The sequence below is a fragment of the Streptomyces antnestii genome (assembly GCF_004005495.1).
GTDB lineage: Bacteria > Actinomycetota > Actinomycetes > Streptomycetales > Streptomycetaceae > Streptomyces > Streptomyces antnestii.
Map to the genome: position 1 here is coordinate 223222 of NZ_RZYA01000011.1, position 45330 is coordinate 268551.

The 45330-nt window shown below is 71.8% G+C and carries 42 protein-coding genes and 2 pseudogenes (1 of these 44 only partly in view); 18 read left to right on the forward strand and 26 right to left on the reverse strand.

Features of this window, described 5'->3' with window-relative positions:
- Together EOT10_RS23475 and EOT10_RS23480 are read right to left on the reverse strand one after the other, a co-directional pair.
- Nucleotides 1-765: the 5' portion of an acetamidase/formamidase family protein gene (locus tag EOT10_RS23475; RefSeq protein ID WP_223281158.1), read on the reverse strand. Its footprint begins 300 nt before the window's first position; only the first 765 of its 1065 coding nucleotides appear in the window; its start codon is at nt 763-765; the stop codon falls past the left edge of the window.
- Nucleotides 762-1817 (reverse strand): carbamate kinase, encoded by a 1056-nt coding sequence (locus tag EOT10_RS23480; protein WP_127830263.1) that lies wholly within the window; start codon nt 1815-1817, stop codon nt 762-764. The genes EOT10_RS23475 and EOT10_RS23480 overlap by 4 nt, the downstream gene beginning before the upstream one ends.
- A 171-nt stretch (nt 1818-1988) precedes the next feature.
- Here EOT10_RS23480 and EOT10_RS23485 point away from each other — a divergent pair, with 171 nt between their 5' ends.
- From EOT10_RS23485 to EOT10_RS23500, 4 genes are all read left to right on the forward strand, one after another.
- Nucleotides 1989-3614 (forward strand): PucR family transcriptional regulator, encoded by a 1626-nt coding sequence (locus tag EOT10_RS23485; protein ID WP_127830264.1) that lies wholly within the window; start codon nt 1989-1991, stop codon nt 3612-3614.
- Nucleotides 3615-3726: 112 nt separating this feature from the next.
- Nucleotides 3727-5277 carry an acyl-CoA synthetase FdrA gene (gene fdrA / locus EOT10_RS23490; RefSeq protein ID WP_127830265.1) on the forward strand — a complete coding sequence of 517 codons (1551 nt, stop codon included), beginning with the start codon at nt 3727-3729 and terminating at the stop codon, nt 5275-5277.
- A complete protein-coding gene (locus EOT10_RS23495; RefSeq protein ID WP_127830266.1) occupies nt 5274-6722 on the forward strand; it encodes a YlbE family protein in 1449 nt (482 codons plus the stop codon). The genes fdrA and EOT10_RS23495 overlap by 4 nt, the downstream gene beginning before the upstream one ends.
- A complete protein-coding gene (locus tag EOT10_RS23500; protein ID WP_189491974.1) occupies nt 6719-7555 on the forward strand; it encodes an oxamate carbamoyltransferase subunit AllH family protein in 837 nt (278 codons plus the stop codon). The genes EOT10_RS23495 and EOT10_RS23500 overlap by 4 nt, the downstream gene beginning before the upstream one ends.
- On the opposite strand, the gene EOT10_RS23505 is transcribed toward EOT10_RS23500, so the two are convergent.
- The 5 genes from EOT10_RS23505 to EOT10_RS23525 all read right to left on the reverse strand — a co-directional run bounded on the left by EOT10_RS23505 (nt 7521) and on the right by EOT10_RS23525 (nt 11980).
- Nucleotides 7521-8015: a levansucrase gene (locus tag EOT10_RS23505; RefSeq protein WP_127830267.1), complete on the reverse strand. Its 495-nt coding sequence runs from the start codon at nt 8013-8015 to the stop codon at nt 7521-7523. The two genes, EOT10_RS23500 and EOT10_RS23505, sit on opposite strands and share 35 nt — an antisense overlap.
- A gap of 74 nt (nt 8016-8089) precedes the next feature.
- Nucleotides 8090-9352, reverse strand: a complete 1263-nt coding sequence (locus EOT10_RS23510) for an ROK family protein (RefSeq protein ID WP_127830268.1) — start codon at nt 9350-9352, stop codon at nt 8090-8092.
- A 69-nt stretch (nt 9353-9421) separates the two neighbouring features.
- On the reverse strand, nt 9422-10129 hold the full coding sequence (locus EOT10_RS23515; RefSeq protein WP_127830269.1) for an alpha-ketoglutarate-dependent dioxygenase AlkB family protein: 708 nt from the start codon (nt 10127-10129) through the stop codon (nt 9422-9424).
- A 57-nt stretch (nt 10130-10186) separates the two neighbouring features.
- Nucleotides 10187-11038 (reverse strand): class II fructose-bisphosphate aldolase, encoded by an 852-nt coding sequence (locus EOT10_RS23520; RefSeq protein ID WP_127830270.1) that lies wholly within the window; start codon nt 11036-11038, stop codon nt 10187-10189.
- 57 nt (nt 11039-11095) lie between these two features.
- On the reverse strand, nt 11096-11980 hold the full coding sequence (locus EOT10_RS23525; RefSeq protein WP_127830271.1) for an SIS domain-containing protein: 885 nt from the start codon (nt 11978-11980) through the stop codon (nt 11096-11098).
- Between the two features lie 228 nt (nt 11981-12208).
- On the opposite strand from EOT10_RS23525, the gene EOT10_RS23530 reads away from it, so the two are divergent.
- The 5 genes from EOT10_RS23530 to EOT10_RS23550 all read left to right on the forward strand — a co-directional run bounded on the left by EOT10_RS23530 (nt 12209) and on the right by EOT10_RS23550 (nt 16555).
- Nucleotides 12209-12988, forward strand: a complete 780-nt coding sequence (locus EOT10_RS23530; RefSeq protein WP_127830272.1) for a DeoR/GlpR family DNA-binding transcription regulator — start codon at nt 12209-12211, stop codon at nt 12986-12988.
- Nucleotides 12989-13137: 149 nt separating this feature from the next.
- Nucleotides 13138-13845 carry a DUF6232 family protein gene (locus EOT10_RS23535; RefSeq protein ID WP_223281159.1) on the forward strand — a complete coding sequence of 236 codons (708 nt, stop codon included), beginning with the start codon at nt 13138-13140 and terminating at the stop codon, nt 13843-13845.
- Nucleotides 13842-14192 (forward strand): hypothetical protein, encoded by a 351-nt coding sequence (locus EOT10_RS23540; RefSeq protein ID WP_127830273.1) that lies wholly within the window; start codon nt 13842-13844, stop codon nt 14190-14192. The genes EOT10_RS23535 and EOT10_RS23540 overlap by 4 nt, the downstream gene beginning before the upstream one ends.
- 273 nt (nt 14193-14465) lie before the next feature.
- A complete protein-coding gene (locus EOT10_RS23545; RefSeq protein WP_127830274.1) occupies nt 14466-15752 on the forward strand; it encodes an MFS transporter in 1287 nt (428 codons plus the stop codon).
- A 65-nt stretch (nt 15753-15817) separates the two neighbouring features.
- Nucleotides 15818-16555 carry a maleylpyruvate isomerase family mycothiol-dependent enzyme gene (locus EOT10_RS23550; protein WP_127830275.1) on the forward strand — a complete coding sequence of 246 codons (738 nt, stop codon included), beginning with the start codon at nt 15818-15820 and terminating at the stop codon, nt 16553-16555.
- Between the two features lie 22 nt (nt 16556-16577).
- On the opposite strand, the gene EOT10_RS23555 is transcribed toward EOT10_RS23550, so the two are convergent.
- Nucleotides 16578-16982: a MarR family winged helix-turn-helix transcriptional regulator gene (locus EOT10_RS23555; RefSeq protein ID WP_127830276.1), complete on the reverse strand. Its 405-nt coding sequence runs from the start codon at nt 16980-16982 to the stop codon at nt 16578-16580.
- An 87-nt stretch (nt 16983-17069) separates the two neighbouring features.
- On the opposite strand from EOT10_RS23555, the gene EOT10_RS23560 reads away from it, so the two are divergent.
- A complete protein-coding gene (locus tag EOT10_RS23560; protein WP_127830277.1) occupies nt 17070-18578 on the forward strand; it encodes an MFS transporter in 1509 nt (502 codons plus the stop codon).
- 104 nt (nt 18579-18682) lie between these two features.
- Here EOT10_RS23560 and EOT10_RS23565 read toward each other — a convergent pair whose 3' ends face one another.
- From EOT10_RS23565 to EOT10_RS23575, 3 genes are all read right to left on the reverse strand, one after another.
- Nucleotides 18683-19348, reverse strand: coding sequence for a response regulator (locus EOT10_RS23565; protein WP_127830278.1), 666 nt, complete (start codon nt 19346-19348; stop codon nt 18683-18685).
- On the reverse strand, nt 19345-20592 hold the full coding sequence (locus tag EOT10_RS23570) for a sensor histidine kinase (protein WP_127830279.1): 1248 nt from the start codon (nt 20590-20592) through the stop codon (nt 19345-19347). The genes EOT10_RS23565 and EOT10_RS23570 overlap by 4 nt, the downstream gene beginning before the upstream one ends.
- 146 nt (nt 20593-20738) lie before the next feature.
- Nucleotides 20739-21449: a TetR/AcrR family transcriptional regulator gene (locus tag EOT10_RS23575; protein ID WP_127830280.1), complete on the reverse strand. Its 711-nt coding sequence runs from the start codon at nt 21447-21449 to the stop codon at nt 20739-20741.
- Nucleotides 21450-21692: 243 nt separating this feature from the next.
- Here EOT10_RS23575 and EOT10_RS23580 point away from each other — a divergent pair, with 243 nt between their 5' ends.
- Entirely contained in the window at nt 21693-22175 is a 483-nt protein-coding gene (locus EOT10_RS23580; RefSeq protein ID WP_127830281.1) for a nitroreductase family deazaflavin-dependent oxidoreductase, read from the forward strand.
- On the opposite strand, the gene EOT10_RS23585 is transcribed toward EOT10_RS23580, so the two are convergent.
- Entirely contained in the window at nt 22159-23478 is a 1320-nt protein-coding gene (locus EOT10_RS23585; RefSeq protein ID WP_127830282.1) for a geranylgeranyl reductase family protein, read from the reverse strand. The genes EOT10_RS23580 and EOT10_RS23585 overlap by 17 nt on opposite strands.
- A gap of 159 nt (nt 23479-23637) precedes the next feature.
- On the opposite strand from EOT10_RS23585, the gene EOT10_RS23590 reads away from it, so the two are divergent.
- On the forward strand, nt 23638-24996 hold the full coding sequence (locus tag EOT10_RS23590) for a dipeptidase (protein ID WP_127830283.1): 1359 nt from the start codon (nt 23638-23640) through the stop codon (nt 24994-24996).
- Between the two features lie 97 nt (nt 24997-25093).
- Nucleotides 25094-25831, forward strand: coding sequence for an MBL fold metallo-hydrolase (locus EOT10_RS23595; protein ID WP_127830284.1), 738 nt, complete (start codon nt 25094-25096; stop codon nt 25829-25831).
- Between the two features lie 17 nt (nt 25832-25848).
- Here EOT10_RS23595 and EOT10_RS23600 read toward each other — a convergent pair whose 3' ends face one another.
- The 5 genes from EOT10_RS23600 to EOT10_RS23620 all read right to left on the reverse strand — a co-directional run bounded on the left by EOT10_RS23600 (nt 25849) and on the right by EOT10_RS23620 (nt 30779).
- Nucleotides 25849-26466, reverse strand: a complete 618-nt coding sequence (locus tag EOT10_RS23600) for an acyltransferase (RefSeq protein ID WP_127830285.1) — start codon at nt 26464-26466, stop codon at nt 25849-25851.
- A gap of 13 nt (nt 26467-26479) precedes the next feature.
- Nucleotides 26480-27631: a DegT/DnrJ/EryC1/StrS family aminotransferase gene (locus EOT10_RS23605; protein WP_127830286.1), complete on the reverse strand. Its 1152-nt coding sequence runs from the start codon at nt 27629-27631 to the stop codon at nt 26480-26482.
- Nucleotides 27628-28614 carry a Gfo/Idh/MocA family protein gene (locus EOT10_RS23610; protein WP_189491978.1) on the reverse strand — a complete coding sequence of 329 codons (987 nt, stop codon included), beginning with the start codon at nt 28612-28614 and terminating at the stop codon, nt 27628-27630. The genes EOT10_RS23605 and EOT10_RS23610 overlap by 4 nt, the downstream gene beginning before the upstream one ends.
- Nucleotides 28611-29591: a UDP-glucuronic acid decarboxylase family protein gene (locus EOT10_RS23615; RefSeq protein ID WP_127830287.1), complete on the reverse strand. Its 981-nt coding sequence runs from the start codon at nt 29589-29591 to the stop codon at nt 28611-28613. Before EOT10_RS23615 ends, EOT10_RS23610 begins: the two co-directional genes overlap by 4 nt.
- Nucleotides 29592-29720: 129 nt before the next feature.
- The gene (locus tag EOT10_RS23620; protein WP_127830288.1) at nt 29721-30779 is read right to left on the reverse strand and encodes an NUDIX hydrolase; all 1059 of its coding nucleotides are present in this window, start codon (nt 30777-30779) and stop codon (nt 29721-29723) included.
- A 149-nt stretch (nt 30780-30928) separates the two neighbouring features.
- Between EOT10_RS23620 and EOT10_RS23625 the strand changes: the two genes are divergently transcribed.
- The gene (locus tag EOT10_RS23625; protein ID WP_127830289.1) at nt 30929-31159 is read left to right on the forward strand and encodes a hypothetical protein; all 231 of its coding nucleotides are present in this window, start codon (nt 30929-30931) and stop codon (nt 31157-31159) included.
- Between the two features lie 37 nt (nt 31160-31196).
- On the opposite strand, the pseudogene EOT10_RS23630 reads toward EOT10_RS23625, so the two are convergent.
- Both EOT10_RS23630 and EOT10_RS23635 read right to left on the reverse strand, forming a co-directional pair.
- Nucleotides 31197-31334, reverse strand: a pseudogene (locus EOT10_RS23630) (carbohydrate ABC transporter permease); the annotation flags it as partial.
- Between the two features lie 363 nt (nt 31335-31697).
- Nucleotides 31698-32870: an epoxide hydrolase family protein gene (locus EOT10_RS23635; protein ID WP_127830290.1), complete on the reverse strand. Its 1173-nt coding sequence runs from the start codon at nt 32868-32870 to the stop codon at nt 31698-31700.
- A 102-nt stretch (nt 32871-32972) separates the two neighbouring features.
- Between EOT10_RS23635 and EOT10_RS23640 the strand changes: the two genes are divergently transcribed.
- Nucleotides 32973-33539, forward strand: a complete 567-nt coding sequence (locus EOT10_RS23640; protein ID WP_127830291.1) for a CGNR zinc finger domain-containing protein — start codon at nt 32973-32975, stop codon at nt 33537-33539.
- Between the two features lie 306 nt (nt 33540-33845).
- Nucleotides 33846-34073, forward strand: a complete 228-nt coding sequence (locus EOT10_RS43175; protein WP_431313317.1) for an MBL fold metallo-hydrolase — start codon at nt 33846-33848, stop codon at nt 34071-34073.
- A 164-nt stretch (nt 34074-34237) separates the two neighbouring features.
- Here EOT10_RS43175 and EOT10_RS23650 read toward each other — a convergent pair whose 3' ends face one another.
- From EOT10_RS23650 to EOT10_RS23660, 3 genes are read right to left on the reverse strand one after another with little or no spacing between them, the layout of a single operon-like run.
- Complete coding sequence (locus EOT10_RS23650; protein ID WP_127830292.1) at nt 34238-35170, reverse strand: carbohydrate ABC transporter permease; 933 nt, start codon at nt 35168-35170, stop codon at nt 34238-34240.
- On the reverse strand, nt 35167-36081 hold the full coding sequence (locus EOT10_RS23655) for a carbohydrate ABC transporter permease (RefSeq protein WP_127830293.1): 915 nt from the start codon (nt 36079-36081) through the stop codon (nt 35167-35169). Before EOT10_RS23655 ends, EOT10_RS23650 begins: the two co-directional genes overlap by 4 nt.
- Nucleotides 36082-36101: 20 nt before the next feature.
- Nucleotides 36102-37370, reverse strand: a complete 1269-nt coding sequence (locus EOT10_RS23660) for an ABC transporter substrate-binding protein (protein WP_127830327.1) — start codon at nt 37368-37370, stop codon at nt 36102-36104.
- Between the two features lie 267 nt (nt 37371-37637).
- On the opposite strand from EOT10_RS23660, the gene EOT10_RS23665 reads away from it, so the two are divergent.
- On the forward strand, nt 37638-39704 hold the full coding sequence (locus EOT10_RS23665; protein WP_127830294.1) for an NPCBM/NEW2 domain-containing protein: 2067 nt from the start codon (nt 37638-37640) through the stop codon (nt 39702-39704).
- A 67-nt stretch (nt 39705-39771) separates the two neighbouring features.
- On the opposite strand, the gene EOT10_RS23670 is transcribed toward EOT10_RS23665, so the two are convergent.
- A complete protein-coding gene (locus tag EOT10_RS23670; RefSeq protein WP_127830295.1) occupies nt 39772-40719 on the reverse strand; it encodes an ROK family protein in 948 nt (315 codons plus the stop codon).
- A gap of 161 nt (nt 40720-40880) precedes the next feature.
- Between EOT10_RS23670 and EOT10_RS23675 the strand changes: the two genes are divergently transcribed.
- Complete coding sequence (locus EOT10_RS23675) at nt 40881-41918, forward strand: LacI family DNA-binding transcriptional regulator (protein ID WP_127830296.1); 1038 nt, start codon at nt 40881-40883, stop codon at nt 41916-41918.
- A gap of 22 nt (nt 41919-41940) precedes the next feature.
- Here EOT10_RS23675 and EOT10_RS23680 read toward each other — a convergent pair whose 3' ends face one another.
- The 3 genes and pseudogenes from EOT10_RS23680 to EOT10_RS23690 form a co-directional block, all read right to left on the reverse strand.
- A complete protein-coding gene (locus tag EOT10_RS23680; protein WP_127830297.1) occupies nt 41941-43614 on the reverse strand; it encodes a serine/threonine-protein kinase in 1674 nt (557 codons plus the stop codon).
- A 91-nt stretch (nt 43615-43705) separates the two neighbouring features.
- Complete coding sequence (locus tag EOT10_RS23685; RefSeq protein ID WP_127830298.1) at nt 43706-44998, reverse strand: DUF6986 family protein; 1293 nt, start codon at nt 44996-44998, stop codon at nt 43706-43708.
- Nucleotides 44999-45169: 171 nt separating this feature from the next.
- Nucleotides 45170-45330 (reverse strand): annotated as a pseudogene (locus EOT10_RS23690) (electron transfer flavoprotein subunit alpha/FixB family protein); the annotation flags it as partial.

Below are 45330 nucleotides of genomic sequence, written 5' to 3' on the forward strand. Positions count from 1 at the left end.
GCGCAGCGGCGCCTCCAGGGCTGTGAGGGCGACTTCGCCGTTGCCCTGCGCGTAGTGCGGATCGCCGGTGTAGAAGCCCGCCCCCTCCGTCTGCACGGGCAGGTACAGCGTGGAGCCCGTCGCGAGTTCCTTGATGTCGAGGTTGCCGCCGTGCCGGCCCGGCGGGACGGTGTGCTGCGGGTGGTCCGTGTCGGTGGCCACGCCCATGATCCCCATGAAGGGCCGCAGCGGGAACCGGACCGCCCGGCCCTCGCCGTACCGGATCACTCCGACGTCCCGGCCGCCCTCCCGCTCGACCTCGCAGAACGTGAACTCCGGTCCTGTGCGGGCGAACTGGTCGGGGAGCGCGCCGCGCCCGTGCCGGCTGGAGATGACGCCGTAGTCGGCGCGCAGGTGCAGGGACAGCACGTCGACCTTGAGGAGGTCGCCGGGTTCCGCGCCCCTGATGTGGACGGGGGCGGTGATGACGTGCGGGCCGTCCGCGTCCGGGTCGCGCGGCGGCGGGGACTTCGCGAGGAGGCGGGCGTCGGTGAGGACGTCGGTCGCGGCGATGCCGTACCCACCGAAGAAGGCCGCCGGGTCGCGGCCCTGGTCCTCCAGGATGCCCTCGTGCGAGACGGTGTCGAAGGTGACGGTGTCACCGGAGTCGATCGTGAGCGCCGGCGTGGTGCTGCGGCAGGGCAGCCGCCCCCAGCCGACGGATTCCGGAGTGGCCCGCACATAGTGCGTGCCGTCGATCGGTCCCTGTCCCGCTTCGAGTATCACTGCGGCCTCCCTGCCGTGACGGTGCCGTTGAGGGGTTCTGCGGTGGGTTCCGCGGTGGGTCGTACAGGCGTCGGGGCCGGGGCGTGCCCGAGCCAGGTGCCGCCCTGTCCGTCGAGGGCGGCGCCCAGTGCCTGTGGTGAGGTGATCAGCACCTGGCGGTCCGGGCCGCCGGCCAGGAAGTCCAGGGCGGCCCGGATCTTGGGGCCCATGCTGCCCGCCGGGAACTGGCCCTCCGCCAGCAGCCGTTCGGCCTCGGCGGGGTCGAGCCGGTCCAGGAAGCGCTGGGTGGGGCGGCCGTAGTCGACGGCGACGCGCTCCACACCGGTGGTGATGACCAGGAGATCCGCGTCGAGTTCCGCGGCGAGCAGAGCCGAGGTCAGGTCCTTGTCGACGACGGCCTCGACGCCCCGGCGGCCGTCGGGCCCGTCCGCCACCACCGGGATGCCGCCGCCACCGGCCGCGATCACGACGAGTCCGGCCGCGGACAGCGCCCGTACGGCCGCCGTCTCGAGGACCCGCAGCGGCCGGGGCGACGGGACCACGCGCCGCCAGCCCCGTCCGGAGTCCTCCGCCACCGTCCAGCCTTGCGTGCCGGCCAACTCCCGTGCCCTGGCCTCGGGGTAGAAGGCGCCGATGGGTTTCGTGGGGTGGGCGAACGCGGCGTCGTCCGCGTCGACCACGGTGTGGGTGATGAGGGCGGCGACCCGTTCCGGGTCCCGGCCGAGCGAGTGGAGCCGCCCGGCGATCGCGGTGGCCAGGATGTGTCCGAGGCCGCCCTGCGAGTCGGCGACGCACATGTCCAGGTCCAGGGCGGGCAGTTCGGGGTCCAGCTCCGCCGCGAGGTCCGCGCGGCGCTTGATGAAGCCGACCTGCGGGCCGTTGCCGTGCGTGACCACGACCCGCCACCCCGCGTCGGCGAGCGCCACGACGGGGGTGGCGAGACGCCGCGCGGCCTCGACCTGTTCGGAGACGGTGGCGGGACCGCCACCGCTCAGCAGCGCGTTGCCGCCGATGGCGACCACGGCTGTCCCGCACACGGTTCGGGGAGTCATGCCGGTCACCGTAGGCGTGGCCGGCCGAGGCGGTCATGGGCACCGGACGCCAGGATGAGCGGCCCGCCGTTGACACCCACTGACAAGTGACGCCCCCGACGACCTCAGGAAACATGGAAGTTACGCGCGGGGTATTACGGGTCACCCTCGGTTGTCGCATAGTGGCTGCGCATGACAGGTATCGGTATCGGTTCCGCCCCGACCGTCCCCTTCGACCTCTCTCCCGGCCTGACGGTGAGTGAGGCGCTGGCCCTGCCCTGCCTCAGCGGCGCGCGTCTCGTCGCCGGGGCGAGCGGCCGCGGCCGCCGTATCCGCGTCGTCAACATCATGGAAGTCCCCGACATCGTGCGCTGGATGCGCGGTGGCGAGCTGCTGCTGACCACCGCCTACGCCGTGCGCGACGACGCGGAGGCGCTGAGCGCCCTGATTCCCGTACTCGCCGAGCGTGGGCTCGCGGCCCTGGCCGTCAAAGTGGGGCCCTATCTGCCGGCGCTGCCGCCGGTGATGCTGGCCGTCGCCGACGAACTCGGCTTCCCGATCGTCGAGTTGCCGGGTGCCGTCATGTTCAACGACATCCTGTCCGAGGTCCTCGGCACCGTCCTGAACCGGCAGGCCCTGGAGCTGGAGCGCTCCCGGGCCATCCACGAACGGCTGACCGCGGTGGCCCTCGACGGGGGCTCCTACCAGGAACTGATGAACGTCCTCCTCGAACTGTCCGGCTGCGCGGCTGCCGTGCGCGACGAACACGGCTGGATCCTCGCCTCCGCGGGCTCCCCGCCCTCCGACCAACCACCCGCCGCCGAGCGCGCCATCGAGACGGGCACCGGCGCGAGCGGCTCCGTGGCGCTGTGGCGCGACGAGCGGGACCCCGCCCCGCCGGCTCCCGGTCCCGGCACCTCGGTGCCGGTGTCCGTTCCCGAGCTGGAGAACCACCAGCGGATGGCGCTCGAACACGCCACGACCGTCGCGGCCACCATCGCCGCCCAGGAGCGCGCCCTGGCCAGCCGTCAGCAGCGCTACCGCACCCTGCTCCTGATGGAGCTGGTGTCACGCCCGCCGCGCGACCGCGCCGAGACGGCACGCCGGGCCGCCGCCATGGGCTGGAACCTGCGGCTGCCCCGCGCGGTCGTGCTGGTCGAGGTCGCGTCCACCGGCGTCGGCGGCCCCGCCGACACCGAACTCGCCCTGGAGGAGCGGCTGCTGCCCCTCGTGCGGGCGGCCGCGGGGCCCGACGCGATCATCTGGGGGAGCCAGAGCGGACTCGTCCTCCTGATGGAGCCGGGGACGTCGCTGACAGGCCGATGTCAGACCCTCCACGCGGCGGTCACCGCCGCCCATCCCGACTGGGACGTGGCCGTCGCCGCCGGGACCGTGCGGGCGGACTTCACCGACTACCACCACAGTTACGAGGAGGCGTCGCAGACCCTGACCCTCGGCCGCGAACTGCACGGCCCCGACTTCGTGCGCGGGTACGCGGACCTGGGTGTGTACCGGCTCCTGGGGCAGCTGCCGGCGACCGAGCTCCAGACCCTGGTCGACGACGCCCTGGGTCCCCTGCTCGCGCACGACGCCGAGCACGAGGGCCACCTCGTCGAGACGCTCGGCGTCTACCTCCTGGAGGACCGCAACGGCGTGACGACCGCCTCCCGGCTGCACGTGCACTACAACACCCTGCGCTACCGGCTGCGGCAGATCGAGCGCCTCACCGGAGGCCTGGAGCGCCGGCCGAGCGCCCGCCTCCAGACCGAACTGGCCGTCCACGCCCACCGGCTGCTGTCCGCCCGCGACCGCCGCTGAGCCCGCGGGCGGCGGCATTGCGTCATTGTCACCCGTTGCCGGTAAATGCCCCGCGGGTTCTGGCACTTCGAGCCATGCCCAGCAGGGCGCACCGCTGCCTAGAGTCGTGACCATGGTGCTGCGAAACGCCGTGCACAAGGACCTGTACGCCGACTCCGTCGCCCTCATGAGGGTCGCCGCCCGCCTGGCCGAGCCGCCGGGCGTCGAAACGGTGAGCCTCGTCATGGGCACCCCAGCCAACCAGGACGTCCTCGCGCGCTCGGGGCTGCTGACCGACCCGGGCCGGACGGCCGGCCCCAACGACCTGCTCGTCGCCGTACGCGGCGCCCCCGACGCGGTGGACGCCGCGCTCGCCCAGGTGGTCGAGGCGCTGACCGCTACGGACGAGGGACCGGACGCCGGCGCGGCCGCCGGAGCGACGGCCGGGCCCGCGGTGCGCTCGCTCGTGGGCGCACCGGCCGACGCGAGTCTCGCGCTGATCTCCACCCCGGGCCCGTACGCGGCCGCCGAGGCTCTCAAGGCGCTGCGCCTCGGCATGCACGCGTTCGTCTTCAGCGACCATGTGCCGGTCGAGGACGAGGTGTCCCTGAAACGGGAGGCCGCACGGCGCGGGCTCCTCGTCATGGGGCCCGACTGCGGTACCGCCGTCATCAGCGGCATCCCCCTCGGCTTCGCCAACGAGGTGCGGGCCGGCTCCGTCGGCCTGGTCGGCGCCTCCGGTACGGGACTTCAGCAGGTGTCGAGCCTGCTGCACGCGAGGGGCGCGGGCGTCAGCCATCTGATCGGTACGGGCAGCCGTGACGTGAGCGCGGACGTGGGCGGGATGACCATGCGGGCGGGGCTCGACGCCCTGGCCGCGGACCCCGCCACGGAGGTGATCGTCCTGGTGTCCAAGCCGCCCGCCCCGCAGGTGGCCGAGCGGCTGCTGCGGCACGCCGGGACGCTGTCCAAGCCCGTCGTGGCCTGCTTCCTCGGCACGGAGGAATCCGCCGCCGCCCCGGCCGGCATCACGCTCGCGCCCACCCTGTCCGAGGCGGCACGGTGCGCCGCGTCCCTCGCCGTCGGCGGCCCCGTCCCCGACGAGGAGCTGCCCGAGGTCCCCACGCCGGCCGCACCGCGCCGACTGCTGAGGGCCCTGTACGCGGGCGGCACCTTCGCCCACGAGGCGGCCTTCCTGCTTGGCCCCGTACTCGGCGACATCGCGCGCACCGCTCCCCCGCCCATTCCGGGCGCCGTCCCGTCGCTGCCGGACGGTCATCTCGTACTCGATCTCGGCGACGACGAGTTCACCGCGGGGCGGCCGCACCCGATGATCGATCCCACAGTGCGCACCGCGTATCTGCGGGCCGCGCTCGCCGATCCGTCGTGCGCGGCGGTCGTCCTCGACGTGGTCATCGGACACGGCGCCGCGCGGGACCCGGCGGGGGCGCTCGCCCGCGCGCTGGCCGAGGCGCCCGCCGACGCGCCGCCCGTGATCGCGTTCGTCGTGGGCACCGACGCCGACCCACAGGGTCTCACCGCGCAACAGCGGATTCTGCGCGACGCGGGCGCGTACGTCGTCGACAGCAGCACGACCGCCGCGCGGGTGTGCGCCGGGCTGCTCGCCGGGGGCGACGAGCTGGTGCTCACCCCTGCCGCCTCCCGGATCGGAGACACCGCATGACCGCACAGGCCGTCCCCGTACAGGCCGTTCCGGCGCAGGGCCTGCTGACCTCCGTGCCGCACGTCGTGAACGTCGGTGTCGAGGGGTTCGCCGGGCCGCCGCGGGCCGCCGGCGCGACCGTGACCGCCGTCGACTGGCGGCCGCCCGCGGCCGGCGATCCGGAACTCGGCGCGCGGCTCGCCCGCCTTGTGGCGCACCCGGCCGTCGAGGCCGCCAACGCCACGGCCCTGAGCCGGATCCTCGGCGTCGTGCCGATGTGGACGGACGTCCGCCCCGCCGGCGAACTCGTCCCCGAACTCGCCGAGCAGAAGCTCCTGTTGCACGCCGGACCGCCGATCGCCTGGGAGCACATGTGCGGTCCGATGCGGGCCGCCGTCGTCGGCGCCGCCCTGCTTGAGGGCTGGGCGGCGACGCCGCCGGAAGCGGAAGCGCTCGCCGACAGCGGCGCGATCCGCTTCGCCCCGTGCCATCACCACGACGCGGTCGGCCCGATGGCGGGCATCGTCTCGGCGTCCATGCCCCTGCTCGTCGTGGAGGACGAGGCCACGGGCCTGCGGGCCTACTCCAACCTCAACGAGGGGCAGGGCCGCTGTCTGCGCTACGGCGCGCTCGGCGACGACGTCATGGAGCGGCTGCGCTGGATGGGTGAGCGTCTCGGTCCGGCCCTGCGGGCGGCGCTCGGCTCGCTCGCCGAGCCCGTCAACCTGCGGTCGGTCACCGCGCAGGCCCTGCAGATGGGCGACGAGTGCCACAGCCGCAACACCGCGGCGAGCGCCCTGCTGACCCGCGAACTGTCGGCGGCACTCGCCCGGCACGCGGACCTCGGCGGGATCGAGGCGCTCGACTTCCTGCGCGACAACAACTACTGGTTCCTCAACTTCTCCATGGCGGCGAGCAAGTTGGCGCTGATGGCCGGCCACGGCGTGCCGCACTCGACGGTCGTCACGACGTTCGCCCGCAACGGTGTCGAGGTCGGCATCCGCGTCAGCGGCCTCGGCGACGCCTGGTTCACGGCGCCCGCCGCCCCCGTGGACGGCCTCTACTTCGCCGGTTACGGGCCTGCCGACGCCAATCCCGACATCGGGGACAGCGCGATCACGGAGATGCACGGCCTGGGCGGTTTCGCGCTGGCCGCCGCCCCCGCGATCGTCGGTTTCGTGGGCGGCACACCCGAAGGAGCCCGCCGCGTCAGCCAGGACATGGCGACGCTCACCGTCGGCAGGCACCGCGACTACCGCCTCCCCGGCCTCGACTTCGTCGGGAGTCCCGTCGGCCTGGACATCCGCAAGGTCGTCGACACGGGCCTCGAACCGGTCGTCACCACGGGCATCGCCCACCGCGAGCCGGGCATCGGACAGATCGGCGCGGGCCTCACCCACGCGCCGATGCGCTGCTTCACGGACGCGCTGCGCGCCTTCGAGGAGCCTCCGGAGACGGCGGTGTGACGTGCTACGCCGGAGTGGTCAGCGCGGCGGTCGCCCCGCTCCTGCACGGCCCGCACCGGTCGGCCCGCGTCGTCGCCGTCACCCGTTACGCGGTCCATCTCGCCACCGGGGAACGGGAGTTGCCCGCGCTCGCCGTGGTGACCCGGGACGCGATCCGGCTGCCGAACGCGTTCGTCCTGCCCTTCTCCTCGGTGGAGCGGCCGCTGGACACGCTCCGGGGGCAGCCGGCCGGTCTCGGGGCGGGCGGGATCGCCATCGGCGCCGTGCGCTTCGAGCCGGGGGCGTCCTGGACACCGCCCCGTGTCCAGGACGTCCCCTCCCGGCCCGACCCCGCGCGCGTCCGGCAGGCGGCGGCGTTGCTCGACATACGGGCTCACCCCCTGCCGCCGCCGCTGGTGGCCCGCCTCGCCGGCCTGCGCCACGCCCTGCACACCGATGACGCGAGCGAAGTCCGGCGGGCCGCCCGCGCGCTCGTCGGCCTCGGCCCCGGGCTCACGCCGTCCGGTGACGACATCCTGTGCGGCGCGCTGCTGGCGAGCCGGGCCTGGGGTGGCCCCCTCGGCGCGCTCTCGGACGCCGTGGCGGATGCCGCCCGGCGCACCCCGCTGCTCTCGGCGGCGCTGCTGCGGCACGCGGTGCGGGGCGAATGCGTGGCGCAGGCGCGGGAGTTCCTGCGCGCGCTCGGCGGGGACGGTCCGCTGGATGCCGCGTTGGACGACCTGCTGGCGGTGGGGCACCACTCGGGGGGCGACCTGGCGCGTGGGGTGCTCGCGGTGGGCCAGGACAGGGCGCCCGGGACTACCCGTGGAAGTAGCGGTCGCCCTTGTCGATGAGGTGGTTGGCGTAGACCCGGCCGATGGCCGGCTTGCCGCGGTAGAGGCCTACGTAGCGCTGGGCGCTGTCCACGACGACGGGGCGGGCGAAGCAGGCGAAGCGGTTGCGCTGCTGCTGCTCGGCCCAGGCCACGGCGGCCGGGTCGACGCGCTCGCTGACCAGGACGGGGAAGGCCGCGACGCCGGTCTGGGCTCCGACCGGGAGGCCGCCCTTGTTGTTCTTCGCGTAGGTGAGGACCTGCGAGGTGAACGTGTCGACGCTCTGCACGGTGGTCTCAGGGACGGCGGCGGCGACGGTGAACAGGTGCAGGTTGGTGGCCATCCAGCGCATCCGGAAGTCGGCCCGCCGCCCGACGAGCACGGGCACGCCGAACCAGTCGTCCCAGCGCGTCGCGCAGCCGTCCGCAACGAGGCGGCTCTCGAGGGAGGTCAGATAGGCGCGGGCCGATTCACCGGTCATGGCGGTGATGGTGCACGGTCGGCCCGCCCGGCGGACCAGGGGGTGTCCCTGTCCGTGGCGGTCCGCGTGCGTCCTCAGGCCGGAGCCAGGCCCGAGAGCGGGTCGTCGAGGACCGGCTGCCACGCCAACTCGGCCGCGCCGACGAGGCTGTTGTGGTCGAGCGTGCACGCCAGGATGGGGACACCGCCGCTGCGGCCCCACAGGCTCCGGTCCGCGACGACGGCCCGCAGCCGGTTCGGATCGGCGTCGAGGAGCGCCCGGTGCAGGCCGCCGAGGATGATGCGGTCGGGGTTCAGGATGTTCACCAGGCCCGCGAGGCCGAGGCCGAGGCGGTCGATCAAAGCCTCGGTGGCCATCCGCACCTTCGGGTCGTCGAGGCTGCCGGCGATCAGCTCCCGGGCCTGATGGAGCAGGGAGCCGTCGGGTCCCGGTTCGCGGCCGGCCGCGTCGAGCAGCGCCAGCGGGTCGGTCTCCACGTCGAGGCAGCCGCGGCTGCCGCAGTAGCAGGGCCGGCCCTCGGGGTTCACGGTGAGGTGCCCGACCTCCAGGGCGAGGCCCGAACTGCCCGTGTGCAGACGGCCGTCGAGGACGAGGGCGCCGCCGACGCCGCGGTGGCCGGTGGCGACGCACAGCAGGTCGCGCGCGCCGCGCCCCGCGCCGTGCCGGTGCTCGGCGAGGGCGGCGAGGTTGACGTCGTTCGCGGCGAACGCGGGCCGGTCGATGCCCGCTTCGCGGACGCGCTCGGCGAAGATCTCGCGGACGGGGGCGCCCGCGGGCCAGGCGAGGTGCAGGGGGTTGAGGGCCGTGCCCTCGGGTTCGGCCACCGCGGACGGCACGGCGAGGCCTGCGCCGACGCAGTGGCGCCCGGTCTCGCGCAGCAGCCGGGCACCGGCGTCCACGACGGATCCGAGGACGCGCGCCGGGTCCGGGTCGATGATCTCGCAGCCGGGCGTGGTCGCGACGATCCGGCCGCCGAGGCCGACGAGGGCCGCGCGGTAGCCGTCCGAGTGGACCTGGGCGGCGAGGGCGACGGGCCCGTCCTCGGCCAGGGAGAGCCGGTGCGAGGGCCGCCCTTGCGAGCCGGCGGCGGCGCTGGGCTTGGCGTCGATCCTGATGAGGCCGAGTGCTTCGAGCTCGGCGGCGACGGCGCCCGCCGTGGCGCGGGTCACGCCCAGTTCGGCGGTGAGGACGGCGCGGGTCGGCGCGCGGCCGGTGTGCACGAGTTCGAGGGCGGGGCCGAGCGCGCCACGTCCCCGTTCGAGACGGGGTGAACGCGCGGAACCCTCCGCCTCGCCCGCCGTCTGTCCCCCGGCCCCGGAGGCCGCCTTGCCACGCATCAGCAACTCCTCGCCCTGATCACCGTGTCGCATCGTATCCGGTGAACGGTGTGGTCCCGGCGGGTGAACTCACCTCCCGGGTGACGCAGGCCCGGTGAGCCCGGTGACGCGCATCGTGAGGTTGAGGCGGCCCGTGGCGAGCCCGGTAGCGGGGTCGCCGGTGCCGGGATACACCTTCGGCACGCCGTGGAAGGCGAGCCGTGACGGCCCTCCGAACACGAGCAGGTCCCCGGAGACCAGCTCCACGTCCTCGTAGGGTCTGCCGCGGTTCTCCGTGTTCCCGAGCCGGAAGACGCAGGTGTCGCCGACGCTGAGGGAGACGACGGGGGCGCGGGACCGCTCGTCCTTGTCCTGGTGCAGGCCCATGGTGGCGGCGCCGTCGTAGAAGTTGACGAGGGCGGTGTCGGGGTCGTAGCCGTCGCCGGCCGCCTCGTCCTCGTACGCGTCGGTGAGTGCGCGCCTGCCCAACTCCCGCAGCCAGTCGGGGAAGGGGGCCACCCGGGCGCCGTTCACGTCGGTCGCCGTGCGGGTGTAGCGGTAGGGCTGCCAGTGCCATCCGACGCACACGGTCTGTACGGACATGACACCGCCGCCCGGCAGTCGCGTGTGGCGCATGGGCACCGGCCCCGCGGCCCAGCCGCGGCAGGCGTCGACGAGGGCGCGCTGAGCGGCGGCGTCGAGCCAGCCGGGCACGTGCACCGCGCCAGGGGTGATCTCCCTGCGCTCCCGGGTCAGCGGGAAGAGCGGGGGCGCGTGCGGTTCGGGCCGGCTTGCCATGACGCCATTGTCCCCGGTACGAGGGGTCCTCGTACCGGGGCCGGGTGGTCGCGGGGGTCAGCGGCGCATCACCTGGACCAGTTCCGTCACGGTGCGGACCATCGCCTCGCGGCCCACGCTCAGGTACTTGCGGGAGTCGACGGCGTCGGGGTGTGCGGCGAGGAACTCCCGGATGGCTCCCGTCATCGCTATGTTCAGGGCCGTGCCGACGTTCACCTTGGCGATGCCGCCGCGGACGGCCGCCGTCAGTTCGTCGTCCGAGACCCCGGAGGAGCCGTGCAGGACCAGCGGGACGCCGAGGCCCTCGGAAAGCCGCTTGAGGAGGTCGTGGTCGAGCGCCGCGGTGCGGGTGGTCATGGCGTGCGAGGAGCCGATCGCGACGGCCAGGGCGTCGACGCCCGAGTCCGTCACATAGGCCATGGCCTCGCCGGGGTCGGTGCGGGCGCCCGGCGCATGGGCGTCGAGCGGGGCGGCGCCGTCCTTGCCGCCGACCTCGCCGAGCTCCGCCTCGACCCAGAGCCCGTTGGCGTGGCCCCACTCGGCGGCGGCGCGGGTGGCCGCGAGGTTCTCGTCGTACGGCAGCCGGGCGGCGTCGTACATCACCGAGCTGAACCCGGCGTCGGCGGCCTGGCGGAGCAGTTCGTCGCTCTGGACGTGGTCGAGGTGGAGCGCCACGGGCACGCGGGACGCCTCGGCGGTGGCGGCCGCGGCCCGGGCGAGGGGCAGCAGCCGCCCGTAGCGGTAGCGCACCGCGTTCTCGCTGATCTGGAGGATCACCGGCGCGTCCGCGGCCTCGGCGCCCGCGACGACGGCCTCGATGTGCTCCAGGGTGATCACGTTGAACGCGGCGACCGCGGTGTGCGCCGCGGTGGCCTCGGCGACGAGCGCGCCGGTTGCTGCGAGGGGCACAGCCCCTCCTTTCGGAAGGCTCTACAGGTTCGGAAGGCTCTACAGGTCGGGCGGCGGTCAGCTCGCGGTGAGGATCACCGAGCGGGTGAGGTGGCGGGGCTGGTCGGGGTCGAGTCCGCGGGCGGCGGCGACGGCGACGGCGAGGCGCTGGGCGCGGACGAGTTCGGCGAGCGGGTCGAGGCCGCCCTCGATCCACAGCGCGCCGGTGCCGCCCACCTGCTCGGCGAGCCCGTCGGGGGCCTCGCCGATCATCCAGGTGGCGGTGCCCGAGGTGGTGACGCTGATGGGGCCGTGGCGGTACTCCATCGCGGGGTACGCCTCGGTCCAGGACAGGGACGCCTCGCGCATCTTCAGGGCGGCCTCGTTCGCCAGGCCGACGGTCCAGCCGCGTCCCAGGAACGTGAACTGGCCGCATTCCACGAGGCCTTCGGGCAGCGGCGTCTCGAGCGCGGTGCGCGCGTCGGCGACCGCCTGCTCGGTGTGCAGGCCGAGGTGGGCGCGCAGGAGGGTGAGCGCCGTCGTCGCGAAGCGGGTCTGGACGACGGACTTCTCATCGGCGAAGTCCAGGACGATCACGTCGTCGGCGGCCTCGACGATCGGCGTGTTCGGGTCGCCGATGATGGCGGTCGTACGGACGCTGCCCTTGACCGCGGCCAGGAGCTCGACGACCTCGGTCGTCGTGCCGGACCGGGAGAGCGCGATCAGCCGGTCGTACGGGCGCCCGGCCGGGAACTCCGAGGCGGCGAACGCGTCGGTCTCGCCCTGTCCGGACTGCTCGCGCAGCGCGGCGAAGGCCTGCGCCATGAACCACGAGGTGCCGCAGCCCACGATCGCGACGCGCTCCCCCGGCGCGGGCAGCTTGGCGGCCTCGCCCGCGGCCAGACCCGCCGCGCGCGTCCAGCACTCCGGCTGGCTGTTCAGCTCGTTCTCGACATGGCTCATGCCGTGCCCACTCCCTGATGTGTCGTGTCCGTCGACCGGTCCCATACGCCGAACCAGTCGAATCAGTCGAATACGTCGAAACGCACGGCGCAATACGCCGCAATACGGCGCGTTCGAACCGCCTCCCGAGCTTATGCTCGTTCCTGCAAGATATAGATATGTTTCGAGCATAACCAAGCATCTGGTAGTGCGCTAGGGTCACCGGAGATCGACGATTGGAGGCCGCGGATGTCCCGCGACGCCCGCTGGAAGTCCCTGCTGGAGCTGCTCGTCGAGCGGGGGCGCCTGGATGTCGAGGAGGCGGCGACCGACCTCGGCGTGTCGGCGGCCACGATCCGACGCGACTTCGACCAGCTCGCCGAGCAGCAGATGCTCGTACGCACCCGCGGCGGCGCCGTCGTCCACGGCGTCTCGTACGAGCTGCCCCTGCGCTACAAGACCGCGCGCAACGCCTCCGAGAAGGAGCGGATCGCCAAGGCCGTCGCCGAACTGATCACGCCGGGCGAGGCGGTCGGACTGACCGGCGGCACGACGACGACCGAGGTGGCGCGCGCGCTCGCGGTCCGCCCGGACCTCGCCTCCGGCTCCCCCGCACTCACGATCGTCACGAACGCGCTGAACATCGCCAACGAGCTGGCGGTGCGGCCCCAGTTCAAGATCGTGGTCACGGGCGGTGTCGCCCGGCCTCAGTCGTACGAGCTCATCGGGCCGCTGGCGGACGGCGTACTGAGTCAGATCACCATCGACACGGCCGTGCTCGGTGTCGTCGGTTTCGACGTCGCGCACGGCGCCGCCGCCCACGACGAGGCGGAGGCGGCCATCAACCGGCTGCTGTGCGAGCGCGCCGAGCGGGTCATCGTCGCGGCGGACTCCAGCAAGCTGGGCCAGCGCGCGTTCGCCCGGATCTGCGCGACGGAACGCATCGGCACGCTGGTCACCGACAGCGCTGTGGATCCCGGGACGGTGGAGCGTTTCGAGGAGGCGGGGGTCAAGGTCCTCGCGGTGTGACACCCGCGAGTGTGCGCGGCTGTGGCCCTGCCCGTCCGGGCGGGGCCACAGCCATTCCCCTGAGTTGTCTCCCCTGAGTTGTCTCATGTGTGTCTGAATATCGAGCAGCGCTCTCGGCCTGTGGCTCGCTAGTGTTCACGGTCCAGCTGATGGACGTCACGCACGTCGGGGGGCATCGACAGGGCATGGAGACACCCGAGAAACCCGAGGTGGCGCCGCAGCCTCCGCCGACGTCGAAATCTCAGGCGTCCCCCAGCGACAGGCCCTGGCACAACCGAGTCGCTCCTCCGCCCCTGCCGCCACTGCCCCCGCATCTCGGGGGCAGCGTCAACCTGAAGGTCGGTAAACGGCTGTTGTGGGTCGGCGGTGCCGCCTACCCGCTCAGGAACATCACGCGGGTGTACACGTTCCTGCTCACCCCGCGGCGCGGTGAGGCGACCATGCTCTTCCTCAAGCGCGTCGGCATCGTCCTGTCGGTGGCCTTCGCCCTGGGGATCGTCAACGGGCTTACCCGCTTCGGCTCCGAGGACACCTCGAACACGATCTCCCGGCTCATCTGGTTCGGCGCCGTCACGGCGCTGATCTTCTGCGCCGTGGAGTTGGGGGTGGTCCTGACCGCCCCCACCCACTGGGTGCTGGCCATCGAGACATCCGGCGCCTCGACAGCCCTGGTGACCAGCAAGAACACGCAGCATCTCCATGAGCTGGTCGGTTACGTCGTGAACGCGATCGAGAACCCCGAGGTCGAGTTCCAGGTGAAGGTCGAGACACTCATGATCAACCCCAGGAACTACCACTTCGGGGACAACGTCAACATGTACGGCGGATCCGGCAACGTGGGGATGGCGAAGTCATGAGCGGCGACAACTACCACGTCGGTGACAAAGTCATCATGAACGGCGGCACGAACAACAAGGGAATCGTGAAGAACGCGGCGCCGACCGCCGCCATGGGTCCTGAACTGGCCTCCGCCATCGCCGCGTTGACGGAGGAGCTGCGGCTCCTGCGCGCGCAGGTGTCACCTCTGGGCGCGCAGACGATCGACGAGTCCCTGCCGGTCCTCGCCCCTGACGCCGTGGTCCAGCCGCAGGCCCGCACGCGCGCCCTGATGGCTGTCGCCGGCGTGGCCGCGACCGCCGGCGCGCTGGGCGTACCGATCGTCGAAGCGGTGAACCGGATCCTCCAGCTCCTGGGCGCGCAGTAGCGGACGCGGCTCCCGGCGAGGACGCCCCCCCCCCGGCTTCGTCGTGCGCGTCGAAGCTGACTCTCGGCGGTAGCGCCGCCGGTGCCCGCTGCCACGGCGACGGCCACCGCCACGGTGCGGGCAGTCCGCCGCGGGCCGACCAGGTGGAGTGCCCCTGGGGCGTGTCCTGCGGATCAGCGTCGCGACCCCGGCCATGATCCGCCGGACACGCCCTAGCTGTCGCCCCGGCCGAGGCCGTTCCCCTACACCCGGGCTGCCCTCTATCCTGACTTTGTGCCGACACTAAACAAACTAGGGACCGTCAAGGACGACGGCCCGCGGACCTCGCCCCTCACCCGCCTCCGTATCGCCCTCACCGTCTTCTTCGCGCTCGACGGCTTCATCTTCGCGGGATGGGTCGTGCGCATCCCCGCCGTGAAGGAACAGACCGGCGCCTCCGCGAGCACGCTCGGCCTCGCGCTCCTCGGCGTCTCGGCGGGCGCCGTGATCACGATGATGCTCACGGGGCGCCTGTGCCGCCGCTTCGGCAGTCATCCGGTGACCGTGGCGGGCGGTGTGCTCATGGCCCTGAGCGTCGCGCTGCCCCCGCTGACCCACTCGGCGCTCACCCTCGGCCTCGTCCTGCTCGTGTTCGGCGCCGCGTACGGCGGGATCAATGTGGCGATGAACAGCGCCGCCGTCGACCTGGTCGCCGCCCTGCGCCGCCCCGTCATGCCGAGTTTCCATGCCGCGTTCAGCCTCGGCGGCATGCTGGGCGCCGGTCTCGGTGGCCTGGTCGCGGGCCACCTCTCCCCCACCCGGCACCTGCTCGCTCTCACCCTCGTCGGCCTGCTCGTCACGGCCGCCGCGGGCCCCGCACTCCTGCGCCACGAGGCCCCGACGGCCGACGCGGAACGCGGTCGCCCCACGGCCGACGCGGACCACGGACGCCCCACGGCCGGCGCGGACCACGGTCCCGCGCGGGGCGGGCCGGAGACGGCGACCGAGGCGCCGGCCGGACCCGGGCGCGTACGCGGGCTCCGCCGGCTCGTCTTCGTGTTCGGGCTCATCGCCCTGTGCACCGCCTACGGCGAGGGCGCCCTCGCCGACTGGGGCGCGCTGCACCTGAAGGAGGACCTGCACGCGCGTCCGGGCCTGGCCGCCGCCGGCTACTCGTGCTTCGCCCTGGCCATGACCATCGGCCGGATCAGCGGGACGACGCTGCTCGAACGCCTGGGCCGTACCCGTACGTTGGTGTTCGGCGGGGCCACCGGAGCGGCCGGCATGCTGCTCGGCTCACTGGCCCCCACCGCGTGGGCGGCGCTCCTCGGCTTCGCCGTGACAGGGCTCGGCCTCGCCAACATCTTCCCGGTGGCGGTCGAACGGGCCGGGGCACTGGCAGGACCCACCGGGGTCGCCGCCGTTTCCACGCTCGGTTACGGCGGCATGCTGCTCGGACCGCCGATGATCGGCTTCATGGCGGACTGGTTCTCGCTTCCGGTCGCGCTGACCAGCGTGGCCGTACTGGCGGGCGTCGCGGCGCTGATCGGGTTCGCCACCCGGCGCTCGGCCGTCACCTGACCGCGCGCTCCACGACCATCCGCAAGACCGGGTCACAGGCGGGCCGCGTCGGGCAGACTCCCGCCATGGAGACCGCGGAACACATCAAGACGATCGCCGAGGAGGGCCGCCTCCTCGCCCGCGCCGCCGAGGCGGCCGGGACCGACGCCAAGGTGCCGACCTGCCCGGGCTGGCACGTACGCGACCTGCTGCGGCACGTGACCATGGTGCATCGCTGGGCGACCGCCTTCGTCGCCGAGGGGCGCACGTCGTACCACCCCGCCGAGGAGCCGACGGAACTGGACGGCGCGGAGCTGGTCACCTGGTTCCGCGAGGGCCACGAACGGCTCGTCGAGACGCTGGCCGGCGCCCGGCCCGACATGGAGTGCTGGACGTTCCTGCCCGCGCCGTCGCCGCTGGCGTTCTGGGCGCGGCGGCAGGCGCACGAGACGACGATCCACCGGGTGGACGCCGAGTCCGCGCTGCCCGCGACGCCCGGCGTGATCCCCACGGAACTCGCGGTCGACGGGATCGAGGAACTGCTGCTCGGCTTCCACGCGCGCGGCAGGAGCAAGGTCCGCTCGGACGTTCCGCGGCTCCTGCGCGTACGGGCCACCGACGCCGGCCGGACGTGGACCGTACGGATCTCGCAGGAACCGACGGTCACGGAGCGGGAGGGCGCAGGTGAGGCCGACTGTGAGCTGTCGGGGCCCGCGGCGCGGCTCTATCTGTCGCTGTGGAACCGGCTGCCGTTCCCGAGCCTGACGGGGGACGCGTCGCTGGCCGCGCTGTGGCGGGATCGGTCGGGGATCACCTGGAGCTGAGGCCCGCGGAGCCGCGAACGCGTCAGCCTTCGGCGCCGCCCGCGAGCATCCGGCCGAGGATCGCGCGCTGCAGCGGACGGACCTCCGCGTGCAGTTCGCGACCCTTCTGCGTGAGCGAGACCCGTACGCCGCGACGGTCCTCGGCGCACATCCCGCGCTCCAGGAGGCCGTCCTTCTCCAGGCGGCCGATCAGGCGCGACAGAGCGCTCTGGCTGAGATGGACCTGCGAGGCGATCTCCTGCACGCGGTACGAGCAGCTGCCGTCCTCCGCCGAGCCCTCGGCCAGGACGTCGAGCACCTCGAAGTCGCTGGCGCCCAGGCCGTGCTGGTGCAGCTCACGGTCGAGCTCGCACATCGTGCGCGCGTGCACCGCGAGGATGTCCCGCCACTGATCCACGAGGCCGGGACCAGCCTTTTTCGCCGTCATAACCGCACCGTAGCAGAAAAGACAGACTTTGTTGCATCGGAATTAAATGCACTTGCAGTCAATGCATATGCATGTAGCGTGCTCCGCATGACCTCTCCGCTCGCCACCACTCCTGCGTCCCAGGAGCGTTGGTCCCCCCGTCTGTGGGGCACCCTGCTCGTGCTCTGCGCCGCGATGTTCCTCGACGCGCTCGACGTGTCGATGGTCGGCGTCGCCCTGCCGTCCATCGGTTCGGAACTCCACCTGACGACCTCGACGCTGCAATGGATCGTCAGCGGCTACATCCTCGGCTACGGCGGCCTGCTGCTGCTCGGCGGACGCGCGGCCGACCTGCTCGGCCGGCGCCGGGTGTTCCTGATCGCCCTCGGCGTCTTCGCTCTCGCGTCCCTGCTCGGCGGACTCGTCGACTCCGGGCCGCTGCTCATCGCGAGCCGCTTCATCAAGGGCCTCAGCGCCGCGTTCACCGCACCCGCCGGCCTGTCCATCATCACCACGACCTTCGCCGAGGGCCCGGTCCGCAACCGCGCGCTCTCCATCTACACGACCTGCGCCGCCACCGGCTTCTCCATGGGCCTCGTCCTGTCGGGCCTCCTCACCGAGGCCAGCTGGCGCCTGACCATGCTGCTGCCCGCGCCCATCGCCGTACTCGCGCTGCTCGTCGGCATCAAGCTCATCCCGCACAGCGAACGCGAGAAGAACCACCGCGGCTACGACATCCCCGGCGCCATCACCGGCACCGCGTCGATGCTGCTCCTCGTGTTCACCGTCGTCCAGGCCGCGGAGGCGGGCTGGGCCTCGGCCCGCACGCTGCTCTCCTTCGCGGCCGTCGCCGTCCTGCTCGCGGTCTTCGTCACCATCGAACGCCGCTCGGCGGGCCCGCTGATCCGGCTCGGCGTCCTGCGCTCCGGCTCACAGATCAGGGCACAGCTCGGCGCGATGGCGTTCTTCGGCTCGTACGTGGGCTTCCAGTTCCTGGTCACCCTCTACATGCAGTCCCTGCTCGGCTGGTCCGCGCTGCACACCGCCCTCGCGTTCCTGCCGGCCGGCGCCCTCGTGGCGCTCAGCTCCACCAAGGTCGGCAACATCGTGGACCGGTTCGGCACGCCGCGCGTCATCGCGGTGGGCTTCACCTTCATGGTGATCGGCTACGCGCTGTTCCTGCGCATCAACCTCGCCCCGGTCTACGCGTCCGTCATCCTGCCGACGATGCTCCTGATCGGCGCCGCCTGCGCCCTGGTGTTCCCCTCGCTCAACATCCAGGCCACGAACGGCGTCCACGACGACGAGCAGGGCATGGTCTCGGGCCTGCTCAACACGTCCGTGCAGGTCGGCGGCGCGCTCTTCCTCGCCGTCGTGACGGCCGTGGTCACCGCGAACGCCGGCGAGGGCTCGTCCCCGCAGGCCGTCCTCGACAGCTTCCGGCCCGGTCTCGTCGTCGTCACCGCGATCGCCCTGGTGGGCCTGCTGATCACCCTCACCGGGCTGCGGACGCGGCGCCCACAGACCAGCGTCCTGATCGCGAAATCGGTCCAGGAGGAGTCGGTACGGGAGGAGGCCGATCCCGTACTCGCAGAACGCGTCGCCGTCCGCGACTGACCCACAGGTCCTGAAAACGATCCACACGGTGCGATCCACACGGGTGCGCCCGGCCGGCAGTCCCCTGCCCGCCGGGCCACCCGTGTCCCGTGTCCCGCGTCCGCTCAGCCGAGCCAGCCCGGCCGCACCAGGCCCGACTCATAGGCGAGCACGACCAGTTGGGCCCGGTCGCGCGCACCCAGCTTCACCATCGTGCGGCTCACATGTGTCTTCGCGGTGAGCGGGCTGACGACGAGGCGGCGCGCGATCTCCTCGTTCGAGAGGCCGATGCCGACCAGCGCCATCACCTCACGTTCCCGCTCGGTGAGCCGCGCGAGGGACGCGGCTGCCGCGGGCTCCTTGGATCGGGCCGCGAACTCGGAGATCAGCCGGCGCGTCACCCCCGGCGAGAGCAGCGCGTCGCCGTGCACCACCGCCCGTACGGCGCGCAGCAGTTCCTCGGGCTCGGTGTCCTTGACGAGGAACCCGGAGGCTCCGGAGCGGATCGCCTCGAAGACGTACTCGTCCAGCTCGAAGGTGGTCAGCATGACGACCTTCACCGTCTCGAGGGCGGTGTCCTCGCTGATGCTCCGGGTCGCGGCGAGGCCGTCGAGGACCGGCATGCGGATGTCCATCAGGACGACGTCGGGCCGCAGTTCGCGGACGAGCCGCACCGCCTCGCCGCCGTCGGACGCCTCCCCCGCGACCTCGATGTCGCTCTGTGCGTCGAGCAGCGCCCGGAATCCGGCGCGGACGAGCGACTGGTCGTCGGCGAGCAGTACGCGGATCAACGGTTCTCCTCCGTCGGCGTCAGCGGGAGTTCGGCGAGCACCCGGAAGCCGCCGTCCGGGCGCGGGCCCGCCTCGATCGTGCCACCCAGGGCCGCGGCCCGCTCCCGCATTCCCGCAAGCCCGTTCCCACTGCCGCCGGCTGCCTCGTGAGTCGCCGGCCCGTCGTCGTCGATGCGCAGCGACAGCACGGCCGGGCTGTACCGCACCTCCACGCGCGCGTGACGCGACTCCGAATGCCGTACGACGTTGGTGAGCGCCTCCTGCACGATGCGGAACGCGGCGAGGTCGGCGCCGGGCGGCAGCGCGACCCGGCCGCCCTCCGTGGTGACGTCGACGGTCAGGCCCGCGCTCGCGGCCTGCTCGACCAGTTCCGGGAGCCGGTCGAGGCCGGGGGCCGGGGCGCGCGGGGCGTCGCCCGGCGTCCGGAGGGTGTCGAGGACCTGGCGGACCTCCCCGAGTGCCTCCTTGCTCGCGGCCTTGATGGTGGTGAGGGCGGTACGGGCCTGCTCGGGGTCGGAGTCGAGCAGGGCGAGGCCCACGCCCGCCTGGACGTTGATGACCGAGATGGAGTGCGCGAGGACGTCGTGCAGTTCCCGCGCGATCCGCAGGCGCTCCTCGTCGGCCCGCCGCTCCGCGGCCTTCTCGCGCTCCGCATGCTCCTTCGCCCACTGCTCACGGCGCACCTTGACCAGCTCGGCGAACGCCACGATCGCCACGACCCACGCGGCGATGACACCCTCCTGCCCCCAGGATGCGGCGTGGTCCCCCGACGGCGGCAGATACGCGTACAGCCAGTGCGACACGAGGACATGGCCCACCCAGAACATGCCGACCGCCGCCCACGCGGCCCTCCGGTGTCCGGCCACGACCGCGGAGTAGCAGCCCACGGCCACGGTGAGGAAGACCGGCCCGTACGGGTATCCCGCGCCGAGATAGACCGTCGCGCACGCCGCCGTGCCGAAGGCGACGAGGACCGGATACCGCTGACGCCACAGCAGCAGGACGCCGCCCGCGAGCAGCAGCACCCGCGCGAACACGTCGAGCTGCGCGCGCCCGGTCTGGGCGTGCGCCGCGAACGTCGACCCGGCGAGGACGAACGCGGTGATCAGGACCGTGGACCGCCAGGGCCACCGCGGCCGGCGTCCCGGGCCGCCCCACCAGGGCGGGCCCTGACGCCTGAGGTACGGCGGGCCACCCCAGGTCCGGGGCGGTCCGCCGCGACCGCGTACGCGCTGCTCGTCCATGACGGCAACGCTAGACGCCGGACGCGGCTCCGGGCGTCAGCCGGGCGTGGTGATGACGCGTACTCCCCGCGGAGTACGCGTGACGGTGCGAGTGCGGCGGCGTCGTGTGGGGGCTCGCCCGTCACGCCCGGGAGCTCGCCAACCCGTCACGCGCGGGGCAGTACCAGGCCCACGCCGTGCGCGAGCTGCGTCGCGGCGTGCGAGAAGAACGCGGCGCGATCCTCCACGACCCGGTTGAACTGGCCGAACAGCTCGAACCCGATCAGGCCGAACAGCTGCGCCCAGGCGGCGACGAGCGCGGCCACGACCGCCGGCGGCAGATCGGGCGCCAGTTCGGCGGCGAGCCGCTCGGCCTCGGGACGCAGCTCGACGGACAGCGGCGGCTCCGCCACACCCCGACCCTGGTGCGCGTCACGGACGATGCCGATGAACAGCAGCCCGACGCGCGACGCGGCCGGGACGGTCGTCATCGGCGCGGTGTACCCGGGCACGGGCGATCCGTAGATGAGCGCGTACTCGTGCGGGTGGGCGAGGGCCCAGGCCCGCACGGCCTCGCCGACGGCGACCCAGCGGCGCACGGGCGCGACGCCGTCGCCCTTCTTGAGGAGGGCCGCGTCGGCCCGCTCGGCGGCCTCGCCGATGGAGTCGTACGCGTCGATGATCAGCGCGGTGAGCAGGTCGTCGCGGCTGGGGAAGTAGCGGTAGAGCGCCGAGGAGACCATGCCCAGCTCGCGGGCGACGGCGCGCAGGGACAGCTTCGCGGCACCCTCGGCCGCGAGCTGTCTGCGGGCTTCGTCCTTGATGGCGGCGGTGACTTCTTCCCTCGCCCTGGCCCTGGCTCCTCGTGTGGTGCTCATACGGGCAGTGTCCCACGCTTCGGGAGCAGTGCACACGTTCCGGAGCGGCGCACGCGTTCTAGATCGCTGCGCATGTTTCGGATCGGTGCGCGCGCTCCAGATCGGTGCACAAATTAGAGAGCACTGCTCTTGCCTTGGATCACCGATCCCGTGCACACTGATCTCAAGCGAGAGCACTGCTCTCGAAAACGCTCCGGCGGCCGGCCCACCCCGCCGCCGCCCGCACACACTCGGGAGAACGCCATGACCGCGAACACCTCGCCCGCATCGTCCGGCTCCCCCACCCCCTACTACCTCAAGGCCAGCCCTCTCGGGGTGCGGCTCAACGGCGTGATCGGCTGGCTCGCGCGGCACGGCCTCAGCCTGGCGGGGTCCGCCGAGCTCTCCGTACGCGGTCGCAAGAGCGGCCAGCTGCAGCGCATCCCGGTCAACCCGCACACGCACGGGAACGCGCAGTACATCGTCTCGGCGCGCGGGCACTCCCAGTGGGTGCTCAACATGCGGGTCGCGCAGGGCGGAGAGCTGCGGGTCGGGCGCAAGGTGCGTACGTTCACCGCGACGGAGGTGCCCGACAGCGAGAAGCCGGCGATCCTGCGCAGCTACCTGGAGAAGTGGGGCTGGCAGGTCAACGGGTACTTCAAGGGCGTGACCGCCGCGTCGACCGAGGCCGAGCTCACCGCGGCCGCGCCGGACCACCCGGTCTTCCGGATCACGGTCGAGAAGTAGCGTCCGCGGCGTCGTCGTCCGACGGCACGGCCGGGGACGCCGCCTCGGACGCGGCCTCGGTCGCCGGCCCGTCCAGGCGGCTCAGGACGCGGCCCGCGACCGGATGCGTCCTGACGATCTCCGCCAGGGACGTCGACCCGCGCGTGATGCGGGCGAACGCCTTCCACGCCGGCCGGAACCCGGTGATCGCCGCGTGCATCATGCCGGGCCTGCGCTCGAAGACCGTCAGCATCCGCCGGCCGACGCTCATCTCGACCCCGAGCCCCGCCTTGACGGCGAACGCGTAGTTCAGCGCCTGCCGGCGCGCGTCCACCGCGTCGTGCGCCTCGGAGACGCGCACCGCCCACTCCCCCGCGAGCCGGCCGGACCGCAGCGCGAACGAGATGCCCTCGCGGGTCCACGGTTCGAGCAGGCCCGCCGCGTCACCGCAGACCAGGACGCGGCCGCGCGACAGCGGCGAGTCGGCGGCGCGGCAGCGCGTCAGATGGCCGGAGGAGATGGACGGTTCGAAGCCGGCGAGGCCGAGCCGGCCGATGAAGTCCTCCAAGTACCGCTTGGTGGCGGCTCCCTCGCCCCGCGCGGAGATCACGCCGACGGTCAGGGTGTCCCCCTTGGGGAAGACCCAGCCGTAACTCCCCGGCATCGGGCCCCAGTCGATGAGGACGCGGCCCTTCCAGTCCTCGGCGACGGTCTCGGGCACGGGGATCTCCGCCTCCAGGCCGAGGTCGACCTGGTCGAGCTTCACCCCGACATGGGCCCCTATGCGGCTGGCGCTGCCGTCCGCGCCGACGACGGCGCGCGCGAGGATCGTCTCGCCGTCCTGGAGGATCACGGCGACGGTGCGCCGGTCGGGCACGGCCGAGCCGTGCTGCTCCACACGCGAGACCGACGTCCCGGTGCGCAGTTCGGCGCCGGCCTTCTGGGCGTGCTCGACGAGCCGCTGGTCGAACTCGGCGCGGTTCACCAGGCCGAAGAGGGTGCGGCGGGAGCGCCGGGTGCGGGTGAACTTCCCGTCGAGGGAGAACGTCACCGCGTCGATGCGGTCGCGCAACGGCAGTTCGAAGCCCGGGGGCAGCGAGTCGCGCGACGGTCCGATGATGCCGCCGCCGCACGTCTTGTACCGGGGCAGTTCGGCCTTCTCCACGAGGAGGACGCTGCGTCCCGCGACCGCCGCCGCGTAGGCGGCCGAGGCGCCCGCGGGGCCGGCGCCCACCACGACGACGTCCCACACCCGCCCGCCGTCGCCGGCGTCCGCCGTGTGCTCGCCCGTACCCTTGCCGCCCGCCGAGTTGTCGCTGCTCACGATGGTCTACTGCTCCCGATCCAGCCGCCTGCCGCACCTTTCCCAGGCATCCTACGGCGGTGCCTCCCCGGACCCCTGTGGCAGGATCGGCAGCCGCGTACGTACACACCACGTACACACACGTATCAGCACCACGTCGCACCTACGAGGAGCGTGCCCATGTCGCCGAATCCGATCGCCGAGACCGTCGCCTCACTCATGCCCGGGGCCCGGACCGAGCTCGCCGAACTGGTGGCGTTCAAATCGGTGGCGGACTTCGACCAGTTCCCGAAGAGCGAGAGCGAGGGCGCCGCGAACTGGGTGGCCGACGCGCTGCGCGCCGAGGGCTTCCAGGACGTCGCGCTGCTCGACACCCCGGACGGGACGCAGTCGGTGTACGGGTTCCTGCCCGGCCCCGAGGGCGCCCCGACCGTCCTGCTCTACGCGCACTACGACGTGCAGCCGCCGCTCGACGAGTCGGCCTGGGTCACGCCGCCGTTCGAGCTGACGGAGCGCGAGGACGGCCGCTGGTACGGGCGCGGCGCCGCCGACTGCAAGGGCGGCGTCCTGATGCACCTGCTCGCGGTGCGGGCGCTGAAGGCCGACGGCGGTGTCCCGGTGAGCGTCAAGGTGATCGCCGAGGGTTCCGAGGAGCAGGGCACGGGCGGTCTGGAGCGGTACGCCGAGCAGCACCCGGAGCTCCTGAAGGCCGACACGATCGTCATCGGTGACGCGGGCAACTTCCGGGTCGGCCTGCCGACCGCGACCTCGACGCTGCGCGGCATGACGCTCGTCCGCGTCCAGGTCGACACGCTCGGGGGCAATCTGCACTCGGGCCAGTTCGGCGGCGCGGCCCCGGACGCGCTCGCGGCGCTCGTGCGGGTCCTCGACTCGCTGCGCGCGGAGGACGGCTCGACGACGGTCGACGGGCTCGCGGGCGACGCGGTGTGGGACGGTCTCCAGTACGACGAGGGCCAGTTCCGCGAGGACGCCAAGGTCATCGACGGTGTCGAGCTGATCGGTTCGGGCACGGTCGCCGACCGCATCTGGGCACGGCCCGCCGTCACCGTCCTCGGCATCGACTGCCCGCCGGTCGTCGGCGCGACGCCGTCCGTGCAGGCCGGGGCACGCGCCCTGATCAGCCTGCGCGTGCCGCCGGGCACGGACGCCGTGGAGGCCACCAAGCTCCTCGTCGCGCACATCGAGTCGCACACCCCGTGGGGCGCCCGCGTCCAGGTCGAGCAGATCGGCCAGGGCCAGGCGTTCCGCGCGAACACGGAGAGCCCGGCGTACGCGGCGATGACCGAGGCGATGAGCCTCGCGTACGACGGCCAAGAGATGCAGTACGCGGGCCAGGGCGGCTCGATCCCGCTGTGCAACACGCTCGCGTCCCTGTACCCGGAGGCGGAGATCCTGCTGATCGGCCTGAGCGAGCCCGAGGCGCAGATCCACGCGGTGAACGAGAGCGTGTCGCCCGAGGAGCTGGAGCGCCTCTCGGTCGCCGAGGCGCTGTTCCTGCAGAAGTACGCCGCGATCTGAGACGCGTAGCGAGCGTCGCCCACGCCCCGGGCAGAACCCTTCTGCCCGGGGCGTAGGCGTCTCGCCCCGGCCCGCCGCCCGTCCTTATGGTCGAGCCATGAGTGTCTACGGCATCACCGAGGTGATCAAGGTCGTCCCGCGTCTGCACCTGTTCCGCTTTCCGGTGGGTCAGGCCTGTCTCTGGGACGACGGGGACGAGTTGACCCTGGTGGACGCGGGTGCCGCGGGCGCCGGGCAGGCACTCGCCGACGCCGTGCGCGGGCTCGGCCGCGATCCGCGCGAGGTGCGCCGGGTCGTCCTGACGCACTTCCATGAGGATCACGCGGGCGGAGCGGGCGAGTTCGCGGCGCTGAGCGGGGCGGCGGTGTACGCGCACGGGCTCGACGCGCCGTTCGTGCGCGGTGAACGGCCGGGACCCGGCCCGGTGTACGAGGACTGGGAGCGGCCGCTGCACGCGCAGGCCCTGAAGCTGCTGCCACCCCAGCCGGCGCATCCCGTACTGCCGGAAGAAGTAAGGGAGTTGACGGACGATGACGTGCTCGACTTCGGCGGCGGCGCCCGCGTCGTGGCGGCTCCCGGGCACACGGACGGCAGTGTCGCGTTCCATCTTCCGTGCCACGGCGTCCTGTTCACGGGTGACGCGGTCGCCGCGTCCCCGGTGGACGGCCAGGTCATGCTGGGCGTCCTCAACCTCGACCGCGCCCGGGCACTCGACTCCTTCCGCACCCTGGCCGCGCTCGAATCCGAGGTGGCCTGCTTCGGCCACGGCGCCCCCGTGACCGGCGGGTCGGCGGCGGTCCTGCGCGCGGCGGTCGCCGGCTACGACGGAGAGTAGGCGGCGGCGCCGAGGCGTCAGGCCGCCCCCTCACTCATGCTCAGCGTCCCGTCCCGCTCTGTGTAGTGTTCGCCCGTCTGTGGGCACACGAACCGGTACTCGCCTGCCGGTTCCAGCGGGACACCGGCCCGGCCCACCCACTTCAGCCGGCGCGCCGGGGCCCCGGCCACCAGGGCGAAGTCCGGGACGTCCCGCGTGACCACGGAGCCGGCCGCGACGAGCGCCCACCGCCCGATGGTCACCGGGGCCACGCATACCGAACGGGCGCCGATGGAGGCGCCGCGGCGGACGGTGACCCCGACCGGTGTCCAGTCCCCCGCCCGTTTGGGCACCCCTTCCGGGCTGACCGCGCGAGGGTAGAAGTCGTTGGTGAAGATGACGGCGGGGCCGACGAAGGCCCCCTCCTCCAGCCGGGCGGGCTCGTAGATCGCCGCGTAGTTCTGCACTTTGCAACCGTCCGCGACGGACGCGCCCGGACCGATGTAGACGCCCCGGCCGATGGTGCAGTCGCGGCCGACCGTGGCGCCCTCCCGGATGTGGGCCATGCCCCATACCGACGTGCCGTCGCCCACTGATGCCCGTGCGTCCACTTCCGCGCCGGGATGGATGCGTGGCCGGGACCGTGTACGGGCCATGAGGAACCCTCCTTCACTGCGTCGCCGCCAGCGCCGTGGCGAGCGTGTCGGCGACGCGCTCCTGCTGCGCGGCGGTGATGTGAGGGAAGAGGGGAAGGCTGAGGAGTTCCTCGGCGGCGCGTTCGGCCACCGGAAAGTCTCCGCGGGCGTACCCGAAGGGGCGGAAGGCGGGCTGGAGATGGACGGGCACGGGGTAGTGCACCCCGGCTCCGATGCCGTGTCCCTGCAGATGGGCCAGCACGGCGTCCCGGTGGGGCACCCGCACCGCGTACACGTGCCAGATGTGCTGGTTGCCCGGCAGGACGGCCGGGAGCAGCACACCGTCCATGGCCCCCAGCAGGGCGGCGTACCGCTCGGCCGCCGCATGCCGTCGGGCGTTCCAGTCGGCGAGGCGGGTGAGCTTGGCCCTCAACACCACCGCCTGGAGGGTGTCCAGGCGGGAGTTGAAGCCGTGGCGCTCGTGGACGTACTTGTGGCGACTGCCGTGATCGCCGAGGAGGCGGACGGTGTCCGCCAGTTCGGCGTCGTCGGTCAGGACCGCGCCGCCGTCCCCGTAGGCGCCGAGGTTCTTGCCCGGGTAGAAGCTCGTGGCGGCCAGCCGTCCCCAGGCGCCGGCCGGCCGGCCGTACCGCTTAGCTCCGTGGGCCTGGGCGGCGTCTTCGACGACGGTCAGGCCGTGCCGGCGGGCCAGTGCCAACAGGTCCTCCATGGGGGCGAGTTGCCCGTGCAGGTGGACGGGCACCAGAACCTTGACGCCGCGGCCGCCGCCGTCGGCGTCGAGTGCGTCGGGGACACGCGCCGGGTCCATCAGAAGGCCCTCGGGGTCGACGTCCACGAGCAGCGGCCGGGCTCCGGCCCGCAGCACGGCCTCGGCGGTGGCGATGAAGGTGTTGGCGGGCAGCAGAACACTGTCGCCGGGGCCCGCTCCGGCTGCGCGCAGGGCCAGCTCGACGGCGTCGGTTCCGCTGGCCGTGCCTACGCAGTGGCGCACCCCGCAGAACGCGGCGAACTCCTCCTCGAAGGCGGCGACATCGGGCCCCTTGATGAACTGGGTGGTGGCGAGCACCCGCGCGAAGCCTGCCTGGACCTCCTGGGCCACCTCGGCATGGGCTGCTGCCAGGTCGACCAGCGGCACCGGGGCGAGGCGTGGTGGGGAGAGCGTCATGACAGGGCACCTGCCGGGGTCGTCGCGAGGACGGGCGCCCCGCTCTGTTCGAGGCTGCGGTCGACGGCGTGCAACAGGTCGAGGACCCGCACGCCGGACATGCCGTCGGTGAGGGGCTCCCGCCCTTCCGTGATGGCGCCGGCGAACTCGGCCAGCAGCGCCTGCAGCGGCTCCTGGCCGGGCAGCGCCGGCGAGTCGGCGTTTCCGAAGCGGTCGTGCAGGGTCAGCCGGTGGTGGGCGGCGAGGTCGTCCCACAGCAGTGTGGCGCGGGTTCCGCCGATCGAGGTGGTGCGGACCTTGACCGGTGCGAGCCAGCTCAGCCGGATGTGTGCGAGCGCGCCGTTGGACAACCAGATGGCCAGGTAGGCGATGTGGGCGCGTCCGGTGCCGAGCGGGTCGGATGCGCAGGCGCTCACGTGGGTGGGACGGATTCCGGGTGGCAGGACGAAGTCCAGGATCGACAGGTCGTGCGGGGCGAGATCCCACACCGCGTCCACGTCCGTGCGGATGGGACCGTGGTTGAGGCGGGCCGAGTCGAAGGAACAGAGGTCGCCGAGCTGTCCTGTCGCGGCCAACTCGCGGATCTTCCGGACAGGAGGGCTGTAGCAGTAGGTGTGGTCGCACATCAGCACGAGCCCTTGGGTCTCGGCGAGCCGGACCAGGGCGAGCGCGTCGTCCCGGCGGGTGCACAGCGGTTTCTCCATGAGCAGGTGTCTGCCGGACTCCAGGACGGCCCGCCCCAGCGCCGCATGGGTGGCCGCCGGGGTCGCCACCACGACCGCCTGGACCTGCCGGTCGTCGAGCACCTGGGCGAGGGAGTCGGTGACCCGGACGATGGAGTACCGTCCCAGCTGTCCGGCCGCCCGCTCCCGGTCCAGATCGCACACCCATCGAAGCCGCAGCTGCGGCGCCGAGTGGGCGGCCCGGATCAGCTGGGTGCCCCAGTATCCCGCGCCGATCACGGACGTCCCTATCCCGTTCACTCGGCTTCCTCGTTCGCGACGAGCTCCGTGACTCTGGGCTCCAGCACCGTCGAGAACCAATGGATGGTCCGTCGCAGCCCTTCGTCCAGCAGGGTCGTCGGGCGCCAGCCGAGCTGGGCGCGGGCCAGGGTGATGTCCGGGCAGCGCCGCTCCGGGTCGTCCTGCGGCCGGGGCACGAGAAGGATCTCCGCGGGGGAACCGGTGAGGTTCCGGATCCGGTGCGCCAGGTCGAGCACGGTCCGCTCCTCCGGGTTGCCCAGGTTCACCGGGCCCGCGAGGGAGCACCGGGCCATGCGCACGATCCCTTCCACCAAGTCGTCGACGTAGCACAGGGACCGGGTCTGTTTCCCGTCACCGGTGACGGTCATCGGCACGCGGCCCAGGGCCTGCCGGATCAGCGTGGGCACCACCCTGCCGTCCCGGACACGCATCCGGGGGCCGAAGGTGTTGAAGATGCGGACGATGCCCGAGTTGACCTTGCCGGTGCGGCGGTAGGCGGCGGTCAGTGCCTCGCTGAACCGTTTGGCTTCGTCGTAGCAGCTGCGTGGCCCGACGGGATTGACGTGCCCCCAGTACGTTTCGGGCTGCGGGTGCACCTGCGGATCGCCGTACGACTCCGATGTCGAGGCCAGCACGAACCGCGCGCTCTTCCGCCGTGCCAGCTCCAGGGCGTTCCAGGTGCCGAGCGAGCCCGCCCTGAGGGTCTCCAACGGGTGGCGCAGATAGTCGACGGGCGAGGCCGGGCTGGCCAGATGCAGGACCACGTCGACGGGGCCGGGTACGTGGAGGGGTTCGGCGATGTCGTAGCGGGCGAGCCGGAAGCCGTCCCGGGCGGTGAGCGAGTCGAGGTTGCGAGCCGTGCCGGTCAGGAAGTTGTCCACGCACAGGACGTGGTCGAATCCGGAACCGAGGAGCCGCTCACACAGGTGCGAACCCAGGAACCCGGCGCCCCCGGTGACAACAGCGCGTATCGGCATATGCATTCCCTTCGGGTTCTCTCCATCAGGCCCGACATGCCGAGGTCACCGCGACAGCGCTTGACCTGTTCGGGTGATTCGATGGGAGTGGTTCGAAGGGCTGATCCGGGACAGGTCCTCGCCACCGCGTCAGCCGACCGGTACCCCTGCCTCCAGGTAGAGCGCGGCGCCGCGCTCGCGGGCCCGGAGCGCCCAGCGCAGACGCTCGTACCGCACGGGTGGCAGGAGTCCGGCGGCCTCCTGCTCGGTGACGAACCGCCAGCCCCGCAGCTCCGGACCCGGCAGCAGCACGCGGCCGGCCTCGGCGCTGTCGAGGCGCCCGCCGTCGAAGAGCAGCCGCAGACCGCCGTACGCGGGTGGTGCGGGCGCCTCCCAGTCGACGACGAGCAGGCCGGGCACCTCGGCGAGCCGGATCCCGGTCTCCTCGGCGACCTCCCGCACCCCGGCCCTGGCGGGGGCCTCGCCGGGTTCCACCACACCGCCGGGGAACTCCCAGCCGGCCTTGTAGGTGGGGTCGACGAGCAGCACACGGTCCTGCTCGTCGAAGAGGAGCACGCCCGCGGCGACGGTCTCGCCGGTGGGCTCGGGCGTCTGCACGATCTCGCAGACCCCGGCGGCGCCGGTCCGCACGGCGTCGGCGATGCGGACGGCCGCGCCGTACGGGCTGAGCGCGCTGGTGTCGACCGGGTGGGCGTCGGCGGTGAGCCAGGTGGCGAGCGCCGTGCGGTAGGCCTCGATGTGGTCGTAGGCCCACTGGCGGTCGGGTATCGCGCCGCCGGGTAGCGCGCCTTCCCGTATCCCGCCGTCGGGCGGCTCGCGCCGTGCGATCCGCTCGCGCAGGATCGTTTCGGCCGGGGTGAGGAGCACATGGAGCACGGGGATCCTGCGGGCGGCGAGCCCGCCGAAGATCTCGTCCCGGTACTCCTGCCTGAGCAGAGTCGCGGGGACGACGAGGACGCCGCCCACCTCGGCGAGCAGGGCGGCGGCCGTGTCGACGACGAGCCGCCGCCAGATCCGCAGGTCCTGGATGTCGGCCACCTCGGCGAGATGCTTCGCGGGCAGCAGCCGCGCCACTTCCCCGCCGACCACCTCGGGGTCGAAGAGCGTGCTGTTCGGGATCAGCTCGATCAGTTCCCGTGCTGTGGTGGACTTCCCCGCACCGAAAGCACCGTTGATCCAGACGATCACGGTTCCCCCTCCTCCGTCGGCCCCCTGAGGCTTGCCCGCAACAGCGTGCGGTGGAAACCAGGGCCTGATGGGGGGCGCGCCCGCGTACGCCCCGCGCCACCACCGCGAGATCCGTCGACCAGCCGCGGGGGCCGCTTAGGATCCGCTCCGTGGACCTCCCCGAAGAGTTGATTCGCATGCAGCACGACGCCGATGACAAGGGCCGCACCCTGGAGCACCTCGACGACGCGGAGCGTCAGGCGCAACGGGAGGCCTGGTTCGAGGCGGCGGCCAAGGTCGAGGCCGCGGTCACGGCGTACGCGCACGAGCAGGGCCTGAACCGGCACGACGTGGAGAAGGCCCTGCGCCAGGCCGCCCGCCGGCCCCACACCCGGAACTGATCCCGGCGGCCACCCTGCCCTCCCCTGCTATCCCTTACTACCCCTTGCTCGACCCCAGCGTGAGTCCCGCGATGAAGTGCCTCTGCAGGAGCAGGAACACCAGGATCGTGGGGAGCGCCACGAGGACCGAACCGGCGGCCGACAGGTTGTAGTCGGTGAAGAACTGGCCAACCAAGTCGGCCCGCCTGGGGCGATGGGGGAGAGTCGCCCGCGGCAATGTTCTGACCAGGCGTTAAGAGGTGGGATTGCTTGCCATTGAGTTCTATTGGTTGGCAACAGGTGAGACTCCTCCCACTCCCCAGTCCCTCCCCAGCCCATCAATTCTCCCCAGCTGCTCCCCAGAATCCCCCGAGGAAGGGCCCCACAGAGGGTCCTCGAACTGCGCAAAGAGCCGCTACAGGCTGCCGTCAGCGCGGCCTGGAACGTAAGGAATGCCGGCGCCCTCGGCTGCCGCACGGCGGGAGCTCGGGCTGAAAATCCTCGGCGGCGCCTTGAGGCTGATGCGGCGGTGATTGAATGGTGGGTTACTGAGCCGGGTTCACCGATTGGCGCTGAGTACTGCTGCGAGGCCTTCTTGCAGGTCCTTCACGAAGTACTCGGGAACCTCCAGCGACGGAAAGTGTCCCCCGCTGTCGGGCAAGCCCCACCTGACGATCTGTCGGTAGCGCTCCTGCGCCCAGGGGCGCGGGCACTTCTCGACGTCGCGAGGGTACGCAGTGATGGCTGACGGGACGTCGACCCTCAGTTCAGGGTCCAGCGAGTTGTGGCTCTCGTAGTAGATGCGGGCGGCTGACGCGCCGGTTCGCGTCAGCCAATACAGGGTGACGTTGTCGAGAATGCGGTCTCTCGAAATGGTCTCGAACGGGCTGTCCTCGGTATCCGACCACTCGGCGAACTTGTCGAGGATCCAAGCGAGAAGTCCGACCGGTGAGTCGACGAGCGAGTAGCCGATGGTCTGCGGTCGGGTCGCCTGCTGCTTCGCGTAAGCCGCGTGGTGGCGCCAGAAGTCGCGGGTTTCCTCGACCCATTGACGCTCGATCGCCGTCAGCCCGTCCGTCGTCAGTCCGGGCGGGCCCTCCGCGAAGGTGGTGTGGATGCCGAGGACATGCGCCGGGAACCTGCCGGCGAGGACCGTGGTGATATTGCCTCCCCAGTCGCCGCCGTGGGCCGCGAACCTGCGGTAGCCGAGCCTGCCCATCAGTTCCACCCAGGTAGCCGCGATCTTTTCGGTTCCCCAGCCGACGGTGGCCGGCTTGTCGCTGTAGCCGAAGCCCGGCAGCGACGGGACCACGACGTGGAACGCCGGCACGTCCCCATTCTTCGGATCCGCCAACTCGTCGACGACGTGGCTGAACCGGGCAATGCTGTCCGGCCAGCCATGCGTGAGAAGCAGAGGAGTAGCGTCCGCCCGCGCTGATCGGCGATGCAGAAAGTGGATACCCAGGCCGTCAATGGTCGTGCGGAACTGGCCGATCTGGTTGAGGCGCTCCTCGAACGCCCGCCAGTTGTACCCGGTGCGCCAGTAGTCCACGACGTCGACGAGGTCGGCGAGCGGAACGCCTTGTTCCCACCGTCGGGGGCCGGGTGGGGCGCGATGAACGGTCTCGGCCTCCGGTAGCCGCGCCGCGGCCAGTCGCGCGCGCAGATCGTCGAGGTCGGCGTCAGTTGCGTGAGCTTCAAATGCCTGCACATTGCTGATGGGACGGGGCATGAGACCTCCTGGCCGTCGCAAGCCGGCCGCGACCCATCGTGAACCGGCTACGACGGTTCTACTATGCCTTCACATAGGCGCGCAACCAGCTATGGTGGTTCCATGCGTTCGGGATTCCCTGACTTCCGCCTCGGCACCGTGCTGGCGACCAGCTTCACGGGGACCCTGTCTGAGCGTCATGGCGATGCCGTGGAGCGCATTCCCACACCGCGGCGACTCGTCGACTGGCTGGCGGTGTACGGCCTGGCCGTGGACTCCTGCACCACCACCCAGCTCGAACTGGCCCGGGAACTGAGGGAGTCGATCCACGCCGCCGCGACAGCGGCCGCTGCCCAGGAGCCTCTCCCTGCGGCCGCCGTCCAGGTCATCAATGACTGCAGCACCCAGGGGCGGGCAGCGGCCACCCTGACGCCAGAGGGCAAGCGGCAATGGCAGCTCGGCTCAGCTTCCCGCGTGGAAGATGCCCTCAGCGTGATCGCCGCCGACGCGATCAGCATCATCGCCGGCGAACGAGACGGAAAACTGGCCTTGTGCGCATCACCGACATGCCAAGCCGCCTTCTTCGACACCAGCCGAAGCCGCACCCGTAGATGGTGCGACATGAACACATGCGGAAATCGCCAGAAGAAGGCGCGCTTCAATGCCAATCGGAGCAAGGACCTCGCGTAGGGCAGATGCTGACGGGAGAGTAGTAGGCCCGCATCAGGACGGCGATCAGCTCCCGCAGCAAGGACGGCAGGCCAGAAAAAGCGGGCGGTGAGCCTTTTCGCATCCCGCCAAAGGCGGTGACAGGCCCGTGTTCGCCCACGCCGACTGTCTGGTCGCAGAGCCCCTCGCATCGCCCGTCCGAACGGTGGCCGACGGACAGGAGATCTTCCCCGGCGTGCAGGTCCGGATCACCGCCGGCCGCACCGCAGGGCACGCGGAGTTCACCATCACAGGAGGCGGGACCCGTCTGATTGCCTTCGTGACTCCATGCATTCACCGATCCAGGTGGACCACCCTGAATGGTCTTGCGTCTACGACCATGACCCTGCCCGTTCCGCCTACCACCGCCGCAGTCTCATCGCCGAGCTGGAAGAGCCCGACACGATCGGCTTCGGCATCCACTTCGCCGACGTCGTGTTCGGGCAGGTCAGACGGGACGGCCACGGCCCCGCCCGGCGCCCGCTGGACGTACAAGACGCTGGGGACAACAGGTGACAACGGCCATCGCCTGCGCCCGACCCGCCACGTCGCCCACCAAATACTGGCTAGACATCATCGCAGTCGCGCGGACCGCGACGGTCCAGGCCGCCAGACCATCGACGTCGTCTGGCGGTTCTAGCCCATTCTGGGGTGGCGGATGGAAGGCCCAGGTCAGATGGCTACCCCTTGCTCGACCCCAGCGTGAGTCCCGCGATGAAGTGCCTCTGCAGGAGCAGGAACACCAGGATCGTGGGGAGCGCCACGAGGACCGAACCGGCGGCCAGCAGGTTGTAGTCCGTGAAGAACTGGCCCCGGAGGTTGTTGAGGGATGACGTGATGGGGAGTTTGTTCGGGTTGGAGATGAAGATCAGGGCCCAGAGGAAGTCGTTGTAGACCCAGGTGAATTCGAGCGTGCCGAGCGCCGCGAGGGCGGGTCGGCACAGCGGCAGCGTGATGCGCCAGAACTGCGTCCACAGGCCCGCTCCGTCGACGATCGCCGCCTCCAGGATCTCCTGGGGAAGCGTCCGCATGAAATTCGCCAGGACGAAGACGCAGAATCCCAGCTGGAATCCGATGTTGACGACGATCACGGCCCAGTAGGAGTCGTACATCGTCAGTGAGTCCGACATCCACCACGGCAGCGGGATCTTCAGGAAGAGCACGTAGAGCGGTGTGACGATGACCTGGGGTGGCAGCAGGTTTCCCGCGGTGAAGAACATCAGGAGGACCATTCCGCCGCGCACCTTGAGGCGGGACACGGCGAACGCCACGAACGACGCCAGGAAAAGGGTGATCAGAACGGCCGGGACCGCGATGATCAGGGTGTTCTTGAAGTACTGGCCCATTCCCGAGTCGCTGAAGGCCTGGCGGTAGTAGTCGAAGGACAGGTGCTCGGGCAGCGAGAAATAGCCGTGCTGCGCCGTTTCCTCGTAGGGCCGCAGCGAGGCGTAGACCGCGAGGAGGAGCGGTGCCAGGAACGCGAGGGAGACGGCCGTCAGGAAGAGGTGCACGCCGAAGCGGCCGCGCCGGCGCGGGCGTTCGCGGTGCCGGTCGTCGCCGGCCCTCGCGCGTCCGGGGGTGGCGGCAGGTGTCGTACGGATGTCGGCGGTCATCGGTCGCGCGCACCTCGCAGCTCTTGGACCAGGAACGTCACGATGAATCCCAGGGAGACCGTGAGCAGGACGACCGCGATGGCGGAGCCGAACCCGATGCGGCTGGCCTCGCCGATGACGTTGTCCGTGATGAGGACGGACAGCAGTTCCAGGCCGTTGCGGCCCTTGTTCACGGCGTAGACGATGTCGAAGGCGCGCAGTGACTCGATGACGGTGATGACGGCGACGATGACGTTGACCGGGCGGAGGGTCGGGAAGACGACGCGCAGAAAGGTCTGCCGGGCGTTCGCCCCGTCGATCGCGGCGGCTTCCTTCAGCGTCGGGTCGACGGATTTGAGGCCGGCGAGATAGAGGATCATCACGTATCCGGTGTGCCGCCAGCTCGCGGCGAGCATCATCATCCAGATGTTGATGCGGGAGTCGCCGAGCCAGTCGACCGGGTTCTCGTGGTTGTCGAGAACGGTGTTGATGACGCCCTGATCGGTACCGAGGACGAGCTGCGCCATGAATCCGACGACGGCCAGCGAGAGCACCACCGGCATATAGAGCGTCGACTGGTAGAAGCGGCTGAAACGGACTCCCCGGTCGATGAGGACCGCGAGGAGGAGACCGAAAGGCGTGGCCACCAGGCCGAGAAAGGCGAGCCACAGGAGATTGTGGCGCACGGCCGGCCAGAACGGCGGATAGTTGTCGACGAGGTTCTTGTAGTTCTCGCCGCCGATCCAGTGGATGTCGCCTATGCCGTCCCAGGAAGTGAAGGACAGGCCGACGGAGGCGAGCGTGGGGCCCCAGATGATGACGATGTCGAGAGCGACGGGAATTCCCAGGAGCACGACGAGGACGGCGAGGTCACGGCGGGTGAACCGCCGCCGCCCTCGCCGTCCCGCGCGCCGCGCGGTGTCGGTCGCCACGGAACGCATTCCCCCACTGCTCAGCTGACGGCGGACGAGAAGATTTCCTTCTTCTGCCGCTCGATCCGGTTGACGAGACCGTCGACGTCCTTCGGGTCGGCGATGAAGTCCTGAAGCGCCTTGATCATCACGGTCTGCGCGAAGTCGGGCCGGGTGTCGCGGTCCATGAACTGCGATATCTGCTTGGCCCCGGAGACGAGTTCGGCCGACTTCTTCTGCAGCGGGCTGTACTTGGAGGTGTCGGCGCCGTCGTTCACGGCGACGTTGTTGGGGTCACCCGCCAGATAGACGTCCTCGGCTGCGGGCGTGCCGAGGTATCCGAGCAGGGCCTTCGCCGCGTCGGGATTCCTGGACTTTTTGGCGACCAGGAATCCGTCGATGGGCGCCTCGACCGCGTCCTGCCCGTACTGCGGGTCGATCTCGGGGAACGCGAAGAAGTCGATGTCGCCGCGCTCGTTCGCCGGGAACTGCTGGCCCGGATGCGGCATGCCGAAGACGGCCATTGCCGTCTGGCGCTTCTGCAGGCCCTGCGCGGCCTCCTCCCAGGTCCGGCCGAGCGCGCCCTTCTGGTAGTACGGCATGAGTTCGCGCCACAGGTCGAAGACCTTCTTGACCCTGGTGTCGGTCCAGGACTCGGTGCCCGCCATCAGGCCCTTGTGGAAGTCGTAGCCGTTGAGGCGCATGTCGATGTAGTCGAAGGTGCCCATCGCGGGCCAGCCGTCCTTGTCGCAGAACGCGACCGGGGTGCCGTCCTTGTGCATCGTCTTCGCGAGCGCGATGAAGTCGTCCCAGTTCTTCGGCTGCGCGTAGCCGCGCTTCTCGAAGAGGCTCTTACGGTGGAAAACGGCCCACGGATAGTAGTAGTACGGCACGAAGTACTGCTTGCCGCCGTGCGTCGACTGGTCCTTGAGCGCCTGGGAGAAACCCTTGAAGCCCTTCCAGACGTCGTCCACGTCCCGCAGCAGGCCCTTCTCGGCGAAATACTGCATGCGGTAGCCGGCGAACCACATGAAGACGTCGTCCGGGGTGCCCTGGAGATAGCGCGTGATGTTCGTCTGGAACTCGTTGTGCTCCGTGGTGTTGACGTCGACTTTCTTCCCGGACTTCTTCTCGTACGCCGCGAAGGCCGCCGCGAACGCCTTCTTGGGCACCTCGTCCGAGGCGTTGGACCCCACGGTGACCGTCTTCTTGTCGCCTCCCGGGCCGCTCCCGCACGCGGTGAGCAGCGCAGGAAGCGTGAGCGCCCCGGCGCCGAAGGCCGCACCGCGCAGAACACCTCGACGGGACATCCGATGTCCCGTCGCGCTCCGGGGCGCGCCGGAACCGTAGAACGATGACTGTGCCATGTCCCCCTCCTCGGGGTGCAACCCAACACAACCGAACGCGAGGGTTGGATCCCACTCCCAACTCCCGTGAGGGTCAAGGGTTCTGACAGGACATCGGCCAACCGTTACCGCATCTCTTCCAACAGAGTCCAACACGCCCTACCGTAAATCCGCACCATTGACGCGAACACGCCGTCACCCCACCTTTCGCGAGTACGGAGGAACGTCACGATGCGTCACCTTCCCACCCGCACCTCACGCACCACCCGCCGAAGAGTCGTCGGAGCGTTGGCCACCGGGCTGCTGTGCGCGGCCGGGGTCACGGCTCCCGCCGCCGTCGCCGCGCCACCGGCCCCCGAACCGGCCACGTCCCCCGCCGCGACCGCCCAGGAGGCGTCACCCACCCTCGCCGACGGCCTCGCCGCGACCCCTCCGATGGGCTTCAACAACTGGAACTCCACGCACTGCCGCGCCGAGTTCAACGAGTCGATGGTCAAGGGCATCGCCGACCTCTTCGTCGACAAGGGCCTCAAGGCCGCGGGCTACCAGTACGTCAACCTCGACGACTGCTGGGCCCTGCCGCAGCGCGACGCGAACGGCAAGCTCGTACCGGACCCCGTCCGCTTCCCCCACGGGATCAAGGCCGTCGCCGACTACGTCCACTCCAAGGGCCTCAAGCTCGGCATCTACACGAGCGCGGGGACGAAGACATGCAGTTCCATCGGGTTCCCCGGCGGCCTCGGCCACGAGTACAGCGACGCCCAGCAGTTCGCCGACTGGGGCGTCGACTACCTCAAGTACGACAACTGCAACAACCAGGGCGTCGACGCCAAGCAGCGCTACCGCACGATGCGCGACGCCCTCAAGGCCACCGGGCGGCCCATCGTCTACAGCATCTGCGAGTGGGGCTCCAACAAGCCCTGGGAGTGGGCCGCCGACGTCGGCCATCTGTGGCGCACCACCGGTGACATCAGCGACAGCTGGGGCTCGATGCTGTCCCTGATGAAGCAGAACCTGCCGCTCGCCCCGTACGCGGGACCGGGCCACTGGAACGACCCCGACATGCTGGAGGTCGGCAACGGCGGGATGACCGCGACCGAGTACCGCACGCACTTCTCGATGTGGTCGGTCATGGCCTCGCCCCTCCTCATCGGCACCGACCTGCGCAAGGCATCCGCCGAGACCCTCGACATCCTCAGCAACCGCGAGGTCATCGCCGTCGACCAGGACCCCCTGGGCAAGCAGGGCACCGTGCTCTCCTCCGAGGGCGGGCGCTGGGTCGTCGACAAGGAGATGCAGGACGGCAGCCGCGTCGTCGCGCTCTTCAACGAGTCGGGCAGCCCCCAGCGGATCGCCACGTCGGCCCACGCGGTCGGACTGCCGGACGCCGACGCCTACACGGTGCGCGACCTGTGGCAGCACCAGAGCTACAACACGGCCGGGACGGTCTCGGCGACCGTGCCCGCGCACGGGACCGTACTCGTACGGGTCTCCGCCGACGAGAAGTGGGCCGCGAACCCGCCCGCCGTCGAACTCGGCCTGGGCGGAACGCCGTTCGTCGAAGCCGGCAAGCCCGCCGCACTCACGACGTCCGTCACCGATCTGGGCCGCACGCCCGCGCGCCGGGTCTCCGTCGCGCTGAGCGGGCCCGCCGGATGGAGCGTCGAGCCGTCCTCGCCGACGGACACCGATGCCGTACCGACCGGCAAGGCCCTCACCACGTCCTGGACCGTGACCGCTCCGGCCGGGACCGCGACCGGCGCGTACGACCTGTCGCTCAGGGCCACGTACCGCTCCCCCACCGGGACGCGCGCCGCGAGCGTGCTGCCGCTGACCGCGCACGTCGTGGTCGCGCCACCGGCCGGCGCGTCGTCCCTCGGTGATCTGCCCTGGCTGTCCACGACGAACGGATGGGGGCCCGTCGAGCGCAACACCAGCAACGGGGAGAGCGCCGCGGGTGACGGCCACCCGATCAGCATCGGTGGGGTGGTCTACGCGAAGGGGCTCGGCGTACACGCGGACAGTGCCGTCGAGTACTACACGGGCGGCTCGTGCGCACGCGTCACCGCGCACGTGGGCGTCGACGACGAGACGGGCGCGAGGGGCACCGTCGCGTTCGAGATCTGGGCCGACGGCAAGAAGGTGACGTCGACCGGCGTCCTCACGAACACGGACGCCGCCCAGGCGCTCTCGGCCGACGTGAGCGGCGCGCAGGTGGTGCGGCTCGTGGTGACCGACGGCGGCGACGGGGTGGACTACGACCACGCGGACTGGGGGGACGCGGTGCTGACCTGTTAGCGGCTCGGGGGCCGGTGTGCCGGAACCGGCCCCCTTTTCCGTACAGCCTCGGAGCGGGGGCACCACCTCACAGCGGTGACACGTCCCGGTCCCGCGTGAGCGCCGCCGCCGCCGCTCCGACCAGGCCCGCGTCCGTGCCCGTCCGCGCCGGGGCCACCGTGAGCCGCCGCACGAACGACAGCGTCGCGTAGTCGCGCAGCGAACGGCGCAGCGGGGCGAAGAGGATCTCTCCGGCCTTCGCGACCCCGCCGCCGACCACCGCGATGTCGATCTCCACGAGCGTGGCCGTCGCGGCGATGCCCGCGGCCAGCGCCTGCGCGGCGCGTTCGAACGAGGCGACGGCCACCGTGTCGCCGGCCCGGGCGGCAGCGGCCACCGCAGCCGCCGACAGGTCACCGTCGGGGCCGGGTCGCCAGCCGTCCTCCAGGGCGCGCCGCGCGATGTTCGGCCCGCTCGCGATCCGCTCGACGCAGCCGCGCGCGCCGCAGGGGCACGGGTCGCCGTCCAGGTCCACGCTGATGTGTCCGATGTGGCCCGCGTTGCCCGTGGGGCCCGGGTGCAGCTTGCCGCCGAGGACGAGGCCGCCCCCGACGCCGGTGGAGACGACCAGGCACAGCGCGTTGTCGTGACCCCGTGCCGCTCCCTGCCAGTGCTCGGCGGCCGTCATCGCGACGCCGTCGCCGACCAGTTCGACCGGCAGGCCGCCGGTGACGGCGCGGACGCGCTCGACGAGCGGGAAGTCGCGCCAGCCCGGCACGTTGACCGGGCTCACCGTGCCCGTGGAGGCGTCCACCGGGCCCGCGCTCCCGATGCCCACGGCCCGTGCCCGATCCCACAGCGGGGCAGCCGTCAGCTCGCCGAGCACGGCCTCGACGGCCCGCATCACCGTGTTCCCGTCCTCCCTGGCCGGAGTCGGCCGCTGGGCGCGCAGCAGGATGCGGCCGTGGTCGTCCACCAGGGCCCCGGCGATCTTGGTGCCGCCGATGTCGAGCGCGGCGACGAGGTCGGTCTGCATCAGTGTGAGATCTCCTGGTGAAAAGGCAGGTCGGAGAATGGCGAGGGATAGTCTCTCCCGCATCTGACAACGTTGTCCAGGGCCTATGCTCGACGCCACATCCCCATACAGCATCATGAACCCCCTGGAACCGCAGCGACGACAGGACAGGACTTCCCACCGTGGACCGCACCGCCCGCCGCCCCGACAGCCGTTACGGCAACCGCCCGACCATGAAGGACGTCGCGGCGCGCGCCGGGGTGGGCCTCAAAACGGTGTCCCGCGTCGTGAACGGCGAACCGGGGGTCACCCCCGACACCGAGCGCCGCGTCCAGGAGGCCATCGAGGCCCTGGGCTTCCGCCGCAACGACAGCGCCCGGGTCCTCAGGAAGGGCAGGACCGCGAGCATCGGTCTCGTGCTCGAAGATCTGGCCGACCCGTTCTACGGGCCGCTGAGCCGGGCCGTCGAAGAGGTCGCGCGCGCTCATGGCGCCCTGCTCATCAACGGGTCGAGCGCCGAGGACCCGGAGCGTGAGCAGGAGCTCGTCCTCGCGCTCTGCGCGCGCCGCGTGGACGGGCTCGTGGTGATCCCGGCCGGTGACGACCACCGCTACCTGGAGCCCGAGATCGCCGCGGGCGTCGCGACCGTGTTCGTCGACCGTCCCGCCGGGAAGATCGACGCGGACGTGGTCCTCTCCGACAGCTTCGGGGGCGCGCGGGACGGCGTCGCGCACCTGATCGCGCACGGCCACCGCCGGATCGGCTTCATCGGCGACCAGCCGCGCATCCACACCGCCGCCGAGCGCCTGCGCGGCTACCGGGCCGCGATGGAGGACGCCGGGACAGCCATCGAGGACGCCTGGATGTCGCTCGGCGTCACGGATCCGGTGCGGGTGCGCAAGGCCGCGGAGGACATGCTCGCGGGCCCCGACCCGGTCACCGCGATCTTCGCGGGCAACAACCGTGTGACGGTGACCGTCGTACGCGTCCTGTCCGAGGTCGACCGCCCCGTGGCGCTCGTCGGCTTCGACGACATCGAACTCGGCGATCTGCTGCGCCCCGGGGTGACCGTCGTGGCGCAGGACGCCGCGCAGCTCGGCCGCACGGCCGCCGAGCGCCTGTTCCGTCAGCTCGACGGTGTCTCGGTGGTGCCGGAGCGCATCGAACTGCCGACCCGGCTGATCACTCGCGGCTCGGGCGAACTGCCCCCGGCCGACTGACGGTTGACCCTTCGGCGAGCGGTCAGCAGACGGGGAGTCCGGGGAGCGGCGCGTCGTTGTCGCCGCCCTTGAGGTAGACGTCACTGACGAAGACGTTCGTATTGCCGCTGTCGTCGTCCGTCTTCGCCCACCACACGTTCGTCCACTGCCCGTACGTCTCGCGGCGGCCCAGGTTCTGCTGACAGTAAAAGTAGTTGGTGCCGGCGTTCAGCACGCCCGCCCGGGTGCCGGAGGCGGTGTACGAGTCGGACGTGCGCCACACCGTGCAGTCGTACTTGCCGCCGCCGGCGGGGTGGCAGGCCGGCGCGGCCGGTGACGGGCCCGGCCCCTCCGCGGCACCGCCGCTCTTCGTGGGCCGGGGCGCCGCCGGGGCGGAGGCGGAGGGCGCGGGCCGGGTGGCGGACGGCTTCGGGTCGGGCTTGTGGGACGTCTTGCTGTCGCCCGGCGCCCGTGACTTCTGGTGGCCCTGGCCCGACGGATCGCCCGTGCCGCCCGCCCCGCCCAGGTCGGCCCGGCTGCGGTCGGGCTCCGGCGCGCCCGTCGTGGCGCCGGCCGAGGCGGCGGCACCGGTCCGCTGGCCGTCCGGCCCGTTGTCGATCGCGGCCACGGTCGCACCGGCCGCCCCGAGTACGGCGATCACGGCCGCCACGGCGAGCAGCACACGCCCACGACGGGGCCCCCGCGGCTCGGCCGGCACGTCGGAGGCGGCCGGTGGCGGGGGCCCGAAGCCGGGCGGCGGCGCACTCGGCACGCTGCGCACCGTCGTCTCGCGAGGACGCACCGTCGTCTCGCGGGGGCGTGGCGCGGGCTGCCGGAGCGCGGCGGTCGCAGTGTCGCCCGGCATCGCGGCGACCGCCTCCAGAAGCTGCCGCGCCCGCTCCGCGTCGGGCCGCGCCTGCGGATCCTTGTGCATCAACTCCCGGAGCACGGGGGCGAGGGGGCCCGCACGGTGCGGTTCCGGCAGCGGGTCGACGACGATCGCGGTGAGCGTCGACCACGTGGACGTACGGCGGAAGGGGGAGGCTCCTTCGACGGCCGCGTACAGCGTGGCGCCGAGGGCCCATACGTCGGATGCGGGTCCGGGGTCCTGGCCCTGGGCGCGCTCGGGGGCCAAGTAGTCGAGGGAGCCGACCAGTTCGCCGCTGCGGGTGAGGTGTGTGTCCGAGCCGTCGCCCGGGTCGTCCATCGTCGCGATGCCGAAGTCGGTCAGGACGACGCGGCCCGAGCGGTCGAGCAGGATGTTGCCCGGCTTCACGTCCCGGTGCAGAACCCCGGCGCGGTGGGCGGCGGAGAGGGCGTCCATGACCTTCGCGCCGATGGCGGCGGCCTCACGCGCGTCGAGCGGGCCATCCTTGCGCAGGGCGTCGTCGAGCGACGGGCCGTCGACCAGCTCCATGACGATGAGGGGGCGGCCCTCGACCTCGGTGACGTCGTGCACGGCGACGACTCCGGGGTGGCGCACGCGGGCGGCGGCGCGGGCCTCGCGCTGCATTCTCCGTCCGAGGTCGGCCAGTTCGGGTCCGGCGGCGTCGGTGTAGGTGCGCAGTTCCTTGACGGCGACCTCGCGGCCGAGCACCTCGTCGAAGGCCCGCCATACGACGCCCATGCCGCCGCGCCCGAGCCGGGACCGTACCCGGTACCGCCCGGCGAGGAGGCGGCCGCCTCCGTCCGTCTCTTCCTGTTCCCCCGAAGACACCGCTGCCCCGTCCCTGTGACGCCAGTTAAGTGGCGTCCAGAGTACGGGGCAGCGGTGACAGAGCCGGAACGGCGTCACAGCACCGGGACGGTCAGCGCTCCTGCGCGGTCAGGTCGCCGCGGCGCGGGCCGGCGAAGCCCTGGAGGCGGGCCAGGGTGAGGCCGGTGATGCGGGTGACCTCGCCGGTGTCGAGGGCGCCGCAGTCCAGGCCGCGCAGCAGGTAGCCGGCGAGCGCCTTGGCGGTGGCGGGCTCGTCCATGACGTCGCCGTCCGCCGCGTGGTGGGCGTAGGCCGAGAGGCGCTTGGCGGCGGCCTCGAAGCCCTCGCGGTAGAAGGCGAAGACGGCGGCGTAGCGGGTGGGGATGTGGCCCGGGTGCATGTCCCAGCCCTGGTAGTAGGCGCGGGCCAGGGCACGGCGGGTGAGGCCGTAGTGCAGGCGCATCGCGTCGTGGACCTTGGCGGTCGTGCCGACGGGCAGGACGTTGGTGGAGCCGTCCGAGACGCGGACGCCGGTGCCGGCGGCGGCCACCTGCATGACGGCCTTCGCGTAGTCGGCGGCCGGGTGGTCGCTGGCCTGGTAGGCGGCGCTGACGCCGAGGCAGGCGCTGTAGTCGAAGGTGCCGTAGTGCAGGCCGGTGGCGCGCCCCTCGGCGGCTTCGATCATGCGGGCGACGGCGGCGGTGCCGTCGGAGCCGAGGATGGACTGGCTGGTCTCGATCTGGATCTCGAAGCCGAGGCGCCCGGCCTCCAGGCCGTGGGCCTTCTCGAAGGCCTCCAGGAGACGCACCATGGCGGTGACCTGCTCCGGGTACGTCACCTTGGGCAGCGTGAGGACGAGCCCGTCGGGGAGGCCGCCCGCCTCCATGAGACCGGTCAGGAAGACGTCGAGCGTGCGGATGCCACGGTCGCGTACGGGCTCCTCCATGCACTTCATGCGGATGCCCATGTACGGGGCGGCGGTGCCGTTCTTGTACGCCTCCACGACGAGACGGGCCGCGCGGGCGGCGTCCTGGTCCTCGTCGGCGCCCTTGTAGCCGTCCTCGAAGTCGATGCGGAGGTCTTCGACGGGCTCGCGCTCCAGCTTGGCGCGTACGCGCGAGTAGACGGGCTCCGCGAGGTCGTCGCTCAGACCGAGCACGGCGGCGAAGGAGGCGGCGTCCGGGGCGTGTTCGTCCAGCATCGCGAGGGCCTGGTCGCCCCAGGTGCGGATGGTGTCGGCGCCGAACTGCTCACCCGGGACGTACACCGTGTGGACGGGCTGCCGGGTGCCGGGGTCTCCGGGGTAGCGGCGCTCCAGCTCCGCGTCCACCGGGGCGAGGGAAGCGCTGATGCCCTCGCTGACCGCTCCGGCGAGGCTCGTTGCCACCTTCTCTTGCTGACCCATTCCTGCACCCTCCACACGCTCGACGTTCGTTCGCGAGTTTCCGCTTCACGGAATCAAGAATCCGTATAGCGAAGTTATCCGCGCTCGTCACCCGCGTCAATGGTCCCTCGTACGCGAACGGGGCCGCGCGGTGAAGATCACCACGCGGCCCCGTCACCAGCCCGGAGAAGCTCAGCCCTTGCGGGTGTTGATTTCCTGGGTGAGCTGGGGGACGACGTCGAAGAGGTCGCCGACGATGCCGTAGTCGACGAGGTCGAAGATGGGGGCTTCGGCGTCCTTGTTGACGGCGACGATGGTCTTGGAGGTCTGCATGCCGGCGCGGTGCTGGATGG

Coding starts and splice junctions, on each gene's coding strand:
- EOT10_RS23560 (WP_127830277.1), top strand. CDS start 17,070: ATGACCTCTCCGCTCGCCACCACTCCTGCGTCCCAGGAGCGTTGGTCC.
- EOT10_RS23635 (WP_127830290.1), bottom strand. CDS start 32,870: ATGCCCCGTCCCATCAGCAATGTGCAGGCATTTGAAGCTCACGCAACT.
- EOT10_RS23555 (WP_127830276.1), bottom strand. CDS start 16,982: ATGACGGCGAAAAAGGCTGGTCCCGGCCTCGTGGATCAGTGGCGGGAC.
- EOT10_RS23665 (WP_127830294.1), top strand. CDS start 37,638: ATGCGTCACCTTCCCACCCGCACCTCACGCACCACCCGCCGAAGAGTC.
- EOT10_RS23575 (WP_127830280.1), bottom strand. CDS start 21,449: ATGAGCACCACACGAGGAGCCAGGGCCAGGGCGAGGGAAGAAGTCACC.
- EOT10_RS23550 (WP_127830275.1), top strand. CDS start 15,818: ATGGAGACCGCGGAACACATCAAGACGATCGCCGAGGAGGGCCGCCTC.
- EOT10_RS23515 (WP_127830269.1), bottom strand. CDS start 10,129: ATGGCAAGCCGGCCCGAACCGCACGCGCCCCCGCTCTTCCCGCTGACC.
- EOT10_RS23485 (WP_127830264.1), top strand. CDS start 1,989: ATGACAGGTATCGGTATCGGTTCCGCCCCGACCGTCCCCTTCGACCTC.
- EOT10_RS23580 (WP_127830281.1), top strand. CDS start 21,693: ATGACCGCGAACACCTCGCCCGCATCGTCCGGCTCCCCCACCCCCTAC.
- EOT10_RS23570 (WP_127830279.1), bottom strand. CDS start 20,592: ATGGACGAGCAGCGCGTACGCGGTCGCGGCGGACCGCCCCGGACCTGG.
- EOT10_RS23535 (WP_223281159.1), top strand. CDS start 13,138: ATGGACGTCACGCACGTCGGGGGGCATCGACAGGGCATGGAGACACCC.
- EOT10_RS23510 (WP_127830268.1), bottom strand. CDS start 9,352: ATGCGTGGCAAGGCGGCCTCCGGGGCCGGGGGACAGACGGCGGGCGAG.
- EOT10_RS23605 (WP_127830286.1), bottom strand. CDS start 27,631: ATGACGCTCTCCCCACCACGCCTCGCCCCGGTGCCGCTGGTCGACCTG.
- EOT10_RS23590 (WP_127830283.1), top strand. CDS start 23,638: ATGTCGCCGAATCCGATCGCCGAGACCGTCGCCTCACTCATGCCCGGG.
- fdrA (WP_127830265.1), top strand. CDS start 3,727: ATGGTGCTGCGAAACGCCGTGCACAAGGACCTGTACGCCGACTCCGTC.
- EOT10_RS23595 (WP_127830284.1), top strand. CDS start 25,094: ATGAGTGTCTACGGCATCACCGAGGTGATCAAGGTCGTCCCGCGTCTG.
- EOT10_RS23495 (WP_127830266.1), top strand. CDS start 5,274: ATGACCGCACAGGCCGTCCCCGTACAGGCCGTTCCGGCGCAGGGCCTG.
- EOT10_RS23650 (WP_127830292.1), bottom strand. CDS start 35,170: ATGACCGCCGACATCCGTACGACACCTGCCGCCACCCCCGGACGCGCG.
- EOT10_RS23480 (WP_127830263.1), bottom strand. CDS start 1,817: ATGACTCCCCGAACCGTGTGCGGGACAGCCGTGGTCGCCATCGGCGGC.
- EOT10_RS23685 (WP_127830298.1), bottom strand. CDS start 44,998: ATGGGTCAGCAAGAGAAGGTGGCAACGAGCCTCGCCGGAGCGGTCAGC.
- EOT10_RS23615 (WP_127830287.1), bottom strand. CDS start 29,591: ATGCCGATACGCGCTGTTGTCACCGGGGGCGCCGGGTTCCTGGGTTCG.
- EOT10_RS23660 (WP_127830327.1), bottom strand. CDS start 37,370: ATGTCCCGTCGAGGTGTTCTGCGCGGTGCGGCCTTCGGCGCCGGGGCG.
- EOT10_RS23670 (WP_127830295.1), bottom strand. CDS start 40,719: ATGCAGACCGACCTCGTCGCCGCGCTCGACATCGGCGGCACCAAGATC.
- EOT10_RS23525 (WP_127830271.1), bottom strand. CDS start 11,980: ATGAGCCATGTCGAGAACGAGCTGAACAGCCAGCCGGAGTGCTGGACG.
- EOT10_RS23540 (WP_127830273.1), top strand. CDS start 13,842: ATGAGCGGCGACAACTACCACGTCGGTGACAAAGTCATCATGAACGGC.
- EOT10_RS23600 (WP_127830285.1), bottom strand. CDS start 26,466: ATGGCCCGTACACGGTCCCGGCCACGCATCCATCCCGGCGCGGAAGTG.
- EOT10_RS23505 (WP_127830267.1), bottom strand. CDS start 8,015: ATGACCGGTGAATCGGCCCGCGCCTATCTGACCTCCCTCGAGAGCCGC.
- EOT10_RS23530 (WP_127830272.1), top strand. CDS start 12,209: ATGTCCCGCGACGCCCGCTGGAAGTCCCTGCTGGAGCTGCTCGTCGAG.
- EOT10_RS23640 (WP_127830291.1), top strand. CDS start 32,973: ATGCGTTCGGGATTCCCTGACTTCCGCCTCGGCACCGTGCTGGCGACC.
- EOT10_RS43175 (WP_431313317.1), top strand. CDS start 33,846: ATGCATTCACCGATCCAGGTGGACCACCCTGAATGGTCTTGCGTCTAC.